Origin of the sequence: Neptunomonas sp. (genome assembly GCF_016744175.1) — a bacterium.
Taxonomy (GTDB): domain Bacteria; phylum Pseudomonadota; class Gammaproteobacteria; order Pseudomonadales; family Balneatricaceae; genus Neptunomonas.
In genome coordinates, this window is sequence record NZ_JADGEV010000027.1 from 1 (window position 1) to 40,942 (window position 40,942).

34 protein-coding genes and 1 tRNA gene are annotated in these 40,942 nt (G+C 42.9%); 22 read left to right on the plus strand and 13 right to left on the minus strand.

Going from position 1 to position 40,942, the window contains the following annotated elements:
• The first annotated feature begins 159 nt into the window (after nt 1-159).
• The 3 genes from QZZ55_RS12785 (at nt 160) to QZZ55_RS12795 (ending at nt 3,059) form a co-directional block, all read left to right on the plus strand.
• A complete protein-coding gene (locus QZZ55_RS12785) occupies nt 160-828 on the plus strand; it encodes a tail fiber protein (protein WP_293267728.1) in 669 nt (222 codons plus the stop codon).
• Between the two features lie 155 nt (nt 829-983).
• The gene (locus QZZ55_RS12790; RefSeq protein WP_293267729.1) at nt 984-1,694 is read left to right on the plus strand and encodes a hypothetical protein; all 711 of its coding nucleotides are present in this window, start codon (nt 984-986) and stop codon (nt 1,692-1,694) included.
• Nucleotides 1,695-1,892: 198 nt separating this feature from the next.
• Nucleotides 1,893-3,059 carry a DUF3596 domain-containing protein gene (locus tag QZZ55_RS12795; RefSeq protein ID WP_293267730.1) on the plus strand — a complete coding sequence of 389 codons (1,167 nt, stop codon included), beginning with the start codon at nt 1,893-1,895 and terminating at the stop codon, nt 3,057-3,059.
• 213 nt (nt 3,060-3,272) lie between these two features.
• Here QZZ55_RS12795 and QZZ55_RS12800 read toward each other — a convergent pair.
• Nucleotides 3,273-3,360 (minus strand) — tRNA-Ser (locus tag QZZ55_RS12800).
• Nucleotides 3,361-3,581: 221 nt separating this feature from the next.
• On the opposite strand from QZZ55_RS12800, the gene QZZ55_RS12805 reads away from it, so the two are divergent.
• Nucleotides 3,582-3,962: a hemerythrin domain-containing protein gene (locus QZZ55_RS12805; RefSeq protein ID WP_293267731.1), complete on the plus strand. Its 381-nt coding sequence runs from the start codon at nt 3,582-3,584 to the stop codon at nt 3,960-3,962.
• Nucleotides 3,963-4,005: 43 nt separating this feature from the next.
• On the opposite strand, the gene QZZ55_RS12810 is transcribed toward QZZ55_RS12805, so the two are convergent.
• From QZZ55_RS12810 to ccoG, 4 genes are all read right to left on the minus strand, one after another.
• Nucleotides 4,006-5,166, minus strand: coding sequence for a GGDEF domain-containing protein (locus tag QZZ55_RS12810; protein WP_293267732.1), 1,161 nt, complete (start codon nt 5,164-5,166; stop codon nt 4,006-4,008).
• An 80-nt stretch (nt 5,167-5,246) separates the two neighbouring features.
• Nucleotides 5,247-6,587, minus strand: coding sequence for a D-serine ammonia-lyase (locus QZZ55_RS12815; RefSeq protein WP_293267733.1), 1,341 nt, complete (start codon nt 6,585-6,587; stop codon nt 5,247-5,249).
• Between the two features lie 213 nt (nt 6,588-6,800).
• Complete coding sequence (locus tag QZZ55_RS12820; RefSeq protein ID WP_293267734.1) at nt 6,801-9,032, minus strand: NADP-dependent isocitrate dehydrogenase; 2,232 nt, start codon at nt 9,030-9,032, stop codon at nt 6,801-6,803.
• Nucleotides 9,033-9,467: 435 nt separating this feature from the next.
• A complete protein-coding gene (gene ccoG / locus QZZ55_RS12825) occupies nt 9,468-10,826 on the minus strand; it encodes a cytochrome c oxidase accessory protein CcoG (protein ID WP_293267735.1) in 1,359 nt (452 codons plus the stop codon).
• A 148-nt stretch (nt 10,827-10,974) separates the two neighbouring features.
• Between ccoG and QZZ55_RS12830 the strand changes: the two genes are divergently transcribed.
• Entirely contained in the window at nt 10,975-12,426 is a 1,452-nt protein-coding gene (locus tag QZZ55_RS12830) for a PLP-dependent aminotransferase family protein (protein WP_293267736.1), read from the plus strand.
• Between the two features lie 40 nt (nt 12,427-12,466).
• Here the strand turns inward: QZZ55_RS12830 and QZZ55_RS12835 are convergent, their stop codons facing one another.
• Both QZZ55_RS12835 and QZZ55_RS12840 read right to left on the minus strand, forming a co-directional pair.
• The gene (locus tag QZZ55_RS12835) at nt 12,467-13,195 is read right to left on the minus strand and encodes a cupin domain-containing protein (protein WP_293267737.1); all 729 of its coding nucleotides are present in this window, start codon (nt 13,193-13,195) and stop codon (nt 12,467-12,469) included.
• Nucleotides 13,196-13,238: 43 nt separating this feature from the next.
• Nucleotides 13,239-14,006 (minus strand): SDR family oxidoreductase, encoded by a 768-nt coding sequence (locus QZZ55_RS12840; RefSeq protein WP_293267738.1) that lies wholly within the window; start codon nt 14,004-14,006, stop codon nt 13,239-13,241.
• A gap of 155 nt (nt 14,007-14,161) precedes the next feature.
• Here QZZ55_RS12840 and QZZ55_RS12845 point away from each other — a divergent pair, with 155 nt between their 5' ends.
• The gene (locus QZZ55_RS12845; RefSeq protein ID WP_293267739.1) at nt 14,162-14,539 is read left to right on the plus strand and encodes a helix-turn-helix domain-containing protein; all 378 of its coding nucleotides are present in this window, start codon (nt 14,162-14,164) and stop codon (nt 14,537-14,539) included.
• Here the strand turns inward: QZZ55_RS12845 and QZZ55_RS12850 are convergent.
• Entirely contained in the window at nt 14,536-15,309 is a 774-nt protein-coding gene (locus tag QZZ55_RS12850; RefSeq protein ID WP_293267740.1) for a sulfite exporter TauE/SafE family protein, read from the minus strand. The genes QZZ55_RS12845 and QZZ55_RS12850 overlap by 4 nt on opposite strands.
• Nucleotides 15,310-15,485: 176 nt before the next feature.
• Here QZZ55_RS12850 and mtnK point away from each other — a divergent pair, with 176 nt between their 5' ends.
• From mtnK to QZZ55_RS12870, 4 genes are read left to right on the plus strand one after another with little or no spacing between them, the layout of a single operon-like run.
• On the plus strand, nt 15,486-16,679 hold the full coding sequence (gene mtnK / locus QZZ55_RS12855) for an S-methyl-5-thioribose kinase (RefSeq protein WP_293267741.1): 1,194 nt from the start codon (nt 15,486-15,488) through the stop codon (nt 16,677-16,679).
• 42 nt (nt 16,680-16,721) lie between these two features.
• Nucleotides 16,722-17,771 (plus strand): DUF2157 domain-containing protein, encoded by a 1,050-nt coding sequence (locus QZZ55_RS12860; RefSeq protein WP_293267742.1) that lies wholly within the window; start codon nt 16,722-16,724, stop codon nt 17,769-17,771.
• A gap of 1 nt (nt 17,772) precedes the next feature.
• Nucleotides 17,773-19,422, plus strand: a complete 1,650-nt coding sequence (locus QZZ55_RS12865) for a GDYXXLXY domain-containing protein (protein ID WP_293267743.1) — start codon at nt 17,773-17,775, stop codon at nt 19,420-19,422.
• A 30-nt stretch (nt 19,423-19,452) separates the two neighbouring features.
• Nucleotides 19,453-19,824, plus strand: a complete 372-nt coding sequence (locus QZZ55_RS12870) for a diacylglycerol kinase (protein WP_293267744.1) — start codon at nt 19,453-19,455, stop codon at nt 19,822-19,824.
• 123 nt (nt 19,825-19,947) lie between these two features.
• Here the strand turns inward: QZZ55_RS12870 and QZZ55_RS12875 are convergent, their stop codons facing one another.
• Together QZZ55_RS12875 and QZZ55_RS12880 are read right to left on the minus strand one after the other, a co-directional pair.
• Nucleotides 19,948-20,310 carry a rhodanese-like domain-containing protein gene (locus tag QZZ55_RS12875; protein WP_293267745.1) on the minus strand — a complete coding sequence of 121 codons (363 nt, stop codon included), beginning with the start codon at nt 20,308-20,310 and terminating at the stop codon, nt 19,948-19,950.
• A gap of 866 nt (nt 20,311-21,176) precedes the next feature.
• Entirely contained in the window at nt 21,177-23,858 is a 2,682-nt protein-coding gene (locus QZZ55_RS12880) for a nitrate reductase (protein WP_293267746.1), read from the minus strand.
• A gap of 382 nt (nt 23,859-24,240) precedes the next feature.
• Between QZZ55_RS12880 and QZZ55_RS12885 the strand changes: the two genes are divergently transcribed.
• Nucleotides 24,241-25,278: a mechanosensitive ion channel domain-containing protein gene (locus QZZ55_RS12885; RefSeq protein WP_293267747.1), complete on the plus strand. Its 1,038-nt coding sequence runs from the start codon at nt 24,241-24,243 to the stop codon at nt 25,276-25,278.
• 640 nt (nt 25,279-25,918) lie between these two features.
• Nucleotides 25,919-27,109, plus strand: a complete 1,191-nt coding sequence (locus QZZ55_RS12890; protein ID WP_293267748.1) for a diaminopropionate ammonia-lyase — start codon at nt 25,919-25,921, stop codon at nt 27,107-27,109.
• A 100-nt stretch (nt 27,110-27,209) separates the two neighbouring features.
• Here the strand turns inward: QZZ55_RS12890 and QZZ55_RS12895 are convergent, their stop codons facing one another.
• The gene (locus QZZ55_RS12895; RefSeq protein ID WP_293267749.1) at nt 27,210-27,701 is read right to left on the minus strand and encodes an Lrp/AsnC family transcriptional regulator; all 492 of its coding nucleotides are present in this window, start codon (nt 27,699-27,701) and stop codon (nt 27,210-27,212) included.
• A gap of 243 nt (nt 27,702-27,944) precedes the next feature.
• On the opposite strand from QZZ55_RS12895, the gene QZZ55_RS12900 reads away from it, so the two are divergent.
• From QZZ55_RS12900 to QZZ55_RS12945, 10 genes are all read left to right on the plus strand, one after another.
• A complete protein-coding gene (locus tag QZZ55_RS12900) occupies nt 27,945-28,736 on the plus strand; it encodes an aspartate/glutamate racemase family protein (protein WP_293267750.1) in 792 nt (263 codons plus the stop codon).
• A gap of 23 nt (nt 28,737-28,759) precedes the next feature.
• Entirely contained in the window at nt 28,760-29,920 is a 1,161-nt protein-coding gene (locus QZZ55_RS12905) for a M20 aminoacylase family protein (RefSeq protein ID WP_293267751.1), read from the plus strand.
• Nucleotides 29,921-29,996: 76 nt separating this feature from the next.
• Nucleotides 29,997-31,031, plus strand: coding sequence for a TRAP transporter substrate-binding protein DctP (gene dctP / locus QZZ55_RS12910; protein ID WP_293267752.1), 1,035 nt, complete (start codon nt 29,997-29,999; stop codon nt 31,029-31,031).
• Between the two features lie 117 nt (nt 31,032-31,148).
• The gene (locus QZZ55_RS12915; RefSeq protein WP_293267753.1) at nt 31,149-31,664 is read left to right on the plus strand and encodes a TRAP transporter small permease; all 516 of its coding nucleotides are present in this window, start codon (nt 31,149-31,151) and stop codon (nt 31,662-31,664) included.
• Between the two features lie 25 nt (nt 31,665-31,689).
• The gene (locus QZZ55_RS12920; RefSeq protein WP_293267754.1) at nt 31,690-33,036 is read left to right on the plus strand and encodes a TRAP transporter large permease; all 1,347 of its coding nucleotides are present in this window, start codon (nt 31,690-31,692) and stop codon (nt 33,034-33,036) included.
• Between the two features lie 46 nt (nt 33,037-33,082).
• Entirely contained in the window at nt 33,083-34,264 is a 1,182-nt protein-coding gene (locus QZZ55_RS12925; RefSeq protein WP_293267755.1) for a Xaa-Pro peptidase family protein, read from the plus strand.
• Between the two features lie 124 nt (nt 34,265-34,388).
• Nucleotides 34,389-35,276, plus strand: coding sequence for a DMT family transporter (locus QZZ55_RS12930; RefSeq protein WP_293267756.1), 888 nt, complete (start codon nt 34,389-34,391; stop codon nt 35,274-35,276).
• Nucleotides 35,277-35,399: 123 nt separating this feature from the next.
• Nucleotides 35,400-35,993, plus strand: a complete 594-nt coding sequence (locus QZZ55_RS12935) for a 2-hydroxychromene-2-carboxylate isomerase (protein WP_293267757.1) — start codon at nt 35,400-35,402, stop codon at nt 35,991-35,993.
• A 156-nt stretch (nt 35,994-36,149) separates the two neighbouring features.
• Nucleotides 36,150-38,033, plus strand: coding sequence for a methyl-accepting chemotaxis protein (locus QZZ55_RS12940; protein WP_293267758.1), 1,884 nt, complete (start codon nt 36,150-36,152; stop codon nt 38,031-38,033).
• A 164-nt stretch (nt 38,034-38,197) separates the two neighbouring features.
• Nucleotides 38,198-39,100: an HD-GYP domain-containing protein gene (locus tag QZZ55_RS12945; protein WP_293267759.1), complete on the plus strand. Its 903-nt coding sequence runs from the start codon at nt 38,198-38,200 to the stop codon at nt 39,098-39,100.
• Between the two features lie 70 nt (nt 39,101-39,170).
• Here QZZ55_RS12945 and nirD read toward each other — a convergent pair whose 3' ends face one another.
• Together nirD and nirB are read right to left on the minus strand one after the other, a co-directional pair.
• Nucleotides 39,171-39,509 carry a nitrite reductase small subunit NirD gene (nirD, locus tag QZZ55_RS12950; RefSeq protein WP_293267760.1) on the minus strand — a complete coding sequence of 113 codons (339 nt, stop codon included), beginning with the start codon at nt 39,507-39,509 and terminating at the stop codon, nt 39,171-39,173.
• Nucleotides 39,510-39,519: 10 nt separating this feature from the next.
• Nucleotides 39,520-40,942, minus strand: a 1,423-nt coding sequence (nirB, locus tag QZZ55_RS12955) for a nitrite reductase large subunit NirB (RefSeq protein ID WP_293267761.1), incomplete at its 5' end; no start/stop codon positions are given.

Here is a 40,942-nt window from a genome sequence, read left to right on the forward strand (position 1 = left end):
AAAAAACGTAAACGTTTTTATTGTTAGAAGAAAATAATCGAGTTAGAGTATTTTCATTATTTGATTTTAATGTAAGCGAGTTATTCTACAGGCTCGTTAGGTTTATGAAGAAAAGAAGGTCAGGTTTTATAGATTTTGATTTCAGTAATTGAGGAGCATATGAAAAATCAAATTATTGCTGGTGTAATTTCAGCACTACTAGCATCGTTAGTAACTTTTATCGTTATTAAAATTGATGCTAGCTATGAAAAATACGAGTTAAAAAGTATTGCACAAAAGATTGCGAAAAACCCAGTGTTTGTCGATTTATTAATTGAGGAATTCAGCACAGACAAGAGGTTTAAAGGCAAAAATGGTATAGATTTGGCCATCGGAACAATAATAATTTCGTATGGTTCTTCAGAGCAATCTGAAAAAATAGGTGATCACTTCTTACTTTGTAATGGCCAGGAAATAAAAAAAGATGCCTATCCTGAGTTATTCGCACATCTGGTAAAAATTAATCCAGAATCACAAATAAGTAACGGCAGGGCAAAAGTTCCGAATTTAGTAGATAAATTCATTATGGGATCAAACCTTGAATCTACAGGGGATTCAGCTGGTGAGTCTACTGTCACATTAGGTGTAAAACACATCCCGGAACATATTCATACTGTAGGTGGTACAGTTAATTGGGAGAAGAAGGCTGGAAGTATTGGAGATGGAAACTTATCATCTTGGGTTTATGTCAAATCAAGTAAAACCAATATTGATATTAATCGAAAACCTGAACCCCATAATAATATTCCACCTTATGTGAAAGCCAATTTTTATATAAAAGCAAAATAAAATTAATCTAACAAAATGCTCAATAAGGATTGCTGTCAGGCTACGAATCCGTTCTTAAAATCTTTCGTGAATATCAAAGGTAATTAGATTTTGGATGCTTCACGGCTGCCAGCAACTTGTTAGCTCCACGTTAGATCCCATATGGAAATCACACTATGAACGATGAACAAATTCTCATGGAGCTGGAAGACTTATTGAGAACAATGCCTTCACACCAAACTATTACTCAACAAATACCTGAGAATTTTAGCTGGTTGGGCCGCGCTGCTGCTGCACTCGAAGCTTGGAACAATGTTAAGGGTAGTATGGCAAAAATCGATATAGATAATATTCAAAGCCCTCGCCTCCAACTACACGCTGAAGGCCTTCGGAGAACTCAGACGATTATTCATCAGGCCATTCATGAGCTTCGTATGAAAACCACGGGGCCGCTAAGCGTTGCAGTCGAGAGGGGTGGTGTATTTGACTATTTTGATGAGATTAGGAAGATTCTTGAATCTGCCACTAGTGATGTTCTATTTATTGATCCATATTTAGACGCCGAATTTGTTTCTCGCTACTTGCCGAATATAAAAGATGGCGTGAAAGTTAGATTGCTCGGCGGAGCCAAGTTAAAAACACTGCTGCCAGCGGTTGAAGCATATTCAGCTCAGAATAATCATTCAATTGAGGTAAGGTCAGCGCAAGGGTTTCACGATCGGTATATTTTTATAGATCAAGGGCGCTGCTATCAGTCTGGTGCATCCTTCAAGGATGGGGCAAAAAACGGCCCTACGACCCTAACTCAAATAACCGATGCATTTACGGCAATGCAAGGCACATATGAAGAAATCTGGAGCAATGGAAAAATTGAATTCAGCAACTGATCTAACAAGGCAAGCAGTCTGACGGCTTCGCCGTCAGCTGCTTTTGGCGTTAGCTTGAATGCGGTATAAGTCGATTTTGGATGATGAATGCTTTTATACAAACTTATATGGATTTTATGCAGACTTATGCTGGAAACAACACATTAAAAAAACCATAACATACCGGCCACTGAGTCGGTTTTTTATTGTGGGGACGATATGGCAGACGGTTACGAGATACGCGGCAACACGGTGCGGGTTTACTTTAGGTTTGATGGCGAGCTCTGCAGAGAGAAAATAGGGGCCGCCACCGATAAGAACACCGAACATGCCAAACGCCTGGCACAAATCATCAATTATGAGATCGACGCGGGAACGTTCGACTACGCCAGGCATTTTCCCGACTCGCCCAGGGTTAAAAACTCCACCTTTGGTTATTACCTGGATCTATTGCTTTCCATCAAGAAAAACCAACTGGCCGCCAGCAGCTACCGTGGCGAAGAGCAAAAATCCCGTGCGCACATTCGCCCTAAATGGGGCAGTCTCACCATTGATAAAATCGACCATATCGAGGTGCAGCAGTGGGTACAAGATGAACTCAGCGTAAAGCTTGGCAACAAAACCATAAAAGATATTATCAGCATCATGCGCCAAACGTTTGATCTGTACAGCACCCGCAATAAAACCGCATTCAACCCCACAACGGGCATCAAAATAAAACTACCCGACACACCAGACCCTGAGCCATTTACTCTGCAGGAGATGCAGAAAATATTCAGCACGCCCACCGATCGCATCCAGGAACTAAACCTAATGAAATTTATGATCTGGGACGGCCCACGGGTAAGTGAAGCGCTGGCGTTAGCCTGGGAGGATGTTGTAAGTGTCGAAAAGGGCATAATTCGCTACCAGCGCGCCAAAGTGCTGGGCAAGTACAAAATAACAAAAACGAGGCGTTCCACACGTACACACACGCTCCTAAAACCGGCCCGTGAGGCGTTGCAGGCACAATTCAGGCTAACAGGCCAACTGCCATCGATAGAGGTTGATATAACCGACAGAGACAACCGCACGGTGCGTAAACAAAAGATAAGGCCGGTGTTTCTGAACTCACAATCATTAAAGCCCCATGATGGTGACCAGAACATAAGAGAACGATTCTGGCAAACCCACCTAAAAAACGCGGCGGTACCATATCGCGCACCCAGCCAGGCACGCCATACATTCATAAGCCAAATGCTATCAACCGGAGTCGTGCCGCTGCACTGGATAGCACAGCACGTTGGCCACACCACAACAGACATGATTCAGAAGACATACGGAAAATGGATAAAATCAGACGGCGCAGATATGCACGCAACGATAGAATCAATATTTAAGCTGTAAAGGCGGTACGGAGAGTGCAGCTAATACGGTAATGCCCCTGCCAAAAACAAACAGCAGCACTGTACGCGCGAAGAAATAAAGCAAATCGAGTGATAGACGCTAGATAACGCATCTCAACCCATTATCATTCCCAGAACTGTTCCCAATAGCGTTCCCAAAATACATAAACCTAGAAAACGAAACTGTAACTCATTGTTTCTAAAAGAATAATAATGGCGGTCAGGGAGGGATTCGAACCCTCGATACCTTGCGGTATACACACTTTCCAGGCGTGCTCCTTCGGCCACTCGGACACCTGACCGTTCTGAGGCGCGAATTCTACCATAAGTCCCTATTAGTGCAAGATGTTTTCTGATTTTAGATACCAAATGAGAGTTATTTTTAAAGTGTTCGTTTATGCATTAAGGTTTACTCATATTCTCCAGTTAAGGAGGCTAGAGATCTATTAATGAGTAAATTTTAGTATTAGATTTAAAGCTATTCATAAGGTATATTAAAAATACATTTTAAATGAGGTGTTTCATGAAACGATCTCTAGTTCTTCAGCCTTTAAGCCGAGAGCACCATCAAGCGTTAGTGTTTAGTAAACGATTAAGAGCGCTAGCTGGCTTGCCTATGTTGAACCAGCAGCAACAGTGGCAAGAGTTTAGGGTGGCATTAGGTGAAGCTCTCCTGCCGCACTTTGAGGAGGAGGAGCGCTATTTTTTGAAAGAGCTTGGCGTAACCGCTGATAATGACCTGATCAAACACATGCTTAACGACCATCAGGCGATGCGCGCTTACATTCGCTCAGATGAGACAGGTCAATTACTCCATTTTGCAGAGTTACTTAAAGCACATGTAAGGTTTGAGGAGCGTGAGTTGTTCCCGTGGCTAGAACAAGAGTTCTCTCTAAGCGATTAGCTGAAGATTAAACTTTCCTTCTTTGGGTGGGAAGTAAGTGTTTTTAGTGTTCGGCGACGACTTGGTTACGGCCCGTTCTTTTGGCAAGGTAAAGAGCCTGATCAGCTTTTTGATAAATACTATCTAGTGAGTGTTGGTTGTTGGCAGTAGAGTAAATCCCACAGCTAACGGTGCATTTTATAGATTCGTTTTGATACTTAATACTTTCAGTTCCTATTTTTTTGCATATGCGTTTAGCTATTTTCTTAGCATCATTTGACGATGTTTTTAGCATGATAATCGCAAATTCTTCTCCGCCAATTCGTCCAATAATATCGAAAGTCCGAATGCCTTTTAGGGTACTGTTAACGACTTGGCGGATAACTTCATCGCCTGCTGGATGGCCAAAGGTATCGTTTATTCTTTTAAAGTGGTCGATATCTAATATAGCGAAGCTGAGGGTATCTGAAAAACGTTGGTGTTTTTCCCATTCTAATTCTGCGCTTTCCCAAAATGCTCCGCGATTGAGTATGCCTGTTAGGCTATCGATTTTTGCGGTTGTTATCAGCTGTTCTTGAAGTGCTTGGCGTGCTTCAATTTCTTTTTTTAGCTTAATGTGCTCGCGGTCTAAACGAAGGTTTCTTTGATGGCTTTCTTGGCGGTAAAACGCACGCGAGTATTCAAACCAACTAGAAAGAACGACACACATGCCATAGATGATTAAGAATCTTATTTGAAAGTCGGGAGAATAGTTATAACGTTCAACTAGCTGAGCGATAGGAGAGTTATAGGCAATTAGGGTGACAACAAGTAGTAATATTGACCATAAGCTGCCTTCGATATAGCCAAATAGAAAGCAGCTAATCAATGGCCATGTGAAAGACCATAATGCTTTGGATCCATCTTCACCGCCAATCATTATCATATAGGTAAGAAGTGACATATAAACGATGGCGTTTATTCGGTAGACCCATGTCCCATCTTTTAGGGAACGTATTATAAAGATGCCTGCTAGCAAAGCTAAGGCAGAAGGAAGAATGATAAGTGCTAGTGTGGTATTGCCTTTATAAAAGCTGTAAAGCCCAAACAGCACCATGGTTGGGAAGCCCAACACTAAAAAAATCACATAATGCTGCAGGCGTGTTTTAGCCTCCTTCGAAATGGGGGCTTTATCAGAAAAAAGGGCGATCTTTTTTGCCATGTTGTTAAAAAAATCAACAATCACAATGACTTACTCTATTAGTGTCTAATAATAAGTATAGACGAAAGATCACGTTAGATGAGCTGTTAACTTCTATTTAAACCTTATGTGAGATTTTGCGCTATTTGGTAATATCTACGCTGTTCTTCTTTAGGCACCATGCTACCGCCAGTAGCCCAGCTAATGTGTGTGGCATGCTCCATTTTATCCTTCAGATTGTGTTGTTCTAAGTAAGCTTTTCCTTTTGATAGCAGGTTCACAATACCTGGTAAGCTGGCTAATGCAGAAGGTTCCAAAGAGAGCTGCTCAGTATCTTTTAACAGTTTTAGTAGCCGATACATGTTGTCATCATTGATGGTGTAGATTCCGCTTAGCAGCGGTTCCATGAACTTACCAACAAAGGCAGAAGGGCGGCCGACGGCGAGCCCGTCGGCACAGGTTTTATTTTCAATACCAATATCTTGCACGCAAATATCATCATGTAAGCCTGTGTACATACCTAACAACATGCAGGGTGATTGTGTGGGTTCTGCGAAGAAACAATGTACATTATTGCCAAATACTTGCTTTAACCCAAACGCAACACCGCCTGGCCCGCCCCCAACACCACATGGAAGGTAAACAAATAATGGGTGATCTGCATCGACAGTGATTTTGTTCTCGTCTAATTGTCTCTGTAAACGTAACGCTGCAACACTGTAACCTAGAAATAGATCCTGAGAATTCTCATCATCGATAAAATGCGCGCGTGGCGTTTTTTTTGCTTGTTCTCGCCCTTCTTCGACTGCTTTACTGTAATCATCAGCATGCTCTACAACAGAGACTCCTTTGCTACGTAATAAGTCTTTTTTCCATTGGCGGGCATCTGCTGACATATGTACGCTCACTTGAAAACCCAGTTTTGCGCTCATAATGCCTATGCTTAATCCAAGGTTGCCCGTAGATCCCACAATGATGCTGTGTTGTGCAAAAAAGCCGCGTAATTTAGGCGTGTTTAGCGCGCGGTAATCGGCGTCTGTATTTAACAGCCCTGCTTCAATTGTGAGTGTTTCGGCATGTTTAAGAACTTCATAAATACCGCCACGTGCTTTGATTGATCCGGATACGGGTAAGTGGCTGTCGCATTTCATCCAAAGCTTACCCGGTAGCTCCTGTGCTGCTAGTGTAGAGAGTGCCTGTTGGGCATTTGGGATGGCTCGTAAAGGAGATTCGATTAACCCGTTGCTTTTCGCTGTTTCTGGGAATACGTCAGCTATATAAACAGCAAACCTATCTAAGCGATCGGCAGCATCTTTAATGTCTGAGCCATTTAATACAAGGTGCTCTTTCACCTCTGAAAAATTCTGTAATAAAGGGTTTTCCCAAAAAAGCTCAAGCTGTTCTTTAAGGTGAGAGATCAGAGGAAGGGTATTAAGTAATGCTTGCTGGTCTGTTGTTAGGTTCATGATATCTCGATACAAAATCAGAAGGTGGTTTGCGACTCGGGGGCCTAAAAGTTGTTGTGTCTGAAAAATGGGCAAATAAATTATGGGTATCCCTAAGTGAATGTTCGAGTATAAATGAGTCCGAGGGGTTTTTTGAAGCAATAAAAAAGCCCACAAGACTGGATCTTGTGGGCTTGTCTGTTGTTACTTCAGTGCGAAATAACGAGTACCAGCTTACTGATGAACAGAAGCAAGTGCGCTATTTAATGTAGCACTTGGGCGCATTACGCGTTTAACTGTATCGCGTTGAGCATGGTAGTAACCGTCTAAGTCAGCAGGCGTGCCTTGTACAGCGCTAAGCTCAGCTACAATAGTTGCTTCATTGTCAGCGAGTGTTTTAGCCAACGGTGCAAACAAAGTTGCCAGCTCTTTATCTTCAGTTTGTGCTGCAACGGCTTGAGCCCAGTACATACCTAGATAGAAATGGCTACCACGGTTATCTAGCTCACCCGTTTTGCGTGAAGGAGACTTGTTGTTTTCTAGAAGCTTGCCTGTTGCTTGGTCAAGGGTCTTAGATAGCGTTGTAGCACGTGGGTTATCATTTTTGATACCCATATCTTCTAGAGATACTGCTAGTGCCATAAATTCGCCGAGTGAATCCCAACGCAAGTGATTTTCTTCTTCTACCTGCTGCACGTGTTTAGGTGCTGAACCGCCAGCACCCGTTTCGTACATACCGCCGCCTTTAAGCATGGGTACGATAGAAAGCATTTTAGCTGATGTACCTAATTCCATAATCGGGAATAGGTCAGTCAGGTAATCACGTAGTACGTTACCTGTTACTGAAATAGTGTCTTGGCTACGGATCTGGCGTTCCATAGAAACACGAATCGCTTCGTCGTAAGACATGATGCGAATATCCAGACCATTTGTGTCGTGGTCTTGCAGATAAACACGTACTTTTTTAGCCAGTTCCATGTCATGAGCACGCTCAGGATCTAACCAGAAAAGAGCAGGAGTGTCGGATTGGCGAGCACGCGTTACAGCAAGTTTTACCCAGTCACGTACAGGCTCATCTTTGGTCTGACATGCGCGCCAGATATCACCTTTTTCTACTTCGTGTTGCGTCAGTACGTTACCTGCAGTATCAACAATACGCATGATACCGTCTTCAGCTAGCTCAAACGTTTTATCGTGAGAACCATACTCTTCTGCTTTCTTAGCCATCAAACCAACGTTAGGTACAGTACCCATTGTTGTTGGATCAAATGCACCGTTAGTTTTACAGAAGTTGATCATTTCTTGGTAGATGCGAGAGTACGTGCTTTCTGGCATAACCGCTTTAGTATCTTTTTGCTTACCATCTGGCCCCCACATCTGACCAGAATTACGGATCATGGCTGGCATAGAGGCATCAACGATAACGTCACTAGGCACGTGTAGGTTAGAGATCCCTTTTACGGAATCAACCATCGCCATTTCAGGACGAGTTGCGTAGCAAGCTTGAATATCTTCTTCGATCTCTTCGCGCTTAGAGCGTGGTAGGCTAGCAATTTTATCGTAAACACTGCCTAAACCATTGTTTGGGTTAACTTCAAGTCTTGCAAATAGCTCAGCGTGCTTTTCAAAAAGATCTTTATAGAAAACCGTAACTGCATGTCCAAATACGATAGGGTGAGAAACTTTCATCATGGTAGCTTTAACGTGTAAAGACCACATAACACCCGTTTCTTTTGCATCGTTTAGGCTGTTTTCAAAGAATTCACGAAGTGCTTTGCAGCTCATGAACATGCCGTCTATGATTTCGTTTTGTTCAAGACGCAGTTCTTTTTTGATTTCTACAGAGCCGTCTTTCGATACAAATTCAATACGGATATCTGTTTCTTTATCTACAGTAGTAGACTGCTCGCTCGAGAAGAAATCACCGCCATTCATATAGTCAGCGTGTGTACGTGATGCTTTGCTCCATTTACCCATTCTGTGTGGGAATTTACGAACAAAGGCTTTTACAGCAGCAGGAGCGCGACGATCTGAGTTACCTTCACGCAGTACTGGGTTTACAGCACTACCAAGAAGTTTACCAAAGCGTGTTTGAGTCGTTTGCTCTTCATCGCTATGCGCCACTTCAGGATAGTTAGGGATATCATATCCCTGAGCCTGTAATTCAGCGATACAAGCTTTTAACTGAGGAATTGAAGCACTGATATTAGGAAGCTTAATAATATTTGCAGAAGGATCTTGAGTCAGCTTGCCTAGAAAAGAAAGGCCATCTGCTACTTGCTGATCGTCAGTAAGTTTTTCGGGAAAAGCAGAAAGAATACGGCCTGCTAATGAAATGTCACTAATTTTAACATCGATGTCTGCAGCTGCTGTAAATGTTCTTACGATAGGTAATAAAGAACAGGTAGCCAGTGATGGAGCTTCGTCAGTAAGGGTGTAATAAATCGTTTGTTTCTTGGTAGTCATTTCTCATCCCCGAGTAGTTTAGCTGGATCGCAACAGGCTTGAAGTAAGCTGACTTTTGGTCTGGTTACTTCACTGGTCCAAGCCTTTCTTCTATGTTTAGCGAGCGGAATTATACCGGAAGAGTAATAGCTGTTATACGGTTGGACTATGCACTTAAGGATAATAAAACGATTTTTTTGTAAAAAATCTACAAAAACAGGGGCGACCTAATACTTAGGTTTCACAATCTATCGTCTGTATTTGAGTGGCTAAGCCATTTTTTTTAAAAAATAAGAAAATTAGAATTACGTGAGAGTATTTGACCGAATAATTCATGTCGCTACATGCATTATGACGGTAGCCGGCTGTTTGTTATAGGGTGCCGGCTCCGCCTAGTAAAGTCGCTATATTACATGGATGCATTAACGAGCAGTCGATTCGTGTGCTTCTCCATTTTTAACGATTAATAGCTATAAAGGTCGTGTTTTTAGTGAGTTTGAAGCCATTATTCTGGAAATTTATACTTACCTCACTACGTGGGGGAAGTGGTTTCAAAGCACAAATTCTATAGGGAAGCCATTGCCCAAAACTCTCTTGTTTGATCGTTTTGTTACCTTCAAGCGTAGCGGTTGGTAGCCCCGAAATACTTAAATGAAACTGCTGACGTTCCGATCTGAAATTTTCTAGTTTAAACAAGTATCTATTACAAATTGTTTCTTCGTTAAGCTGATGAAATAGTGCGCCGCGGTCACGACGGATCTCGACTAATAACTCTGTTTTTCCACTAAATCCGTAAACTACAGCAGCACAGGTTGTCAGTAAGACGAGTAAGTAACCGACAAGGCGGGGGCGCCAAAGTGGGCTACTGCGCTTTTCCAGTTGGTCTTCAGAGCAAAAGCGAATCAAGCCTTTAGGGCGTTGTATTTTTTCCATAACGGTATCGCAGGCGTCAATACAAGCACCGCAATCGATACAGGCTGCTTGAAGGCCGTTTCGAATATCAATCCCAGTAGGACAGACTTGTACACAGAGTCCACAGTCTACACAGTCCCCGCTGCTACCATCAGATGAGCGCTTGCTACTACGAGGCTCTCCTCTGTTTTTATCGTAACTAACAGTGCGGGTTTGATCATCAAACATGACACCCTGAAAACGAGAGTATGGACACGCATGTAAACAGATTTTTTCTCTTACAAGACCTGCATTAAGATAGGTTAGAACAGCCATGCAGGTTAACCAACCTAGGGTTCCTGCGCCTGCTTGCCAAGTAAATAGGTCTGAAACGAGTTCACGAATAGGAATAAAGTAGCCTGTAAAAGTTACCGCTGTAAAAATAGAAAAGCTAACCCACAAAAGGTGTTTGCTTATACGGCGTAGCAGTAGTGAGCCATTCAAAGGTTGATTTTCTTGGCGGGCTCTAATATTGGCGCGTCCTTCAGTCCATTGCTCTATACGGATAAAGACCCATGTCCAAATACTTTGTGGGCAGGCAAAACCACACCAAACACGCCCCCAGCCCACGGCCATAAAGAATAATAAGCTAGTACCCGCAATCATGATGCCTGCCAACAATGGCAAGTCATGCCAAGAGAGTGACGTTCCAAAAAGTAGTATTCGGCGTTGGCTAAAATCAAATAATAGCCAAGGTTGCCCATCAACCTGTAACCACACTAAAGCAAAGTAGATACACAGGAGTGGCCAACTAATAAGACGACGAAGATGTTGAAAAAAACCTTCGGTCAAGCGAACGTGGATTTTGCTATCAACGGCAAACGTAGAAGCATCGATAATTTGGACAGGAATTTTTTGCATCATTCACAACTTCGCTAATGAGACTTGGGAGGGTCAAAGCATATAGAAGAAGTGAAAATAGGATCAGGGATAAAAAAATAAAACTATTGCGGTACAGATTGCGTTGATAGTGTTTAATAGGGCTATGCACGCGAGCAAGGCTGAAAACAAAATGAGTAGAGAATACCGGTATCAACAATTAGAAACATGGCTGCTCGAAGGTATTGCGGGGCAGCGCTGGGGGGTAGGAGAGAGACTGCCTTCTGTGCGCGATATGTGCCTAGAGCAACAACTTTCTAAAGCGACGGTGTTGCATGCTTATCAGAGGTTAGAAGCCCGAGGGCTGGTGGAAGCACGTCCTAAATCGGGATACTTTGTGCTGCCAAGTATAGCGAGCAGAGCTGCACCGTTGATTGATACAAGTGCTGTCGTGGCACCTTCCCCGGTAACCGTTAGCGACGTTGTTATGGATATTATGTCCAGAGGTGCTGCGTTTGATATCTTATCTGGATTACAAAATGAGCGCTTACCTGCACATAAAAATACAGAGAGTCGTTACCTTGAAGCAAATAACGCCGGAATAACTGCGTTGAACCGTAGTATCGGTCGTGCTTTGCGTAGCCAAACTGGCAGTGCACATCAATACTATGATGAACCAGCAGGAGACAGTGAATTACGAGAGCAGTTAGCGCAGCGATATCGACGATATGGATGTGAGCGCAGCGCTGAAGATTATTGTATTACCGCAGGTTGCCAGCAGTCCCTTTTTTTAGCTTTGATGGCCTCTTGTCAGCGCGGTGATATTGTTGCTGTTGAATCTCCTGGCTTTTACGGAGTTTTGCAGTTGCTTGAACAACTGGGTTTGCAGGTTGTTGAAATTCCATCATCATCGGTAGCAGGTTTAGATGCTGATGCGCTAGAAAGTGCATTACAACAATGGAATATTCGCGCGTGTGTTGTTACGCCCGCTTATGCAACCCCCACCGGTGCTAACTTACCCTTAGCAACACGTAAAAAACTCCTTGTATTAGCAGAGCAGTATGATCTGGCATTGATCGAAGATGACATATACGGGGAGCTTGGCTTTTTAGGGCGACCAGATCCTTTAAAAGCAGAAGATAAATCCGGTCGGGTTATTCTTTGTAGTTCTTTTTCTAAGAGCCTTTCTCGTGATTTACGAATTGGCTGGATAGATGCAGGTCGTTGGCATCATCAAGTGAAGCGACTAAAACTAGTGACCTTGTTAGCGAGCAGTCGCTTTGTGCAGCAAGGGCTTGCTAGTTTTTTAAAAGATGGTGGTTACGACACGTATCTGCGTCGCCAGAGAGAGCAGCTACGACAGCAGCGAGATCAGTTAGTTGAATTTTTGGATAAGCATTGGCTCGCAGACGTTCGCTTTAGTGTGCCTGAAGGTGGGGTTGCAATGTGGTTACAATTGTCTGAAGAGGTTGATACGCTTTCGGCATATGGCGTTGCGCTCAGTAAAGGAGTTGTTATAACACCAGGGTCGCTGTTTTCTTCAACTGATAACTACCGGAATTGCTTACGGTTGAGCTTTTTACATCCGTTAACCACTACGCGAAAAGATGCTTTGAAAACATTAATGGGAGTGATTTCCCATTAATGTTGTTTAAGTATGCAGGCCACATTAAGTAAGCAATGAGTTAATTTACTTTATTACTGAGGGATGCTTCATCAACTAAACGTGCTAGATGGCCCACTTTAACGAGAATTAAGCATCCATCGTTACTAAAAGGCTGGTGCTTACTGTCATGGGGTGAGCGTATCCAAGTGCCTGTGGGGTATTGCCCAAATTCATCTTCGAAAGTCCCCTCTATAACGAGGATCTCTTCACCGCCCATGTGTCTGTGGGTGCTGAAGTGTGTGCCTGTTTGCCAGCGCACGAGAGCAGTATGCTCGGCAGTGTTTTGCGATGCAAATTCGTGCAGTGGCATAACGCTTAGACCGTCAACTAAACCGGGAAGCCAGTCAGTTTCATGTGTATTTAATACAATTGTTTCTTGGTCGTTCATATCAAACATATTGAGTTTTACGAGTAACTCACAACCAACGGTACTACCTGGCGTATGACTAGAACCCGGGGGATTACGTAAATATGTTCCCGCAGGATAGCTGCCGTTTTCATCTTCAAAAACACCGCTTAAAACAAAAATTTCTTCTCCTTGAGGGTGCGTGTGCTCGGGGAAAAACGTTCCTGGTTCATATCGTACAATACTGGTGACTTGGCCTTGCTCAGCACTTTCACGCTCCAAGGGTTTTCGCCAAACGCCTTGGGCCGGAGAGGGGAGCCATTCATTACTTGTTGTTTCAATAATACAGCGTTGCAAACGGTCCATATTTATGGGTGCGAAGTTGCTTGTTGTGGCTGTCATTTTATGGCTCCCGGGTATACTTCTATAAATGTGTTTGTGGGTGTTAATTGCGTCCAGCCATCACACCACCATCAATATTCCAAATTGCCCCTGTCACCCAATCTGCTTTATCCGAGAGCAAGAATGTAATGGTGTTAGCAATATCCGCTACTGTACCAATCCGGCCTATGGGATGGAAAGCATTGAATCCTGCAAGAGCTTGATCTAGCTCACTAGGATCGATAAAGGTTTCATAGATAGGCGTTTTAACAACAGCAGGAGAAACAGCATTTACCCGAATGTTTGAGTCAGCTAGTTCCATCGCTAAATGTTGGGTAAAAGCGTGTAAGCCCGCTTTTGCCATTGAGTAAGCAGAAGAGGGTGTTGCTTTAATGGCTTGGTGCGCCCACATAGAACCGATATTGACAATTTCACCACCGTTGTGAACTTGCATATTTTTAACCACGGCCTGAGTAACAAGGAAAATAGATCGGTTGAGGCCCATATATAGTTCATAGTCATCAACGCTATGATCAATAAATGGTTTCGGATTAAAGTAGCCCGCAGCGTTGACCAATTGTTTAATATGACCGTCAAAGTTGTTTATGCGAGTAATCAGGTGCTCGACTGCTTCAGGCTCGTATAAGTCTTCTTGCCAAGTCAGTACGCTAGAAAACTGTTCCAGTTTGGCTTTTACACGTGCGAGTTTTTCAGGATTACGGCCAACAACGATTATGGAATGTCCCTGCTTTGCTAGTTGTTCTGCTGTAGCTAATCCCATACCACTGGAACCACCGATAATTAAGCTATATACATTATTAGACGTTGTCATTGTGTTGATCTCCTGAATAGTGTTTTATTCAATTGAAGATAAAAGGCACTATAAAATTAGTTACATGAGTGAGTTGTGAGATAATCATATGAAGACGCTTACTGTTTGAAAACTAAGTACAAATGAGTGGGGTAGGTACTTTTTAGTACATCTTTATGAAAACTAATGAGAAAAAAATTCTGCGCCGAACCGCACCGGTTCAAGCAACGCGGATGGTTGAAGCAATCTTTGGCTGTAAATGGTCATTAACGGTGTTTACGCTATTAACGGATGGAGTGAACCGGCCGGGCGAAATGGTGCGAAGCGTTGAGGGCTTAAGCACAAAAGTACTAAATGAGTGCTTACGTAGGCATATTGAGTTTGGTATTTTGCAGAAAACTTCATTCGCAGAAATACCACCTCGCGTAGAATATGAGTTCACGCCCTTTGGCAGGAAGTTCTTGAAAGTGGTGGGTGATATTGAACAGCTTCAACAAGATATTGGTGAAGCTAAGCATGTGCCTGTCTCAGAGGGTAGAGCTAGTGAAAGCTAGCCCGCATAAACATCAAAAAAGAAGTAAAGTGTCGTAGCAATACTCGCGATAATGACAAAATTTCTAACCTGTTGCTGAGGTAGTTTGCGTGACACATGCGCAGCGACATAACCGCCCGCTAACGTACCAAATAACACAATAGTACCCTCATACCAAGCAATCACGTCGTTATAAATAAAGAGAACAATGGCAATGAGTGACACCGACGAGGACACTAATAGCTTCAAGCCATTCATGGCGTTGATATTGGTATAACCTGCCAATGCTAAATAGCTCAGGCTGATAATGCCTAAGCCTGCATTAAAGAAACCACCGTATGTTGCCACCCCTAAAAGCAAAAGAGATAACAGTATCCCGCCAATTGATGAAGCATGGCGGTGACGAGACGCCAGTTTCTTTAGCCCTGCATTAATGTGCCCGCCAAAGATAAAGAGAACCGTAGCAAAAAGTAGCAGCCACGGAATCGCCTCTTCAAAAACTGTTTCGGGTGTTTGCAACAATAGCCATGCACCTAAAATACCACCCAGTAAGCTGATAACAATAATGCGCACCAACTGATCTTTATGCTGAGCAATCTCTTTTCGAAATGCATAAGTGCCACTCAGATAGCCAGCACACGATGCAAAAGTGTTAGTTGCGTTGGCTGTGATAGGCGGAATACCCGCAAAGATGAGTGCCGGAAAAGTAATAAAACTTCCGCCGCCAGCAATAGAGTTGAGAACTCCTCCAAAGAAGCCTGCAAGGAACAGAATGACTAATTCAAATGACATAATTAATGACAGACCTGTGACCACTAAAAAGAGCTAGACGATAGCACAGTCACTGTTCGCTCAAATAGATACAGATAGTGCATAAATTAACCCGTTCAGATATTTAACTTTATAGATGTTTTTTTTCTGGCAAACTGGGCAGATATTGAAAAAAGCACCTGTGAGAATTGACTGTTATGACTAATGCAAAATTTGCAAATGATGCTGAAATAATTGAATTCGTACTTATCCATACTGAGCTTTTTAGCGATTCATCTGCTTTACGTGTTGAAGAGATTGGCGACGGTAATATTAACTTTGTATACCGAGTTACTAATGGCCAGCAGAGTGTCATTGTTAAGCAAGCGCTTCCGTATGTGCGCATTATTGGTGAAGGTTGGCCATTATCGCTAGATCGTATTCGTATTGAAGCACAGTGCCTCAAAGAACAAGGGACTTGGGCTGCTGAGTATGTGCCTGTTGTTTACTATTTTGATAAAGCACGTTCTGCGTTCATTATGGAAGATATTGGAGACCACGAAAACTTGCGCCATGCATTGATTGCACGCCGCCCAATACCGGAACTAGGGCATCATTTAGGTGAGTTTCTAGCTGAGTCTTTGTTCCACACGTCTGATTTTTATCTAGACACCTATCAGAAGAAAGCCACCGTAGCCGACTATATTAATCCTGATTTATGCAAAATATCGGAAGAGCTGTTCTTCTGGGATCCGTTCTGTGATCACGAACGTAATAGTGTTAATCCCCCACTACAAGAAACCGCGCAAGCACTGTGGAAGGATGATCAACTTAAAGCAGAGGCCGCTAAACTCAAATATCATTTTATGAATGATGCTCAGGCTTTGCTTCATGCCGATTTGCATGCAGGGTCTGTATTTGTAAAAGCTAACGGCACTAAAGTGATTGATCCAGAATTCGCTTTTTATGGCCCTATGAGTTTTGATATTGGCTCTATTCTGGGTAATTTACTGATCAACTTTGCCGGTCAATTAGGGCTGGAAGGTGATGCAGAAGAGAGGCAGAAATATCGTGAGTTTCTGCTAACGACGATAGATGATTTATGGAACACTTTTTCTTTACGCTTCAAGAGATTAGTTAGCGAAAAATGTAAAGACCCTGTCTTTGTTGATGCATCTTTTGTTGATGCATTTATCGCACATACGTGGCATGAAAGCATGGGATATGCAGGTACTGAAATAATTCGCCGCACCATTGGGTTAGCTCATGTGGCAGATTTGGATTCAATTGAAGATATAAATACACGTGCCGTGTCCGAAAAATTTGCTTTGGATTTAGGCTGTGCACTGATAAAACAGCGCCAGGACATTAAATCACCTCAGGTCCTAAAAGCATTGGTCCAAGCAATATAATCTAGCATGCTGATCTTGTAAGGATGGCAAAGGAAGAGAAGAGTGACAGATAACCGCAAACAAATTTTATCTTGGGCAGAGCAGGGGCTTATTCAAGGCGATGTTGAAGAAGCGCTAGCGGTAACCCATTCTCGTCCAACTGAACATGACTGGTTTGGTTTTATTAGCCAGTTTTTGATGTGGGCGGGAGGGGCTGCTATTGCGGTTGGTATGACTTTCTTTTTTGCTTTTAATTGGGATGTGATGGGGCGCTTTGCAAAATTTGGCTTGCTCGAAGCTATTATGCTGGTTGCTGCATTTATCTATTCACGCTTGGAGCATCAACGTACCTCTTCTACGGTTTCTTTATTAGGCATGGCCTTGTTAACGGGGGCATTATTAGCGTTAACCGGACAAACTTATCAAACGGGCGCGGATCCTTGGCAGCTATTTGCAGTGTGGGCAGCATTAATTACGCCATGGGCGGCCATTGGTCGATCGAGCACACTATGGATTCTCTGGATCGGTTTAGTAAACTTATCGATGATGCTATATCTGAATACTTTTCGTGAAATGTTTGGTTTTCTCTTTCGTGAGGAGGAGTGGTTGTGGATATTTCTTGTCGTGAATACTGCCTTTTTAGTATTTTTTGAAGTGCTTGCGTGTTTTGGCAGTCTTCATAAAAGTGCTGTTGATAAAGTTAACAGCCTGGTTTTATCCGTTGCTTTAGCGAACAGGCAAGCAGCGCAGGTGTCGGCAATAATTTCTGGAGTGACAGTAACCTGGCTTGCCATTATCGCCATTTTTGATGGTCACGATTCAATCTGGGGGTTACCGATTTATGTAGTCTGGATGGCTGCTGTTTTTTACTTGTACAGATATATAGTATTGGATCTCGTATTGTTATCTGGCTGTGTGTTAAGTGGCATTTTGGTGGTCACATTCTCTATGGGTTGGATGTTTGAAGATGCCTTGGATGAAGGTGCATTTTTGTTGATTAGTATGGCTATTATCGGCTTATCTGCTGCGGGCGGTATTTGGTTAAAAAAGCTGGCTAGGCAACAGAAGCAACCCGTTTATGTACAAAAAGAGCAAACAAGTGAGGAGGCTTAATATGGACTCTTCAATAAATGCTCTATGGACCACGCTTAAAAACCAGCAGTTAGTTTCTGGGGAGCTGCCCGCGACTGCGGATGGTTCTAGGGATGATAGTACTCCTTGGTATATTGCTTTAATGCAAGGCTTTGCTGGCTGGGTTGCTGCATTCTTTATGTTGGGCTTTGTTGGTTCTGTGTTTGGTTTTTTGTTTCGTTTTGATAATGAAATAGCGCTTATCGCGTCAGGACTCATCTGTTGTACGGCGGCTTATGTTTTGTTTCGTACTCAGAAAAAAAGCATTTTTGTTGGTCAGTTAGGATTAGTGTTTAGCTTAACTGGGCAGGTGATGGTGGCATGGGGGATTTTTGACTGGGTATCGTATAAGTCCTCAATAGCGTTTTTTGTGTTAGCTGGGTTCCAGTTAACAATAACCGTGTTGATGCCACATTTCATACATCGGATTTTAAGCTGCTGGTTTGCAATGATAGCGCTCTTTTTAGGCCTTAATCAATTAGGGATATACGGCTTAGGAGCCGCCTGCTGTGGTGTGCTATTTACGCTAGTCTGGATAAATGAAAACCATTGGAAACGTTTTTATTCTCTGTGGGAACCTGTCGGTTTCGGGTTAGCGTTAGCGCTGGTACAGTTTAATGGACACATCCTTTTTAGTGATGATTTGTTGTCTTTTTATGGTAGGTCAGGTGCTAATGGTTGGTGGGCAATAGCGCCTTGGGTTACGTCAGCACTGGTTGCTGTTTCATTTGCCTTACTGCTCAAAAAGATTTTTCTGCAATATCAGCTCTCGTTATCATCGATGTCGGGACGGTTGGTGATTCTAGGAGGTATTTTTCTGGTAGCGTCTGGGTTTATTGCCTTGGGTACCAGTAGTGCATTACTCATTTTGCTGGTGGGCTTCGCGTACCAGAGAACGAGTTTAAAAGCTCTAGGTTTACTCGCATTGCTGTCGTTTCTCTCTTGGTATTATTACAGCCTCGATACCACTTTATTGGTTAAATCATTTATCTTAGTAGGTACTGGTGTTGTCTTATTAGTGGGGCAACTAGTGGTGCGCGCGCTTTTAAACATTAGCTCAAATCCCAGTGACAGTACGAAAGAAAACACACAAGAAAGCATTTTCTTACTGTCGCGTTTATTAAAGCGTTCGGGTATGAACCGCGCTAAATGGATTAGCGTGGGCATGATGTGTTTGGTTCTGGGAGCGGTAAACCTCACCATTTTTAAGAAAGAACAGGTCTTGGACTCTGGCAAACTAGTCTTGCTGCCACTTGCTCCGGTTGACCCTCGCTCGCTCATGCAAGGAGATTACATGCGCTTGCGCTTTGCTTTGCAAAGGGAAGCATTCAGAGATAAATCTGCAGAGAGTGAAGAAGGCTTTATTCTCGTCAAGCTAGATGAAAACAGTGTGGGTCAGTTTACTGGCTTTTATCAAGGTGAAATACTGGCAGATAATCAAGTTAAAATGCAGTATCGCGTACGAGATGGAAAAGTTAAATTTGCTACCAATGCTTTCTTTTTCCAGGAGGGGACAGCTAACGATTATAGCCAGGCTCGATACGGCGAATTTCGAGTAGCCAGCAATGGTGAACTTTTATTGAATAATTTACGCGATAAAGACTATAAAATTTTAGGGTATAACCAGCCTTAATTTGACGATACACAGAGTAAGGGATAACTAATGTCAAAGGTAACAGGCTTAGCACGATTCTATTATGCAACTAAGTATTCAATTAAAGGAATAAAAGCTGCATTTAAACATGAGCCTGCATTTCAATATGAGGTGTATGGGTTTGCAGTGTTATTTCCGGCATCGTTTTGGGTAGCACAAACCGCAACACAGTGGGCTCTGTTAGTCAGTAGCTGTTTGTTAGTACTTATTCTAGAGTTAGTAAACTCGGCAATTGAAGCTGTAGTTGATAGGGCTGGTAGTGAGTTTAATGAACTGGCAGGCCGTGCTAAAGATTTGGGATCGGCCACTGTTCTGTTTAGCTTGTTGATTACAGCGGCCGTTTGGGGAGGAATTATCTGGGATAATGGCGATCTTTTTTAGACCGCTTTGTGTAATTGAATCAGTGAGACGTTGCAGTACGGTTATCATTAATACGTTAACAAGACGTTTTTACCAGTGCTATCAAACGATATAGCGGCGTATACGCGCACTTAGCGAAACCTACTACTTAATTCCCTCTTTTTGAAAGCGACGGTATCCCAAAAGGCCTCCATTAATGTACTTGGCATTGTCATACCCCATGTTTCTTAATGCATTAGCTGATAAAGCTCCACGGTTAACCGCATTGCAATAGCACAAAATAACAGTGTCTAAATTATCTACTTTAGCTTCGATAATCATTTCCAACTTTCCTCGGCTTATATTGAGCGAGCCTACAATATGGCCTGCATCGTGTTCTTCTTTATCACGGATATCCAATGCAATTGCTCCGAGTGCTATCAAGGCATCAACTTGTTCAGGTAATACTCCTTCAACACGTGAACATGCATCATCGGCTAATGTTTGGAATTTCTTTGTATATGCCATTGATATGTCTCTTATATTCTATTAATTGATTAACTACGATTTAGCGGACAACAGTTCAAAGATAAATCATGCTTCTTCTTTAAACTTAATAGTGTCATTTCGGGTGTGAAAGCTCTGTTTTTAGCCATTGATGTTGGTTTAACTATTTGAGATGACAGAGCTACATAGCTGACACCAGCTTGCCAATGAATGTATAGCCTTAGTTCAAACAGCTATAGACCCAGCCAGAACTTTTTATGTGGATCCAAGGCAAAGCATTTTAGAGAAAATAAGCATATACAAAAACTATCTAGAGGCCCTTAGATTAAACGCAGGAAGGTAATTGCTCTAACTGCCAGACCATTAATGCCTTTACGTGCACTCATAAATATAATGAATGCAAAAATATCAATTACTCAGATGCAGTCTGCCGATGGTATGGCGGCGACAGTTGTTTTAAATCAAGCCGTCTGCAGCTGTGGACAATAGGCTTTTAAAAGATGAGGTTATTACAACGGGAACATTAACGTCAGCATTTTCCATAAGTTCAGGACAAGTGTGGCGTGCCAGTTTAGACGGTATTTTGTTACCGGATCTGAAGATTAATTTTGAAATATAGATAAGACTCTAACAAAACATATAAATGGACAAGGCGTTGAAGTTGTTTGATTAGTACCGTAGTTCTTGGTTTTCGAACGACCTCTCAGTTAAGGAGAACATGAACAAGTATCCAGCCATTCGATAATCATTCACTCTTCTCTGCTTAGTAAGATGAGATCTACACAGAGAGCAGCCACATTACAAAATTATATCGTGCTCGAAGAAGCCTTTTGCTATTAATTCGAGAATAATAAGGGGTGATGAGGCGAACTACCTGCTTCAACTTATTAGCTTATACACTCAAGGCTATGGTCATCTACTAGTGTTCTTAACTCAGGGATACATGAACCACAATTACTACCGCACTTTAGAGTAGTGCCTAAGCTTTCAATACAGCTTGCTTTACCGTTTTGTAAAGCATTGATAATGGTTTTTTCGCCTACTTGATAACAAGCGCAAATCGTTTTTCCTGTTTGTAATGAGGGGTCGCAAGGAAACCCCGAAAGTAGCCGTAACCGGTCTTGAACAGTTGAGAACTCCGTTCCAACTTGATTTGCTAACCACGCTTTATCGTACTCGGGTAGTTCTGGTCCGCTAAGCAAAACTACGTGTAGTCGGTTATTGATAAAACCAGCAGCACTTAAATATCTCTGTTCTGAGTCTGTTAAGTGTACCCATTGATCAACTTTTGGGTATGCAGTGGTTAGCCATTTTAATGAAGGCGACTTTTTAAGATCAATCAGCTCCCACAACGTGCAGTTGGCTAATGGAGTTTTAAACCACTCCATTTTTTCATCAGGCACAAAGTCAGAAGTGGTCAGTAATACACCCTGCCAATGAGGCGTTAGCGGTGTGATAGTCACAGGGCTGTGCTTAAATTCAGGTTGTCCAGAAAGCGTATCTTGAATGGGGCGAACTAAGCTATTTGCCCTTGCATGGCTGGCGAATGCGTCACTCCAGTGCATCGGCACAAAAACGGAATCCTTACGTTGTGAGTCGCTGATACTCGCGCGTGCAATATACTTAATTCCCCGGTCTTGTAGAGAGACAAGAGAGTTATTTTTGATCACCAGCTTGGCTGCCGTGTCAGGATGAATTTCAATCTGTGGCGTTGCAATATGCTCCAATAAGCGGTGTGCTTTCCCAGTACGTGTCATGGTATGCCACTGATCTCTGATGCGGCCTGTATTAAGGATTAACCGGTCACCGTTTGCAGCATAGGTAGGTAAGCGTGGCGTGATAGAAATAAGGTTTGCTTTGTTAGACGGGGTATAGAAGTGCCCATCATCAAAGAAGCGTTTTCTGCCTTGAGGATAGGCTCTATTAACAGGCCACTGAATCGGCTCAAGGTTTTGGTATTCCAGATCACTGATATCTGCAAGCCCAGAAATATCAAAGTCACGTTCACTGCCACCGGTAGCGCCGTTAACACTTTTGTTTTCAAAACCAGAAAGTGCTGCATGTTCACGAAATATCTCGGCGCTAGATGCAAAATTGAAGGCATCTTTAAAGCCCATCCGCTTTGCCACTTCACAGATGATTTTCCAGTCATCTTGCGCTTTAGCAGGAGGACATAGAAAACGCCGCTGCCTCGAAATGCGTCGTTCCGAATTCGTTGTTGTTCCGTCTTTCTCCCCCCAGGTGGTTGCCGGCAAGCACACATCTGCAAATTGTAGTGTATCGGTCGAGTCGCTTGAATCAGATACGATGACTAAATCACAATGAGCGAGTGTTTGCTTGATTTTGTTGGCATCCGGCATAGAAACAACAGGGTTTGTTGCTATTATCCATATCGCTTTTATGTGTCCAGTTTTCACAGCATCAAACATGTCTACTGCTTTAAAACCTTCTGTTTTCACTCTATTAGGTGTGTCCCAAAACCGCTGAACGGCATCAAGACTATTCGGGTTCGTAAGTTCCATATGTGCAGCGAGTTGATTGGCTAAACCGCCGACTTCACGTCCACCCATTGCATTGGGTTGGCCTGTTATAGAAAAGGGAGCAGCACCTTGTTTACCAATTTTCCCTGTGATTAGGTGGCAATTGATAATGGCATTACCTTTATCAACACCACTGGATGATTGGTTAATTCCTTGTGAAAAAAGAGTAACGACACGTTCATTATCGCCAAACCAGTGATAGAGCATTTTCAGCGCTGTTTCTGATACATCACAATCAAGTGCAGTTTGCTCAAGAGTCTGATTTCTAACATTATGAGATAAGCTGTCAAACCCCTCACAATGCTGATCAATAAATGTTTGGTCTAGTTTTTTATTGGCTATTAGATGGTGTGTTAAACCATTGAATAGAAAACCATCGCTACCCGGCTTTAATGGCAAATGCAGATCAGCAATATCACAGCTGGCTGTTTTACGCGGATCAATGACAACAATCTTCATGTCAGGGCGTTCAACTTTGGCTTTGGCTAAACGTTGATAAACAATAGGGTGTGCCCAGGCTAGATTAGAGCCTGTTAGAATGACGACATCCGCTAAATCAAGGTCTTCATAACAACCCGGAACAGTGTCACTACCAAAAGCTCGTTTATGCGCTGATACAGCGGAGGACATGCATAAACGGGAATTCGTATCGATATTGGCGGTGCCGATAAAACCTTTCATGAGTTTATTGGCGACATAGTAATCTTCAGTTAGGATCTGTCCAGAGACGTACATAGCCACAGCATCAGGGCCGTGTTTTTCGATAATATCAGATAGCTTTTGAGCAACATGAGAATAAGCAGTTTCTGGATCGACAGTTTTACCTGCAATTTTAGCTGAAAGCATTCGTCCTTGGTGGCTAACGGTTTCATCTAAAGCCGAGCCTTTAACGCAGAGCTTACCTTGGTTGGCTGGGTGTTCTGTCGAGCCACTCACAGCTATCAAGTTTCCCAGCTGAACTTTGGCATCTATACCGCAACCAACGCCACAATATGGGCAAGTCGTTTTAATAGTCTCTGTTGTGGTCATCTTTTTTCCCAAAAAAAGGCGCCAAACAGGAGCAATCCTGAATCAGCGCCATTGTCAACATTTCTCAATACTGAGAACAAATATTTGTACGTAACTCACGTACATGTCTAACTAAGTAATGCTTACCAAATAGGTAATGCATGATTGATGCCAAGGAATAATTCATTGCTGCTATGCTCTGTATCTCATTGTTATAAAATAACTTTTCTTATATTTGTGGAGAAAATTAATATATTTCTCTAGTAAAAGATGTTCTTGATGGTGCACCAAAATGGAAATTGCACCTTTGTGGTACGTAACATGTTGTAATACGGATAGATTTTAGTGAATGAGCTTTGCTAACAATAAGCGGAACTGTATAGCAGGATACGTAGAGGTTTTTATGGATAGTTTGATTGATAAGGTTACTTATTTAGCGCCGTCACTGGCGATCAGTGTGGTGGTGATTGCGTTGCTATTAACAGCGAATTGGGCTTTGTTGGGACGCCACCCTGAATTAGGTAATGAGAAAAAACTTCCAAGGCAGCTCACTTTGCTTGCGCTAACACTTATTGGTTTTGTCGTGATTACTTTTGCGCTGCCCGTGAGTGATACCGCGCGTAACCAAGTTATAACGCTTGTTGGTGTATTGCTATCAGGGATTGTTGCATTCTCATCGACAACCTTTGTAGCCAACTTTATGGCAGGGATTATGTTACGTATGAATAGACCATTTAAAACCGGTGATTTTATACGGGTAGAAGATTACTTTGGGCGCGTATCTGAGCGTGGCTTATTTGATACTGAAATTCAGAGCGAGCATCGTGCGCTTATTACCTTGCCTAATCTATACCTTGTGTCTCGTCCGGTAGAAGTTATTAGTAAGTCGGGTGCGATTATTTCGAGTACTTTAACCTTGGGCTATGACATCCACTATTCGCGGATTGAGTCATTGTTGATCTTGGCAGCAAAAGCGACAGATCTAAAGGATCCTTTTGTTCAGGTAATTGAGCTAGGTAATGATGCCGTCACCTACCGGGTGAGTGGGTTATTAGTCGATGTAAAAAGCATGCTAACGACCCGCTCTCAATTACATCGAGCAATGTTGGATGCATTGCATGATGGTGCTGTAGAGATAATATCCCCTACCTTTGTTAATCAACGACGTTTGGATGATCATTTAAAAATAGTACCGGGTGCTGGGATTAGGGAGTCTGTAAAAGCTTCTACAACGCCTGAAGAAATCGTGTTCGATAAAGCTGAAAAAGCAGAGCAGCAAGAAGCGGCCCAAGATCGCTTAAAAAAGGAACTTCAAGTTTTAGGTGATCAATTGAATGCGTCTAGTGGTGATGAAAAAGCTAAAATTGAGCTCCATATAGAACAAATACGACAACAGCTTGAGAACGTTAGCGAGCAAAGAAAGAAGGCAAAACAAGAGTAACACTTGATTAGAAAACTGAAGTGGATCGTTGATTCGGACATGATTTTTGGCTTGGTGGTACTCGCGAAGTGGGCATGCATAAAATAAAAAGATAACGCTATTGATTCTGATTATCATTTGCGTTAATATGGTTTTGCTTAACGAGTTAAGTCAGGTCCCACCTCTGATTTGCTTCATCTTCCTTTGTTGGTGCAGGCCACAAAGGAACACGGTTCTTGTCATTTACAGGGTAACCTTCGGGTTACCCTTTTTTTATGTTCTCATTTAACTGTATTCATTCGTGAATATTGGTTTGTCTATTTTATTGTGATTGATGCACTGCCATGTATCAATAAAGGCAGCCATAAGCTTGAGTGAGGATAATAGTCATTTTTTTGCGTATTCCAATGAAATTCCTTGCCATTGTTATGGTTAAAAAGGAATCCCCGCAGAGTCATTTCATACAATTCTTATAGTCATAACCTCTCAATAAGGACTAATAATTCCGAAGGAGGCTGTGGGGACTTCTGATCTGGCATAGACAGAAATTAAAATAAGATGAATGGTGATTTGTCTTTTGTAGTGTTGCTAACGTGGGGTTTGTTATCCTGATTAAGTAGCTACAAAGAAAGCTCCATGATAACCAAAGGCATTGATGATTATGTTAAAACTGAACGGGACTCTGACCCATTTTTCAAACCCTGTAGCTAACAGTAAAAATGTATATTCTGATGCACAGCGAGATGTGATCAGTATTGCCAAAGCGGCTAATGCGATTTCAGATATCAAAACGTGGCCGGCGTACTCCGAAACCCCTTTGCATTCATTAGCAGCCATGGCAAAAGATGCGGGTTTGGGTGCGCTTTGGTATAAAGATGAGTCGCAACGTTTTGGTTTAAAAAGCTTTAAAGCATTAGGCGGCGCATATGCTGTGGCTTGCCAGTTGCAAAATGTTTTACAAGCTCAGCTGGGTAAGCGTCCAAGCATTGCTGAATTATTAGATGGACAACTAAAAGACGCCTTATCTGAGATAGTAGTAAGCTGTGCAACCGATGGTAATCATGGTCGTTCTGTTGCTTGGGGCGCGCAAATGTTTGGTTGTGGCTGTGTTATTTATATTCATCGAGATGTGTCTGAAGGCCGTAAACAAGCCATGCAAGCATTTGATGCTGAAGTGATTCGTATCACGGGTAACTATGATGAATCCGTACGTCAAGCAGACCTAGATGCTAAAGCGAATGGGCGTATCATTGTTTCTGATACTAGCTATGAGGGTTACATGGAAGTGCCTAAAGATGTTGCTTTAGGTTATACCGTCATGCTGGCTGAAATTGTTGAGCAGCTAGAAGGTGAAATCCCAACTCACGTGTTCATTCAAGGCGGTGTGGGTGGTTTGGCTTCAGCGGTAGCGGGTTATTTCTGGGATCTTTGGGGAGAGCGACGTCCGCGTTTTGTTGTTGTTGAACCTGTTGAGGCAAACTGCCTGCAGCTTAGTGCTAAAGCAGGTAAGCCGGTAGTCGTTGATGGTGACTTGAATACCTTAATGGCAGGCTTGGCGTGTGGAGAAGTATCTGCGCTTGCATGGGAGATTCTATCTAATGGTGCTGATGACTTTATGACCCTAAGTGAAGAAGCCGTTGCTGAAACAATGCGAATGCTGGCGACAGGTTATAAAAGTGACCCTGCAATTGAGGCAGGTGAGTCAGCGGTACCTGGTTTGGCTGCAGTGGTTATCGGAGCCCAGCAAGTTGAGTTTTCGAGTGCTCTAAATTTGAATGCTCAAAGTAAAGTGCTTGTTATAGGTACCGAAGGCGCTACAGATCCTGAACTCTATAAGCAACTGGTTGGCTAAATAGTTGCTGCATGCTTTATACCAAGCCTCGTAACGACGAGGCTTTTTTATGCCTAATATTTATGAAAAAGTGATTAGAAAATATCATCGTTAGCGGTGTTTAACTCTCTTCTAAAATAACGGGTACTGAAAGTCCCACTTTAACGGAGTCCATCACAACATTGGTTAAGAAATTACGAATGTTGCGGTTATCGAAAAACACCTCGCGAGTGAAGGCTTCGTAATCTTCCATATCTGTTGCAGTCACCACCAAAATGAAGTCGGCGCTACCTGTTACGTAATAGCATTGCTGAACAGCAGGATTTGCCTTCATCTCTTTTTTGAAGGTATCAATTAGATCTGCACGCTCACGCTCAAGTGTTACCTGTACTAACAAAGTGACTGGCCGGCCCGTCAGTTTAGGGTTAACGACGGCAATGTCTGCCTGAATAATGTTTTGTTCGCGCATACGTTTAATTCGACGTTGCACGGCGGCAGGAGATAAGCCTACCTGCTCGGCTATTTGGTCTGAGGTAGTTCTATTTGAGCACTGAATTATCGCAAGAATTTTCCGATCAAAACCGTCAATGCTTGTTGTTTGAGAATTATTCATAATGGGCCCTTTTCTCTATCTTGCCACATGATCCTAAGGTTATAAGGCTCTTCTGTAAAGAAATGGATGCTGTTTAGAAGTTGTGATGAATTTATGCATATTTTCAATTTTTTTGCGGTTAATCATCAGCAAGTGATCGTTATTACACGAATATCCGCAGATCAACGCCGTAACATTAACTCATAACTTATTCACCATCGAACAATAAAAACAGCACATGGCTATAGTCATGTGCAAAGGAATATGATGATGAAACTGACTACGGTTCAGCACAATCAACCTTTGGAGCATCTCGCTCCAGCGGGTCGTATTGGCGTTATCTCTTTAGCAACAGATTTTAATATTGAAGCAGATCTACACCGCATCTTTCCAAGTGATGTGCAGTTTTTTACCAGTCGTGTAAAGAATGTAAACCCACTGACTATTGAGAATTTACGCACGATGGCACCGGGTATTAGCATGACAGCGGATACTATTCTGCCAGGTGTCGAGTTGGATGCCATTATCTATGCCTGTACCTCCGGTACGATTGCTATTGGTGTTGAGCGTGTAACTCAGCTGATTAATGAGGTGCGCCCTGGTGTCCCTGTGACTAATCCGGTGACCGCTGCACTTTCTGCATTCGAATGCTTTGGTGCAAAACGGATCTCAATTCTTACGCCCTATACCGAGACTGTTAATCAAGAAGTTGCCCAGTTCTTCATTTCACAGGGTTACGAAGTCCTGAGCATTGCGGGTTTTGGATTTGAAGACGACACCGCGATGACCTACCTCACGCCGCAAGATATTACTGATGCCGCCATTGCCTGCTGTGACTCAAATGCAGAGTTAATGTTTATCTCCTGCACTGCATTACGGGCATCCTTGGTACTTGAAGATATTGAGCAGAGCCTAGGTATTCCTGTTGTTAGTAGTAACCAAGCATTGGCATGGCACAGCCTTTCGTTAGTGAAATATCCCGTTTCGGTCAATGGATTTGGTGCATTGCTACGCGAGCATCTGACGACTGATATCGTATCCGGTGAACTTGTTTAATTAGTATTATTGGAGATTGATCCATGATCATAACCCCGCAATTGATTACCCAGATGACAGAGTGGCGTCGTCACATGCATCGTTTCCCTGAGTGTGGATTTGATTTGCCATTGACCGCTGATTTTATAGCCGAAAAACTAGAAAGCTTTGGTATAGAAGTAACGCGTCATATCGGGCAGCAAGGCATTGTTGGTGTATTACGGTGTGGGAATGGTGACGCAAGTATTGGTTTGCGGGCTGATATGGATGCGCTTTTTATTCAGGAAGGCAATAGCTTTGAACATCGCTCCCGACATGATGGGAAAATGCATGCGTGTGGCCATGATGGGCATTCCGCGATGTTGCTGGGCGCGGCTTGTTATTTGGCGAAGACAAAAAGTTTTGATGGTACGGTGCACTTTATTTTTCAACCAGATGAAGAGCACGGGCAGGGCGCGCAGGCGATGATTGATGACGGCTTATTTGAGCGCTTTCGTATTGACTCTATATACGGGCTGCACAATATGCCGGGCTTACCTGAAGGGCAGTTTATGGTTCGTCCAGGCTCTTTAATGGCCAGTGAAAGCAGTTTTGAAATTGTTATTAATGGCGTTGGTGGTCATGCTGCTATGCCGCACCGGGGCATTGACCCAATTGTTGTCGGATCGCAAGTTATCTTGGGTCTGCAAACTATTGTATCTCGTAACCTCAGTGCCATTGAAGAAACCGCAGTAGTCTCAGCAACAGAGTTTGTCACTAATGGAACGGTGAACGTTATACCTTCTCAGGTGACGATTAAAGGCGATTGTCGCTGCTTTACTGAAGACAGTTTAGCGAAGATAGAACAGTGTATGGAGCGGATCGTTGCCGGTATTTGCCAGGCAGCCGGTGCTCAATACAACTTCACGTTTACGAACACATTTTACCCCACGGTAAATAATCCGTTACAGACAGAGCATGCCATCTGTGCGGCTATCGCCGTGTTGGGTGAAAGTAATGTCGAAACAAACTGTTTACCTCTCACTATATCAGAAGATTTTTCCAGCATGTTGCGCGTCAAGCCTGGCTGTTATGCCCTTATGGGCAATGGCGTGGAGTCTGTTGGTGGCTGTGCTTTGCATAATCCTGAATACGATTTTAACGACCGTATTCTTGAGCATGGAGCGCATTATTGGGTGCAGCTAGTCTGTGATCAATTGAAATAACCTTAAACCGAAAATTAACCTTAACTACAATCTAAAAAATAACCTTAATTCTAAAAATAAAATTTGAGGAAGACCCATGAAAACACTATTAACCACTGTATTAGCTCTAGGTATCAGCTTTGGCGTAAGCGCCGAAACATGGAAGTTTGCCTCTGAAGAAGACAAAAAGGATGTACAGGATATTTTTGCGCAATCTTTTGCTGAAACTATCAAAAAAGAATCGGGCGGGGATATTCGCGTTAAGGTTTATTACTACGGCCAGTTAGGTACTGAGAACGATATTGTCGAACTTGCGGCAAAAGGAACCATACAGTTTGTTTCAGTTGGAACCGGACATTTGGGCTCTTACGTACCGGAAGTTCAAGCACTCAGTGTTCCTTACGTATTAGGCACTGAGACTGATGTTGTACGTAAAGTGCTGACAGGCAGCAAGACTATTTATAATGATTTGGCTGATCGTTTTGAAAGTGTAAACCTTAAGCTACTTACTATGATTTCAGAAGGCGAAATGGCATGGGGAGCAAACAAAGCTATCCGTACACCTGAAGATTTTTCAGGGCAAAAAATAAGGACCTTCACTTCAACTATCCCAGTAGAAACGTACAAAGCTTTTGGTGCAACACCAACACCTTTGTCTTGGGGGGAAGTGTATGGCGCACTTCAGTTAAAAACGATTAACGGCATGGTTAACCCAATCTACTTTGTATACAACGCTAAGTGGCATGAAGTTCAAGACTATCTGATGTTCCCTGGGCAGCAGCCTTATGTAGGTACCGTATCTACTAATAGTAAATGGTTTAAGGAATTGTCATCTGAGAAGCAAGCGATGGTAAGTAAAGCGATTACTGTTGCTGAGCAAGCGGCACATGATTATCAACTACGTATCAACTCAGAAAACATGGATAAAATCATGGCTGAACGCCCTAATATGCAGATCGTGACCTTGACTGCTGAGGAGCGCGCACGCTTTAAAGAGCTAAGCCTGTCTTTGCATGAAACTTACTATGACGTAGTAGAAAATGCTTACGATAACGCAGAAAAAGCCGCTGCACGTAAGGGAGCACAAAAGATTCTTGGCAACTTGATCCAAGAAGTTAAGGACGCATCTTAATCCTGGATGATTATCAGGTAGCGTGGAGCTTATCAATTAGATAAGCCTCACGCTAATTGATTCATTAATGTGTCAGTTAGCTACAAGTGGGTTGTACTGCTTGTAAGGTGTGTTCTTATGAAAAAGATATTCCTCCAGATTAGCAACGTTACTGAGTGGATAGAAAAGTTTGTTGTTATCTCCTCGATTCTACTCATGATGGCTAATTCAACTGCCAATGCCATCGGGCGATATGTTTTCGGTAAGAGCCTATTTTTCTCAGAAGAGTTAAATCAGTTTTTGATCGTGGCAATCACCTTTATCGGCTTCGCCTATGCCGTGCGCAAAGGCCGTAATATCCGAATGACTGCTGTGTATGACTCTTTGGGATATACCGCGAAGAAAACAGTATCGATTTTGATAGCGATGATTACCGGCGTACTAATGCTTTATTTGTCTTATAAAGCGGTATTTTACGTCATTGAATTAAAAGACCTTAATCGATTAAGTCCAGCTTTGCAGTTTCCGGTATATATCATTTACGCCATTATCCCCGTGGGGTTATTTGTGGCGGGTATCCAGTATCTGATTACTTTCTTTATGAACATTACCCATAAAGAGATCTACTTATCGTTTGAAGTAATTGATAGATAATCGATAGTGTTGTGGGTGAAATATTATGAGTTCATTTTTTGAGTTTTTATCAGATGTTGTAGCGGGTGAGCTCGATACTTACGTGATTACTTTCGCGCTCGTCGTAACAATGATTGTTTTATTGTTCCTTAGTTTTCCTATGGTTGTGCCTTTAGCTGTTGGTGCATTGCTAGGGTTAGTACATTTTTCAGGAATAGATACCGGCGTGATTATTCAGCAAATGGTCACTGGGATCTCGCCCAATGCATTGATTGCTGTGCCGATGTTTATTTTGGCCGCCGATATTATGACGCGCGGCCATACCGCGCATAATCTTCTTGGTTTGATTGAGGCATTTGTGGGGCACCTTCGCGGAGGCTTACCTATTACGGCGTGTATTAGCTGTACTTTATTTGGTTCTGTATCAGGCTCTACTCAAGCGACGGTAGTTTCTGTTGGGCAGATCATGCGGCCTAAGTTATTGCAGGCAGGGTATAAAGATAGCTTTGTCATGGCGCTCATCATTAATGCGAGTGATATAGCCTTTTTGATCCCTCCAAGTATTGGTTTGATCCTCTACGGAACATTGGCAAACACCAGTGTGGGTGAGCTGTTTATTGCAGGGATTGGTCCTGGAATATTATTGGCCATTATGTTTTCTGTGTATTGCTATGTGTATAGCGTTTACCAAGGAGACAGCATTGCGTTGGTTGAAAAAACATCCAACAAACAAAAGCTGCTGGCCATTAAAAAAGCACTGCTGCCTCTGGGGTTTCCTGCCTTGATTGTAGGTGGAATTTATTCTGGAGCCGTTACGCCAACTGAAGCAGCATCTTTTTCAGTGCTCTACGCCATTATTGTTGAGTGCATTATCTATAGAGAGCTGAAATACAAAGATATTGTTGATGCAGCACTCAGTACGGGGTTAATTACCGCCGTGGTGTTTATTCTTGTGGGGATGGGGCAGGCGTTTTCTTGGTATATCTCGTTTGAACAGATTCCGCAGGACTTATTAGCACCGCTGAATCTTGAAGGTGCATCTCAAGAATACATTCTGTTTGTTATTGCTTTGAGCTTCTTTGTAGGGTGCATGTTTGTTGATTCACTGGTGGTATTGGTTATTTTAACGCCAATATTTGTACCTATTGTTGCGGCTGTTGGACTTGACCCTGTACTTGTCGGCGTGATGATTACATTACAGATGGCTATTGGTTCGGCAACGCCACCGTTTGGTTGCGATATTTTTACTGCGATAGCTATTTTTAATAAACCGTATCTGGAAGTGATAAGCGGTACTTTGCCGTTTATTCTGATTCTATTCTTTATGTCTGCATTGTTGATCTTTTTCCCGAGTATATCTCTGCTCTTGCGTGATTTGGCATTTGGGAACTAAACAGGCCGCACGACAATGCAAATAAAAATAAAAGTTGAGTAACTCTATGACAAATATACTGACTGCTCCATCGCGTGGCTTTGAGCATAGCGAATTTGAAATACGCACTGAGATACTGCAAAGCCGTATGGCAGCACAACAAATAGATGCTGTCTTTTTTACAACTGAGCCTGAGTTTCGCTACTTCAGTGGCTTTAAATCGCAGTTTTGGGAAAGCCCGACGCGACCTTGGTTTTTGGTTGTTCCTGCCAAAGGGAAGCCGATTGCCGTCGTACCAGAAATTGGTGTGGCTGGCTTTGAACAAACTTGGGTCGATGATGTTCGCAGTTGGCCATCTCCAAGGCCGATGGATGATGGAATAAGCCTGCTTGCTGATACCATAAAAAGTGTTGCTAATGGATCGCATAACGTTGGTGCGATGCTGGGCCCTGAAACACATTTACGTATGCCTGCAGCTAACTACCAGACTTTGCTAGAGCACTTGAGTTCACACCAAATGGTGGATGTGAGTGAGATAATACGAGACCTGCGTAGTGTTAAATCTGCCGCTGAAATAGACAAGCTACGTTTTGCCTGTGATGTGACGGCTGCGGGTTTTGATTATCTGCTACACAACTTAAATGCAGGTATGACTGAGCGCGAAGCCTGCAAAGCCATGCATTTGGAAATGCTGCGCTTAGGTGCTGATTCATGTCCGTATTTGATCTCAGCATCGGGACAGGGGGGGTACGACAACATCATTATGGGGCCAACAGATCGTAAGCTTATTCAAGGTGATGTTTTGATCATTGATACGGGCGCAAACTTTGACGGCTATTTTAGTGATTATGATCGTAATTTTGCTTTTGGTGACGTTGATCGAGCAACCCATGATGCGTATGAGGCTGTGTATGCTTCTACTGAAGCCGGTTTGAATATTGCAGCTCCAGGGCGCACTACAGGGGATGTATGGCAAGCCATGTGGTCAGTTTTGGAAAATGCCGGTGCATTAGGCAATGATGTCGGCCGTATGGGGCATGGTCTGGGTATGCAGTTAACAGAATGGCCATCAAATGTGGAGGGTGGCAATGTGATTTTACAGGCGGGGATGATAATGACACTAGAGCCTGGAATGACATTTGCTGCTGGGAAAATGATGGTTCATGAAGAAAATATTCTGATTACTGATAATGGCTGTGAAATGCTGCATAAACGCGCATGGTCAACGCTTCCTGTCATAAATCGCTAACAATACTGTCTATTCTTAACTGCCTGCACCTAACAATGGCTTTGCATAAACAGAGCCATTTTTAGTCATGCTCAATGGTAGGCCTTTTGAAAACATCAACCGCTTATATTCTGCAAGGTTTCCTATGAGCACAAACCAAGAGGGGGCTAGTGGCCGCTCGACTGGCATGTTGTACAGCTTAGTCGGAGCGCTTTTGTTAACTCCCGACGCTGTGGTTTTACGTTGGATCAGCATTGAACATGCTGAAGTATTATTATGGCGTGGTGTTTTTTTTACGTTAGGTTTTTCTCTCATAGTGCTAATGCGTCGTCGCTCAAAGGTATTCTCAGCTATAAGGCTGGCTGGTTGGCCGGGAGTGTTTTGTGGTTTGTTTTTTGCGCTCAATACTTATTTTTATACGCAGGCATTACTGCAAACAAGTGCGGCTGCCGCCATGATGATTATCAGCACTGCGCCCATATTTGCTGCGCTGATAGGGTGGTTTTGGTTGCGAGAACGGTTAAGTCTTAGTGTCGGTTTAACGATTGTTGTAACCATGATTGGTATGGCTATTATCGTCAGTGATGAAGGAGGACAAAACAGCTTATTTGGCAACCTTATGGCCGTTGGGTGTGCGGCTTTTATGGCCATTAATTTTAATTGGGCGCGCCGCTATGCGCCTCGTGATATATCGCCTGGTCTTATATTTGGTGGGGTGTTCGTTTTCATTTTTGGTTGGTTAGAAACAGGAGTAATACAGGCACGCCCTGGTGAGCTGGGAGCTATGTTTTTGTCAGCAGCGATTGCTATGCCCATTGGTTTTGTACTGCTACAAATTGCGCCGCGCTATATCAGTGCAACGAAAGTGAGCTTGTTTTTATTATTGGAATCAATCTTCGCGCCTGTTTGGGTGTGGCTAGTGTTAGATGAAGCACCTAGCATCACTACAATGGTTGGCAGTGCTGTTGTTGTTTTTGCTTTGTTACTTTATAGCTATCAGATGCTTAAGAGGTCAGGCGCGTTTAAGCCTTAGGTAATTGTATTTTTTGGTTTAATTATCAACACATCTTTTAAACTCTTTATAACTCTAAGGCGTATATATCCTTTTATAGAAGAACTACTATCAGATTAACTTACCTGTTTATGAGTCTAAAAAATGATTAAAAAAATACAGTATTACTTCGTTTTAAATTCTCCTTGGAGTTATTTTTCGGGTGCTCGCCTAGCTGAAATAGCTAAAGAACAGGATGCTTCAATAGACTTAAAGCCGGTAGTGCTTAAGGAGCTATTTCCTCGCACGGGTGGCCAACCTTTAAAGCAACGTTCTGAGCAGCGCCAAGCTTATCGATTGATAGAGTTACAGCGTTGGAGTCGGGAGCTAGCCTTGCCTATTCATCTTGAACCAACATTTTTCCCTGTTGATGAAAATCTTGCCGTACATACCGTGCTTGCTGCTATTGAAGGTAAACACGATGCCCTTAAGCTTGTAATTGCATTGGGGGCTGCGCTGTGGAGAGATAACCTGAACTTGGCAGATGAGCAAGTCATAAGGGATGTATTGGCTGCGCTACATTTACCAGTATCACTCCTGAATAAAGCGAAAGAGGCAGAGGGGTATTCTCAATTATTGAGTGAGAATACGGAGGACGCTATTTCCCAAGGTGTATTTGGAGTGCCATCGTTTGTTGTTGAATCTGAGATTTTTTGGGGACAAGACAGGTTAGCATTTCTTGAGAAGGCGTTGGCTTAACCGTCTAAAGAGACCCTTAAAAAGGGACTTTTAAAAAACAACAGCCGAGTAAATTGCTTTCAACGAGAACTAAAGCTAAAGTTTAATTGAATCTCATGGCAAATTGGTATGACCAATTTTCTTTAAGTCAAAATTAAAATAATAATTGAGTACGTTATGCCCAAACTCTCCTTTAAGCAAAAACTGATAGCGTTGATACTTATTACGCTTGTCGGGATTATCTGTATAAGTGTTGTTGCATTTAATACGCTATACACGCTCAATAGCGCAGCCTCACGTGTGTCACAACTGACTTCAGTTAGCGATACATTATCCAGTGTGCAGTTGGATATGATTACAACCGAGAATAATTTAGCTCGACTCAGTGATAAAAATGTTAAAGGATTTACAGAGAGTGCTGCAGCGCTTGCTAGTGAATATCAGCCTATTCTTCAGGAATATGCTAACCAAACTGATTCCTCGCGATTAAAAGAAGCATTACAGAATACAGAGAGTGCATTTCTTAAATACCAGACATCTATTGTTTCTCAAATAGAGTCAATTAAGAAACTAGGGTTCGATAATACTTCCGGTGTGATGCTTTCATTGCAGACAACTGCATTAAAGCTTAATAGCCAACTTTCAACATTCAGCACATTCCATAAGCTGTTTATAATCGCGCGCCAATTAGAGAAAGAGTATCTCATTGACCCTAATGATGCAGCCGCCGCAAAGTTGTTTAAGCAAATAGATTTGGTAGCAACAAGCATAAAAGAAGCAGAGTTCTACGATGCTTTTGGAAAAGACATTGAGGCTTATCAAGCGTCGCTTAAGCAAGTGACTGCTGCTGCTTCCATTAAGAGTACAACTCAACAACAGATGCTAAATGCTAGAGCTGAGTTTAGTAACATCAGCCAACGTACCCAAAAATTGGTAAAGACTGACTTACTAATAAGTGCACAGTCAAAAGCGGAAAAAGCGACTAGCAAAGCGGAGTGGACTTTAGGTTTAGTGAGTATTGGGGTTGGTATTATAGTAACGTTTATTTTGATTATGATTAGCCTGAAAACAACCCGAACATTAAAGCGAATCATTCATCACCTTCATGCTATTGCTCATGGAGAGCTTAACCAAACTATTCCTGTAAATGCTACGCATCAAGATGAGTTTGATCAGGTATCGTCTGCTGTGAACACGACAGCTAATGATTTAAGAACATTGATTGGGCAGGTTATTGGTAGCCAAAAAATGCTTAATCAACAAGCAGCAGAATTAAGTGCTTCTGTGCAAACTATTGCAGAAAATAACAGCATAGTGTCGGATCAATCTAATACCCTTGCTGCTGCAACAGAGCAGATCAGCGTTACTGCTAACCATGTGGCTGATAGTATCAAGAGTCTTAATAGTGAAACAGATAACGCGCACGGTGCTGCGGTTAATGGTGGTAATACAATACAACTAGCCATGCAAGCACTGACCAGCACCTCTGATATTGTTGAGCAGTCGTCTCAGCAGTTAGCTCAGCTGCAAAAAGACTCTCAGAAGATCGATAGTGTACTCGAAATTATTAACGGGCTAGCCGATCAAACCAATTTGCTGGCACTCAATGCTGCTATTGAAGCCGCGCGGGCAGGTGATGCCGGAAGAGGCTTCTCTGTTGTTGCAGATGAAGTGAGGTCGCTAGCTGAAAGAACCGTATCGGCCACGGGTGAAATAACGAAAACAGTGAGAGCGATACAAAAACAAACGGACGATGTAATCACGACCATGGAGCAAAGTCAGAGTAGTATCGATAATGTCAAAAAACAAAGCGATGATGCTCAAACTGCAGTAAGGCAGATAGAAGAGCAAACGCGACAAGCATCTCTCACGAGTAATGATATATACGACTCTATAGCTGAGGTTGCGAGAACCACAAGTGAAATGGCTTCAAGTATGGACAGCATCGCACATGTAATTGAAGACAATAAAGAAGCGTCTCAGGCTATCGTAGTATCGAGTGATAGTTTGCTGAGCAGTGCTGCCGATATGGGGCAGATGACCAGTAAATTTACTTTATAGGTTTAACTTAGCCAGCTCCGCATGAATATGTGGAGCTGCAATTCTTTATGACGCAGTAACCCCCCGCCACACACTGGAATCTGGCAGAACTGGGAAGTCGATCTATACTGCAAAGCAGCTCATTATTTTATGGGTTATTTTGCTTTCATTTCTCAGGGTAATGTATGAGCTTATTCAATGATATAAGTCGATTTCTTGGTAGTAGTACTGCGCAGAAACAGAACTTTCAGGAAGATTTATTACGCAGTTTATTAGTCATGGCGTGGATGGTTGAGGCGCGTGATCCCTATACGGGTGGACATCTTTGGCGGGTCTCTCGTTTTTCGCATTTATTAGCGAGTGCGTCAGGTTTACCTGACGCAGATATCGCTCGTATTGCGTTAGGTGGTTTTTTACATGACTTAGGAAAAATTGGTGTGCCTGATCATATCTTGAATAAGACCGACAGACTTACTGAAGAAGAATACGCTGTGATTAAAACTCACCCTGAAGTTGGCTGGCGCACGTTGGCGGGGCATCCTCTGGCTTGGTTGGCTGAGGCGGCTATTCGGTCTCATCATGAGATGCCCAACGGTAAAGGTTACCCTAATGGTTTATCGGGAGATGATATTCCGGTAGATGCACGAATAGTGGGTATTTGTGATGCCTTTGATGCAATGACAAGCACCCGGCCATATCGTCGTGAAATGCCCATAAAAAAAGCACTTTCTATTATTGAAGAAAATCTCGGCGGACAGTTTGATCGAGCCTTTGGTGAGCGTTTTTTGGCGCTAGGTGCTGCGGGCAAGCTTGATCATATTGTGGGGCACAGCGATGAAGGAATACCTTTACATGAGTGTTTAATGTGTGGGCCGACATTGGTGTTGCGCAAGGAACAAGCCGCCGGTGAGCATATTTATTGCAGAAATTGCACAGGTGAATATCTAGTACAAGAACAAGGTGGAATGCTAGTCACAACGCCAACAAAAAGATCTGGCAGTGCTAAAGACCTAGAGCCCGACGTTGATAATGCTTTAATCGCACGGGTTATTCACGAATCGGCCAGTGCGCTGTTGTTGAGAAGTTAATCTCCCTGCTATATGTACTCACTATTCGCCCATCTATGCTTCAGTGCTAGATGGGCGAGGTCTGTTGTGTTTACGCAGTATGAATCATCACTCGCTCGTTAATTATTCGTGTTTCCCAAACAGGTAAGCTAACCGCGTCATCCTCTAAACAACGTCCATCCTCAAGCAAAAAATGCTGTTTATACAGTGGAGAAGCCACAAACAGCTTTCCCTGTTTTGAGCCAATGATACCGCGTGACATCACATTAGCATTACCAAAGGGGTCGTACTGGCCAACGGCATATACTTTTTGCTCGCTAGGAAGGTAGAAAAGGGCGACTTGCTCTTTTTTTAATAGTGCACAGACTCCACTGTTAGCAACTAAATCACGGGTGCTGCACAGGTCGAACCATTCATTTTTAGTAGTCATTTTCTGCTCCTCATACCATCATTTTGATGGGTTCAGCGGTTGTTTTTTCTACTTCGTTAGCGGGACGAATTTGACCGCGATCTTCAATAAAGACAATATTATTGTCAGCTTTTTCGCTGTTAACGAAGGTTCGGAAGCGCTTTAATGCGTCTTCGTCGTCGAGAGTTCGCTTCCATTCACATTGGTAGGCGTCAATCACATGGTTCATTTGGCTTTCAAGTGCATCGTTCAAACCTAAGTGGTCGCCAATAACTACTTTTCTTAGGTAATCCAAACCTCCCTCAAGGTTTTCCATCCAGACAGATGTACGTTGTAGGCGCTTGCCTGTTTTAATATAAAACATTAGAAAGCGATCAATGTATTTCACCAGTGTCTCTTTATCCAGGTCGGTAGCAAATAGATCTCCGTGGCGCGGCTTCATTCCACCATTACCACACAGATAGAGGTTCCAGCCTTTTTCCGTTGCGATAATACCAACATCTTTGCTCTGCGCTTCGGCACACTCACGGGTACAACCTGATACACCAAATTTGAACTTATGTGGTGCTCGCAAACCTTTGTAACGATTCTCAAGTTCTATAGCGAGACCGACACTATCGTCCACGCCGTAACGACACCAAGTACTACCAACGCAAGATTTCACAGTACGAAGGGACTTTCCGTAAGCGTGTCCGGTTTCCATTCCAGCGTCAATGAGCTCTTTCCATATAGCAGGGAGTTGTTCAAGACGCGCGCCAAACAAGTCAATACGCTGCCCCCCTGTTACTTTGGCATAGAGGTTATATTTTTTACCAACTTGTCCAATGGTAATCAGTTGGTCGGGTGTGATTTCACCACCGGGAACACGAGGAACAACCGAATAAGTCCCATCTTTTTGCATGTTCGCCATAAAAGTATCGTTAGTGTCTTGCAGGCCAACGTGTGGCGTATCAAGAATGTACTCATTCCAGCATGATGCTAATAGAGAGCCGATTAACGGTTTGCAGATCTCACAGCCATGACCATGGCCATGTGTGCTCAGTAGGCTATCAAAGGTCTTGATCTCTTCAATACGAATGATGTTATATAGGTCTTCGCGGGTATAAGCGAAGTGCTCACAGATGTCAGTACATACTTCAACACCACGTTGCTCTAATTCGTAATTAACAAGGTCGGTTAATAGCTGGTTACATCCACCGCACCCTGATGCCGCTTTAGTGTCCGCTTTTACGTCGCACACGGTTTTTGCCCCACCTTCTATTGAACAAAAAATGGCCCCTTTTGTTACATCATGACATGAGCATATATGTGCAGTGTCAGGAAGTGCGCTGACACCTAAACCGGTTTCAGCGTCATCTCCCCCAAAGTTAGGCACGATTAACGTTTCTGGGTTGGAAGGTAACTTAATACCGTTGAGCGCATACTGTAGCAAGGTTCCATAATCATTGGCCTCA

What these genes read in the sequence shown, in the direction of transcription:
- QZZ55_RS12785 (WP_293267728.1), top strand. Translation starts at nt 160, where the DNA reads ATGAAAAATCAAATTATTGCTGGTGTAATTTCAGCACTACTAGCATCG.
- QZZ55_RS12790 (WP_293267729.1), top strand. Translation starts at nt 984, where the DNA reads ATGAACGATGAACAAATTCTCATGGAGCTGGAAGACTTATTGAGAACA.
- QZZ55_RS12795 (WP_293267730.1), top strand. Translation starts at nt 1,893, where the DNA reads ATGGCAGACGGTTACGAGATACGCGGCAACACGGTGCGGGTTTACTTT.
- QZZ55_RS12805 (WP_293267731.1), top strand. Translation starts at nt 3,582, where the DNA reads ATGAAACGATCTCTAGTTCTTCAGCCTTTAAGCCGAGAGCACCATCAA.
- QZZ55_RS12815 (WP_293267733.1), bottom strand. Translation starts at nt 6,587, where the DNA reads ATGAACCTAACAACAGACCAGCAAGCATTACTTAATACCCTTCCTCTG.
- QZZ55_RS12820 (WP_293267734.1), bottom strand. Translation starts at nt 9,032, where the DNA reads ATGACTACCAAGAAACAAACGATTTATTACACCCTTACTGACGAAGCT.
- ccoG (WP_293267735.1), bottom strand. Translation starts at nt 10,826, where the DNA reads ATGATGCAAAAAATTCCTGTCCAAATTATCGATGCTTCTACGTTTGCC.
- QZZ55_RS12830 (WP_293267736.1), top strand. Translation starts at nt 10,975, where the DNA reads ATGAGTAGAGAATACCGGTATCAACAATTAGAAACATGGCTGCTCGAA.
- QZZ55_RS12835 (WP_293267737.1), bottom strand. Translation starts at nt 13,195, where the DNA reads ATGACAGCCACAACAAGCAACTTCGCACCCATAAATATGGACCGTTTG.
- QZZ55_RS12840 (WP_293267738.1), bottom strand. Translation starts at nt 14,006, where the DNA reads ATGACAACGTCTAATAATGTATATAGCTTAATTATCGGTGGTTCCAGT.
- QZZ55_RS12845 (WP_293267739.1), top strand. Translation starts at nt 14,162, where the DNA reads ATGAAAACTAATGAGAAAAAAATTCTGCGCCGAACCGCACCGGTTCAA.
- QZZ55_RS12850 (WP_293267740.1), bottom strand. Translation starts at nt 15,309, where the DNA reads ATGTCATTTGAATTAGTCATTCTGTTCCTTGCAGGCTTCTTTGGAGGA.
- mtnK (WP_293267741.1), top strand. Translation starts at nt 15,486, where the DNA reads ATGACTAATGCAAAATTTGCAAATGATGCTGAAATAATTGAATTCGTA.
- QZZ55_RS12865 (WP_293267743.1), top strand. Translation starts at nt 17,773, where the DNA reads ATGGACTCTTCAATAAATGCTCTATGGACCACGCTTAAAAACCAGCAG.
- QZZ55_RS12870 (WP_293267744.1), top strand. Translation starts at nt 19,453, where the DNA reads ATGTCAAAGGTAACAGGCTTAGCACGATTCTATTATGCAACTAAGTAT.
- QZZ55_RS12875 (WP_293267745.1), bottom strand. Translation starts at nt 20,310, where the DNA reads ATGGCATATACAAAGAAATTCCAAACATTAGCCGATGATGCATGTTCA.
- QZZ55_RS12880 (WP_293267746.1), bottom strand. Translation starts at nt 23,858, where the DNA reads ATGACCACAACAGAGACTATTAAAACGACTTGCCCATATTGTGGCGTT.
- QZZ55_RS12885 (WP_293267747.1), top strand. Translation starts at nt 24,241, where the DNA reads ATGGATAGTTTGATTGATAAGGTTACTTATTTAGCGCCGTCACTGGCG.
- QZZ55_RS12890 (WP_293267748.1), top strand. Translation starts at nt 25,919, where the DNA reads ATGTTAAAACTGAACGGGACTCTGACCCATTTTTCAAACCCTGTAGCT.
- QZZ55_RS12895 (WP_293267749.1), bottom strand. Translation starts at nt 27,701, where the DNA reads ATGAATAATTCTCAAACAACAAGCATTGACGGTTTTGATCGGAAAATT.
- QZZ55_RS12900 (WP_293267750.1), top strand. Translation starts at nt 27,945, where the DNA reads ATGATGATGAAACTGACTACGGTTCAGCACAATCAACCTTTGGAGCAT.
- QZZ55_RS12905 (WP_293267751.1), top strand. Translation starts at nt 28,760, where the DNA reads ATGATCATAACCCCGCAATTGATTACCCAGATGACAGAGTGGCGTCGT.
- dctP (WP_293267752.1), top strand. Translation starts at nt 29,997, where the DNA reads ATGAAAACACTATTAACCACTGTATTAGCTCTAGGTATCAGCTTTGGC.
- QZZ55_RS12915 (WP_293267753.1), top strand. Translation starts at nt 31,149, where the DNA reads ATGAAAAAGATATTCCTCCAGATTAGCAACGTTACTGAGTGGATAGAA.
- QZZ55_RS12920 (WP_293267754.1), top strand. Translation starts at nt 31,690, where the DNA reads ATGAGTTCATTTTTTGAGTTTTTATCAGATGTTGTAGCGGGTGAGCTC.
- QZZ55_RS12925 (WP_293267755.1), top strand. Translation starts at nt 33,083, where the DNA reads ATGACAAATATACTGACTGCTCCATCGCGTGGCTTTGAGCATAGCGAA.
- QZZ55_RS12930 (WP_293267756.1), top strand. Translation starts at nt 34,389, where the DNA reads ATGAGCACAAACCAAGAGGGGGCTAGTGGCCGCTCGACTGGCATGTTG.
- QZZ55_RS12935 (WP_293267757.1), top strand. Translation starts at nt 35,400, where the DNA reads ATGATTAAAAAAATACAGTATTACTTCGTTTTAAATTCTCCTTGGAGT.
- QZZ55_RS12940 (WP_293267758.1), top strand. Translation starts at nt 36,150, where the DNA reads ATGCCCAAACTCTCCTTTAAGCAAAAACTGATAGCGTTGATACTTATT.
- QZZ55_RS12945 (WP_293267759.1), top strand. Translation starts at nt 38,198, where the DNA reads ATGAGCTTATTCAATGATATAAGTCGATTTCTTGGTAGTAGTACTGCG.
- nirD (WP_293267760.1), bottom strand. Translation starts at nt 39,509, where the DNA reads ATGACTACTAAAAATGAATGGTTCGACCTGTGCAGCACCCGTGATTTA.